This is a genomic window from Pseudomonas sp. F-14 TE3623 (assembly GCF_053629015.1).
In genome coordinates this window covers 3,724,897-3,782,567 of record NZ_JBRJHM010000001.1, presented here as the reverse complement: position 1 = coordinate 3,782,567, position 57,671 = coordinate 3,724,897, and the positions used below count along the sequence as shown (strand labels likewise).

The 57,671-nt window shown below is 57.9% G+C and carries 49 protein-coding genes and 1 pseudogene (1 of these 50 running past the window's edge); 31 read left to right on the top strand and 19 right to left on the bottom strand.

Translation table 11 applies throughout. From position 1 onward, the window contains the following. Positions 1 to 373 precede the first annotated feature (373 nt). The 6 genes from AB7M29_RS17630 (at position 374) to AB7M29_RS17605 (ending at position 5,688) form a co-directional block, all read left to right on the top strand. Complete coding sequence (locus AB7M29_RS17630; protein ID WP_454247416.1) at positions 374 to 811, top strand: hypothetical protein; 438 nt, start codon at positions 374 to 376, stop codon at positions 809 to 811. A gap of 1 nt (position 812) precedes the next feature. Next, complete coding sequence (locus AB7M29_RS17625; protein ID WP_217854807.1) at positions 813 to 1,397, top strand: adhesin; 585 nt, start codon at positions 813 to 815, stop codon at positions 1,395 to 1,397. 37 nt (positions 1,398 to 1,434) lie between these two features. Continuing rightward, the gene (locus tag AB7M29_RS17620) at positions 1,435 to 2,847 is read left to right on the top strand and encodes a heme utilization protein (protein WP_454247415.1); all 1,413 of its coding nucleotides are present in this window, start codon (positions 1,435 to 1,437) and stop codon (positions 2,845 to 2,847) included. A 62-nt stretch (positions 2,848 to 2,909) separates the two neighbouring features. Beyond that, a complete protein-coding gene (locus tag AB7M29_RS17615; RefSeq protein ID WP_052963381.1) occupies positions 2,910 to 3,590 on the top strand; it encodes a C39 family peptidase in 681 nt (226 codons plus the stop codon). Positions 3,591 to 3,622: 32 nt separating this feature from the next. Continuing rightward, positions 3,623 to 4,360 (top strand): hypothetical protein, encoded by a 738-nt coding sequence (locus tag AB7M29_RS17610; RefSeq protein WP_454247414.1) that lies wholly within the window; start codon positions 3,623 to 3,625, stop codon positions 4,358 to 4,360. Positions 4,361 to 4,407: 47 nt separating this feature from the next. Then, the gene (locus tag AB7M29_RS17605) at positions 4,408 to 5,688 is read left to right on the top strand and encodes a hypothetical protein (RefSeq protein WP_217854805.1); all 1,281 of its coding nucleotides are present in this window, start codon (positions 4,408 to 4,410) and stop codon (positions 5,686 to 5,688) included. A 69-nt stretch (positions 5,689 to 5,757) separates the two neighbouring features. Here the strand turns inward: AB7M29_RS17605 and AB7M29_RS17600 are convergent, their stop codons facing one another. After that, positions 5,758 to 7,083 (bottom strand): sigma-54 dependent transcriptional regulator, encoded by a 1,326-nt coding sequence (locus AB7M29_RS17600; RefSeq protein ID WP_123359592.1) that lies wholly within the window; start codon positions 7,081 to 7,083, stop codon positions 5,758 to 5,760. 343 nt (positions 7,084 to 7,426) lie between these two features. Between AB7M29_RS17600 and AB7M29_RS17595 the strand changes: the two genes are divergently transcribed. The 3 genes from AB7M29_RS17595 (at position 7,427) to nhaB (ending at position 10,846) form a co-directional block, all read left to right on the top strand. Next, on the top strand, positions 7,427 to 7,693 hold the full coding sequence (locus AB7M29_RS17595; RefSeq protein WP_217854804.1) for a hypothetical protein: 267 nt from the start codon (positions 7,427 to 7,429) through the stop codon (positions 7,691 to 7,693). Between the two features lie 282 nt (positions 7,694 to 7,975). Continuing rightward, complete coding sequence (locus AB7M29_RS17590; RefSeq protein WP_217854803.1) at positions 7,976 to 9,265, top strand: NHL repeat-containing protein; 1,290 nt, start codon at positions 7,976 to 7,978, stop codon at positions 9,263 to 9,265. 78 nt (positions 9,266 to 9,343) lie between these two features. Next, complete coding sequence (gene nhaB, locus AB7M29_RS17585; protein WP_217854802.1) at positions 9,344 to 10,846, top strand: sodium/proton antiporter NhaB; 1,503 nt, start codon at positions 9,344 to 9,346, stop codon at positions 10,844 to 10,846. A gap of 116 nt (positions 10,847 to 10,962) precedes the next feature. On the opposite strand, the gene AB7M29_RS17580 is transcribed toward nhaB, so the two are convergent. Genes AB7M29_RS17580 through gnd form a run of 3 tightly spaced genes read right to left on the bottom strand, consistent with a single transcriptional unit; the run spans position 10,963 to position 14,280 of the window. Beyond that, a complete protein-coding gene (locus AB7M29_RS17580) occupies positions 10,963 to 11,784 on the bottom strand; it encodes an HAD family hydrolase (protein ID WP_454247413.1) in 822 nt (273 codons plus the stop codon). After that, on the bottom strand, positions 11,777 to 13,303 hold the full coding sequence (gene zwf, locus AB7M29_RS17575) for a glucose-6-phosphate dehydrogenase (RefSeq protein WP_454247412.1): 1,527 nt from the start codon (positions 13,301 to 13,303) through the stop codon (positions 11,777 to 11,779). Before zwf ends, AB7M29_RS17580 begins: the two co-directional genes overlap by 8 nt. Continuing rightward, positions 13,300 to 14,280 carry a phosphogluconate dehydrogenase (NAD(+)-dependent, decarboxylating) gene (gene gnd / locus AB7M29_RS17570; protein WP_454247411.1) on the bottom strand — a complete coding sequence of 327 codons (981 nt, stop codon included), beginning with the start codon at positions 14,278 to 14,280 and terminating at the stop codon, positions 13,300 to 13,302. Before gnd ends, zwf begins: the two co-directional genes overlap by 4 nt. 273 nt (positions 14,281 to 14,553) lie before the next feature. Between gnd and AB7M29_RS17565 the strand changes: the two genes are divergently transcribed. After that, positions 14,554 to 14,736 (top strand): DUF6026 family protein, encoded by a 183-nt coding sequence (locus AB7M29_RS17565; protein WP_123722889.1) that lies wholly within the window; start codon positions 14,554 to 14,556, stop codon positions 14,734 to 14,736. 196 nt (positions 14,737 to 14,932) lie between these two features. Then, positions 14,933 to 16,678, top strand: coding sequence for a phosphoethanolamine transferase CptA (locus AB7M29_RS17560; protein WP_454247410.1), 1,746 nt, complete (start codon positions 14,933 to 14,935; stop codon positions 16,676 to 16,678). A gap of 199 nt (positions 16,679 to 16,877) precedes the next feature. Here the strand turns inward: AB7M29_RS17560 and AB7M29_RS17555 are convergent, their stop codons facing one another. From AB7M29_RS17555 to speB, 6 genes are all read right to left on the bottom strand, one after another. After that, entirely contained in the window at positions 16,878 to 17,369 is a 492-nt protein-coding gene (locus AB7M29_RS17555; RefSeq protein WP_052963393.1) for a GNAT family N-acetyltransferase, read from the bottom strand. Between the two features lie 116 nt (positions 17,370 to 17,485). Further along, the gene (locus AB7M29_RS17550) at positions 17,486 to 18,067 is read right to left on the bottom strand and encodes a DinB family protein (protein ID WP_217854797.1); all 582 of its coding nucleotides are present in this window, start codon (positions 18,065 to 18,067) and stop codon (positions 17,486 to 17,488) included. Positions 18,068 to 18,085: 18 nt separating this feature from the next. Continuing rightward, positions 18,086 to 19,204 carry a cell division protein ZapE gene (zapE, locus tag AB7M29_RS17545; protein WP_454247409.1) on the bottom strand — a complete coding sequence of 373 codons (1,119 nt, stop codon included), beginning with the start codon at positions 19,202 to 19,204 and terminating at the stop codon, positions 18,086 to 18,088. Between the two features lie 154 nt (positions 19,205 to 19,358). Beyond that, a complete protein-coding gene (locus tag AB7M29_RS17540) occupies positions 19,359 to 19,700 on the bottom strand; it encodes a nuclear transport factor 2 family protein (RefSeq protein ID WP_007897370.1) in 342 nt (113 codons plus the stop codon). 52 nt (positions 19,701 to 19,752) lie between these two features. Continuing rightward, a complete protein-coding gene (locus AB7M29_RS17535) occupies positions 19,753 to 20,469 on the bottom strand; it encodes a helix-turn-helix transcriptional regulator (protein ID WP_217854795.1) in 717 nt (238 codons plus the stop codon). Positions 20,470 to 20,677: 208 nt separating this feature from the next. Next, positions 20,678 to 21,637: an agmatinase gene (gene speB, locus AB7M29_RS17530; RefSeq protein WP_454247408.1), complete on the bottom strand. Its 960-nt coding sequence runs from the start codon at positions 21,635 to 21,637 to the stop codon at positions 20,678 to 20,680. A gap of 148 nt (positions 21,638 to 21,785) precedes the next feature. Between speB and AB7M29_RS17525 the strand changes: the two genes are divergently transcribed. Next, positions 21,786 to 22,679 (top strand): LysR family transcriptional regulator, encoded by an 894-nt coding sequence (locus tag AB7M29_RS17525; protein ID WP_454247407.1) that lies wholly within the window; start codon positions 21,786 to 21,788, stop codon positions 22,677 to 22,679. Positions 22,680 to 22,755: 76 nt separating this feature from the next. On the opposite strand, the gene AB7M29_RS17520 is transcribed toward AB7M29_RS17525, so the two are convergent. Further along, complete coding sequence (locus AB7M29_RS17520) at positions 22,756 to 23,703, bottom strand: IS110 family transposase (RefSeq protein ID WP_217858081.1); 948 nt, start codon at positions 23,701 to 23,703, stop codon at positions 22,756 to 22,758. Positions 23,704 to 24,117: 414 nt separating this feature from the next. On the opposite strand from AB7M29_RS17520, the gene AB7M29_RS17515 reads away from it, so the two are divergent. Beyond that, the gene (locus AB7M29_RS17515; RefSeq protein WP_454247406.1) at positions 24,118 to 25,593 is read left to right on the top strand and encodes a nucleobase:cation symporter-2 family protein; all 1,476 of its coding nucleotides are present in this window, start codon (positions 24,118 to 24,120) and stop codon (positions 25,591 to 25,593) included. A 55-nt stretch (positions 25,594 to 25,648) separates the two neighbouring features. Next, complete coding sequence (locus AB7M29_RS17510; RefSeq protein WP_217854791.1) at positions 25,649 to 26,134, top strand: LEA type 2 family protein; 486 nt, start codon at positions 25,649 to 25,651, stop codon at positions 26,132 to 26,134. A 3-nt stretch (positions 26,135 to 26,137) separates the two neighbouring features. On the opposite strand, the gene AB7M29_RS17505 is transcribed toward AB7M29_RS17510, so the two are convergent. Continuing rightward, positions 26,138 to 27,715: an alkaline phosphatase D family protein gene (locus AB7M29_RS17505; protein ID WP_454247405.1), complete on the bottom strand. Its 1,578-nt coding sequence runs from the start codon at positions 27,713 to 27,715 to the stop codon at positions 26,138 to 26,140. Positions 27,716 to 27,819: 104 nt separating this feature from the next. On the opposite strand from AB7M29_RS17505, the gene AB7M29_RS17500 reads away from it, so the two are divergent. Further along, positions 27,820 to 28,365, top strand: a complete 546-nt coding sequence (locus AB7M29_RS17500) for a GNAT family N-acetyltransferase (protein ID WP_454247404.1) — start codon at positions 27,820 to 27,822, stop codon at positions 28,363 to 28,365. On the opposite strand, the gene AB7M29_RS17495 is transcribed toward AB7M29_RS17500, so the two are convergent. After that, positions 28,358 to 29,278 carry a carbon-nitrogen hydrolase family protein gene (locus AB7M29_RS17495; protein ID WP_454247403.1) on the bottom strand — a complete coding sequence of 307 codons (921 nt, stop codon included), beginning with the start codon at positions 29,276 to 29,278 and terminating at the stop codon, positions 28,358 to 28,360. The two genes, AB7M29_RS17500 and AB7M29_RS17495, sit on opposite strands and share 8 nt — an antisense overlap. 85 nt (positions 29,279 to 29,363) lie before the next feature. On the opposite strand from AB7M29_RS17495, the gene AB7M29_RS17490 reads away from it, so the two are divergent. Further along, positions 29,364 to 30,278, top strand: a complete 915-nt coding sequence (locus AB7M29_RS17490; RefSeq protein WP_454247402.1) for a LysR substrate-binding domain-containing protein — start codon at positions 29,364 to 29,366, stop codon at positions 30,276 to 30,278. Positions 30,279 to 30,317: 39 nt separating this feature from the next. Here AB7M29_RS17490 and AB7M29_RS17485 read toward each other — a convergent pair whose 3' ends face one another. After that, positions 30,318 to 30,569, bottom strand: a complete 252-nt coding sequence (locus AB7M29_RS17485; protein ID WP_007897387.1) for a hypothetical protein — start codon at positions 30,567 to 30,569, stop codon at positions 30,318 to 30,320. A 165-nt stretch (positions 30,570 to 30,734) separates the two neighbouring features. On the opposite strand from AB7M29_RS17485, the gene AB7M29_RS17480 reads away from it, so the two are divergent. Next, positions 30,735 to 31,052, top strand: a complete 318-nt coding sequence (locus AB7M29_RS17480) for a DUF883 family protein (RefSeq protein WP_217854786.1) — start codon at positions 30,735 to 30,737, stop codon at positions 31,050 to 31,052. A 133-nt stretch (positions 31,053 to 31,185) separates the two neighbouring features. Here the strand turns inward: AB7M29_RS17480 and AB7M29_RS17475 are convergent, their stop codons facing one another. Beyond that, positions 31,186 to 32,226, bottom strand: coding sequence for an Ldh family oxidoreductase (locus AB7M29_RS17475; RefSeq protein ID WP_454247401.1), 1,041 nt, complete (start codon positions 32,224 to 32,226; stop codon positions 31,186 to 31,188). 267 nt (positions 32,227 to 32,493) lie between these two features. On the opposite strand from AB7M29_RS17475, the gene AB7M29_RS17470 reads away from it, so the two are divergent. Together AB7M29_RS17470 and AB7M29_RS17465 are read left to right on the top strand one after the other, a co-directional pair. Continuing rightward, a complete protein-coding gene (locus tag AB7M29_RS17470; protein WP_454247400.1) occupies positions 32,494 to 37,314 on the top strand; it encodes a dermonecrotic toxin domain-containing protein in 4,821 nt (1,606 codons plus the stop codon). Between the two features lie 252 nt (positions 37,315 to 37,566). After that, on the top strand, positions 37,567 to 38,568 hold the full coding sequence (locus AB7M29_RS17465) for a FecR family protein (protein WP_454247399.1): 1,002 nt from the start codon (positions 37,567 to 37,569) through the stop codon (positions 38,566 to 38,568). Positions 38,569 to 38,623: 55 nt separating this feature from the next. Here the strand turns inward: AB7M29_RS17465 and pvdQ are convergent, their stop codons facing one another. After that, positions 38,624 to 40,969 carry a bifunctional acylase PvdQ gene (gene pvdQ, locus AB7M29_RS17460; protein WP_454247398.1) on the bottom strand — a complete coding sequence of 782 codons (2,346 nt, stop codon included), beginning with the start codon at positions 40,967 to 40,969 and terminating at the stop codon, positions 38,624 to 38,626. 225 nt (positions 40,970 to 41,194) lie between these two features. Between pvdQ and AB7M29_RS17455 the strand changes: the two genes are divergently transcribed. Next, on the top strand, positions 41,195 to 41,596 hold the full coding sequence (locus tag AB7M29_RS17455) for a fe2+ zn2+ uptake regulation protein (protein WP_052963409.1): 402 nt from the start codon (positions 41,195 to 41,197) through the stop codon (positions 41,594 to 41,596). On the opposite strand, the gene AB7M29_RS17450 is transcribed toward AB7M29_RS17455, so the two are convergent. Then, positions 41,586 to 41,774, bottom strand: a complete 189-nt coding sequence (locus tag AB7M29_RS17450) for a hypothetical protein (RefSeq protein ID WP_454247397.1) — start codon at positions 41,772 to 41,774, stop codon at positions 41,586 to 41,588. The two genes, AB7M29_RS17455 and AB7M29_RS17450, sit on opposite strands and share 11 nt — an antisense overlap. Before the next feature lie 602 nt (positions 41,775 to 42,376). Here AB7M29_RS17450 and AB7M29_RS17445 point away from each other — a divergent pair. Genes AB7M29_RS17445 through AB7M29_RS17425 form a run of 5 tightly spaced genes read left to right on the top strand, consistent with a single transcriptional unit; the run spans position 42,377 to position 49,459 of the window. Continuing rightward, a complete protein-coding gene (locus AB7M29_RS17445) occupies positions 42,377 to 43,618 on the top strand; it encodes an MFS transporter (protein WP_454247396.1) in 1,242 nt (413 codons plus the stop codon). Between the two features lie 21 nt (positions 43,619 to 43,639). Further along, positions 43,640 to 44,770, top strand: coding sequence for a LuxE/PaaK family acyltransferase (locus AB7M29_RS17440; RefSeq protein WP_454247395.1), 1,131 nt, complete (start codon positions 43,640 to 43,642; stop codon positions 44,768 to 44,770). Position 44,771: 1 nt separating this feature from the next. Next, entirely contained in the window at positions 44,772 to 47,174 is a 2,403-nt protein-coding gene (locus tag AB7M29_RS17435; RefSeq protein WP_454247394.1) for an aldehyde dehydrogenase family protein, read from the top strand. A 60-nt stretch (positions 47,175 to 47,234) separates the two neighbouring features. Then, entirely contained in the window at positions 47,235 to 48,524 is a 1,290-nt protein-coding gene (locus tag AB7M29_RS17430; protein ID WP_454247393.1) for a phenylacetate--CoA ligase family protein, read from the top strand. Next, the gene (locus tag AB7M29_RS17425) at positions 48,524 to 49,459 is read left to right on the top strand and encodes a GNAT family N-acetyltransferase (RefSeq protein WP_454247392.1); all 936 of its coding nucleotides are present in this window, start codon (positions 48,524 to 48,526) and stop codon (positions 49,457 to 49,459) included. The genes AB7M29_RS17430 and AB7M29_RS17425 overlap by 1 nt, the downstream gene beginning before the upstream one ends. Here AB7M29_RS17425 and AB7M29_RS17420 read toward each other — a convergent pair. Further along, on the bottom strand, positions 49,448 to 50,374 hold the full coding sequence (locus tag AB7M29_RS17420) for a LysR family transcriptional regulator (protein WP_454247391.1): 927 nt from the start codon (positions 50,372 to 50,374) through the stop codon (positions 49,448 to 49,450). The genes AB7M29_RS17425 and AB7M29_RS17420 overlap by 12 nt on opposite strands. Before the next feature lie 118 nt (positions 50,375 to 50,492). On the opposite strand from AB7M29_RS17420, the pseudogene AB7M29_RS17415 reads away from it, so the two are divergent. Next, positions 50,493 to 51,489 (top strand): annotated as a pseudogene (locus tag AB7M29_RS17415) (aldo/keto reductase). A gap of 49 nt (positions 51,490 to 51,538) precedes the next feature. Here AB7M29_RS17415 and AB7M29_RS17410 read toward each other — a convergent pair. Then, positions 51,539 to 52,069 (bottom strand): hypothetical protein, encoded by a 531-nt coding sequence (locus AB7M29_RS17410; RefSeq protein ID WP_217854774.1) that lies wholly within the window; start codon positions 52,067 to 52,069, stop codon positions 51,539 to 51,541. 469 nt (positions 52,070 to 52,538) lie between these two features. On the opposite strand from AB7M29_RS17410, the gene AB7M29_RS17405 reads away from it, so the two are divergent. The 5 genes from AB7M29_RS17405 to glgA form a co-directional block, all read left to right on the top strand. Next, entirely contained in the window at positions 52,539 to 52,985 is a 447-nt protein-coding gene (locus AB7M29_RS17405; protein WP_454247390.1) for a DUF411 domain-containing protein, read from the top strand. Continuing rightward, a complete protein-coding gene (locus AB7M29_RS17400) occupies positions 52,985 to 53,419 on the top strand; it encodes a YqaA family protein (RefSeq protein ID WP_454247389.1) in 435 nt (144 codons plus the stop codon). The genes AB7M29_RS17405 and AB7M29_RS17400 overlap by 1 nt, the downstream gene beginning before the upstream one ends. Before the next feature lie 227 nt (positions 53,420 to 53,646). Further along, the gene (locus AB7M29_RS17395; RefSeq protein ID WP_217854771.1) at positions 53,647 to 54,690 is read left to right on the top strand and encodes an alpha/beta fold hydrolase; all 1,044 of its coding nucleotides are present in this window, start codon (positions 53,647 to 53,649) and stop codon (positions 54,688 to 54,690) included. A gap of 13 nt (positions 54,691 to 54,703) precedes the next feature. Continuing rightward, positions 54,704 to 55,657 (top strand): D-2-hydroxyacid dehydrogenase family protein, encoded by a 954-nt coding sequence (locus AB7M29_RS17390; RefSeq protein WP_454247388.1) that lies wholly within the window; start codon positions 54,704 to 54,706, stop codon positions 55,655 to 55,657. Between the two features lie 599 nt (positions 55,658 to 56,256). After that, positions 56,257 to 57,671: the 5' portion of a glycogen synthase GlgA gene (glgA, locus tag AB7M29_RS17385; RefSeq protein ID WP_217854769.1), read on the top strand. 172 nt of this gene lie beyond the right edge of the window; the window shows 1,415 of its 1,587 coding nt (coding positions 1–1,415); it begins with the start codon at positions 56,257 to 56,259; the stop codon falls past the right edge of the window.

Here is a 57,671-nt window from a genome sequence, read left to right as displayed (position 1 = left end):
CCACAGGGATTGCGCTTAACTTACTGGCATTCTCCTCCAGCATTTGTTGCGGTAACTTTGCAAATACGTCCGCTTCTGAAACACCCCTTCCCCCTCGAACAGCCCGTTTCAACGCTGGTCATCGTTTTGTCACGCGATATGTTAAAGCGTTGATACATCCCCGCAAAAAGCTTGGATCCAGTGCTATTGCGATCACTTATCACATTGCCGTCCCGGCAGTCGTCTCAGACCTGAAACACCGCACTTCATCGATCCGCTAACCTCGATCGATAACCCTCTGAATCAAAACAATAAACAAAAACCGGCACAGCTTTCGCTCGTTCCCTCACAACGCTGAGCAGGACCAGCCCACAACAAAGAAGGAATTGCCGCCGTGGGGACATTTCATAACCGCATCTACAGCCTCCTATTGATCGGATGCGCACTGGGCTCAAGTGTCAGCCTGCCCGTACAGGCCGACAATGGCATCATTATTATCAAACGTGATGTCCAACCGCGCATGGCAACGCGTGCGCCGGTGATGCCCGACCCTAGCCCCACGACCGCCAATGCCAACCCGTCCAAACAAGTCCTCAGGCAAACGAACGAGTTGAGCGATGGCGACTTTGCCAACGTCGCCAGTGGTGCAGGCATCTCCCGCCTGGTCACTCAAAACACCAACAACCTGGGCGGCAACCTCACCAATCAGACCCAGCTTTCCAACCTCCCCGCTGGGCGTTCGGGCAATTCGGGCAACGGTATTGCCAACATGGTCAATTCCAACATCCAGCAAGGCCTGGGTGCTCTGAAAGTCGTAACGGGAGACCGTTAAGATGAATCGTACGCTGCTGATGATTGCCATGTTTTGCAGTGCATCGACCTTTGCCCAACCTCCCGTCATTAATAACGCTGAAATCGACGCTTCGGGCATGCAGTACCAGGGCAACCTCACCGTCAACCAGGCTGCCGGCGATTTGCAGCAACAGGCCAACGCCCGAGCCATCGCCGTTGGCCATGGAGCCAGCGCGACCACGCAGATTCGCCAACGGCTGCGTACGCAGGTCGACCCCAGGATCGATGCTCGATCCAGCATTCAAGGCGACTCCTTCAGCAACGGCAGTGGCGCTCTGGGCGTCAACCAGAGCGCGGGCGCCAGCAACCAGCAAGCCAATGCCCTGCGGATAAGCATCAGTACACAGCCGCAAAGTATCGACGACAGCGTCCTCATGCAGCAGAACGTGGCGCTGATCAACAACTCCGATCCAACTGACTCTGCACCAGGCAATCGCCAGGTCGCTACCAGCGATCAGGCCTTCACCGGTAGCCGTGGGGTGATCCAGTTGAATCAGAGCTCCGGGGTGGGAAACCGAACGGCCAACACCCTGAGCGTACGGGTCATGATTGACCCAAACAGGTAGAAACAACACTTAACCTAAATAAGTACGGAGAATCACCATGAAACCTTCGATGGCACTCAAGCCTCTGGTTTTCGCAATTGCTGCGGTCATGGCTGTTGCTGTACAAGCTGGGCAGAACGATTGGCGTAACAACCACCACAATGGCCATCACACCCCTCCTCCAACAAAGATCCCTGTCTATGCGACGGCCAATGCGTGGGATAACCAGAGCAGTACCGACAACCGCATCCGTAACGAAGGGACGATTAACGAAGCTGAAATGAACAGCTCTGCCACAGGTGCCAGCGGCAACGTCGGCGTCAACGTGGCAGCAGGTAGCGGCAACCAACAAGACAACGCGTCCGCCATCGCCAATGCTGCCTCAAACTCCAGTCAGGACAACAGCTTCGTGTTCGGCACTGCCACAGCCACCGCCGACGTCACGCAATACAGCGACAATAACAGGGTCAACAACTTCGGCAGCACAGCCTCTGCCGTGATGAACGGATCGGGTAATGGCGGCAGCGGTAACATGGGTATCAACATTGCTGGCGGCGACCTTAACCAGCAGAAAAACACCATGGCAATTGCCAACACCAATGCCCCGCTCGGCAACGCAACAGCCACCGCCTCTGCCGATCAACAAGGTCCTGGCCTGGTAGTGAATAACAACGCCGATCGGACGTACCGCCTGGATACAATGACAGTTACCAACTCGGCCAGCGGTAGTTTCTCTCGCGATAAGTCATCCGAGGCTAGCGGCAGTAAAAGCGCTTCTTCAAGCTGGGACGCGAGCGGTTCCAGGAGCTTTGATGCCAGCGGTTCCAAAAGCGTTGATATAAGTGGTTCTCGCAGTAGTAATGCGAGCGGCTCTAACAGCAGTGATGCGAGCGGTTCAAGCAGCAGTAATGCGAGCGGTTCTTCGAGTGCTTCTTTGAGTGCTTCCTTGAGCGCTACTTTAGACGCTACTGCGGCGGCTTCCAGTTCCCGTACCTTCAATAATGGCAATGGCGATCGCACCCGCAGCAGGACTGCCGACGCATCGCTTAACGCATCGATTGACGCAACGCTTGACGCATCGAGAGACAGATCGTACGACAGATCGCGCGACTCTTCGTACGACAGATCACGCGACTCCTCGTACGACAGATCGCGCGATTCCTCGTACGATTCCTCGTACGATAAATCATATGAGAAATCGTCCGCATCCTCGTACGAAAAATCGGGCAGTAAATCGTCCGAGTCTGCGTACGACAAAGCGAAAAGCTACAGTGAAAGCAGCTCATATGATTTGAGCAACACCTACTCCTATCAAGTGCTGACTCCAACTGGCTGGGCCAACCCTGTGACCAACACTGCAACCCTGAACGGTTCGGTGAATGGTGGCAGTGGCAACCTGGGCGTCAACGTGGCTGCTGGCGTGGGTAACCAACAAAGTAACTCGCTGGCCATTTCCAACAACTCGTTCTAATTGCTGTCTCTGGAGGCCCCCTGACGGGGGCCTGTTTCAACACCACCAGAAGGCGTCTTTTCATGCGCATTATCGTCTTGGCATTTTTGCTTTGCGTGGCCAGTGTGATTGAGGCTGCGCAAATGCCGCTTTCCGTCCTGCCCGGTGGCGCGGTGGTGTACAAGCCGATCCAGAGCGTACGCGAGCGTAAATTTGCCGACCTGGTGCAACAGAAAACCGACTTCAGTTGCGGCGCAGCTGCGCTGGCGACCATCTTGCGCCAAGCCTATTGGCTGGACGTGAATGAAGAACAGATCATCGAAGGCATGCTGGCGCACTCTGATCAAGATCTTGTCCGCGTCCAAGGCTTCTCAATGCTCGACATGAAGCGTTACGTGGAAAGTATCGGCATGCGGGCCCGTGGCTATCGGGTAGCCCCGGAAACGTTGAGCGAAATCAGAATTCCGGTTGTGGTACTCCTTGATATCCGCGGCTACAAACATTTTGTGGTTATGCAAAAAGTCCATAAGGGCTGGGTCTATATCGGAGATCCGGTACTCGGTCATAAACGCTACAAAGTCGACGACTTTGTAAAAGGCTGGAACGGCATCATCTTTGCCGTCATCGGCCAGGGCTACGACAAAACCAATGCGTTGCTCGACCCACCCCTGCCACTGACCGCCAAGAACCGCATCAATACCTTCACTCCGGTGCGAGACGCAGAGTTGATGGATTTCGGATTCATCCAAAGCGACTTCTTCTAATAACAAGGAGCACGACGCTCCGGGAGCATCCAATGAAGACTCCAATCTGGCTGGTCGTGGTTTGCCTGGCCGCCAGCCTGCCGACCCAGGCACAGACGTTCAAACCCATTGAACTGAAGGATCAGGAGTTGGCGACCCTGCGCGGCCGCTATGTCATGCCGGGGTGGATCATCAGTTTCGGCATTGTCATGACCAGCACTTGGCAAAATGCCAACGGTGAAGTGATCGGGGCAACTTCCTCGATGCAAATTCAACAATCGACCATCAAGCCTCAGTTCTATGTGTCGATGATCGACGAAAAAGGTAATGGCTCAGCGCGTTCGCAAGGCACCGGTACCGTCACTGGCGGCAGCGGCCTCAACAGCACCGAAGGCGTCACTCAAGTCGTGCGTGCTGCCGGGGACCATAACTCTGCCTACAACAACGTTTACATCAACGTCACAAAGGCTAGCCAAGCGCCAGCAACGCAACAGCAGGGCCAAGCGTTGGCCGCAGGCTCGACGTTGGTCGGCGCCAATGGCGCAGGCTCGTTGAGCGTTGCCTCGACCGGTACGGGTGTGCAACTCAATATCGTGGCCAACAACAACCAAGGCAGTACCGTACAACGCCTGGCCCAGGGTGGGCTGATGCAGAACACGACTTTGCTCGGCGGTGGTAACCAGGTCAACAACCTCACATCCTTCAATGTCGTGCTGCGTGACAACGCGACAACCGGGTCGCTGAACGGCAACCTGGACCAGCTCAAAGGTCTTCGCACCCAAGGATTCTGATCTACGCTCAGTCTCATCCGATGTAGTCAGAAATGGACGGCTAACCCATGCACCGATCGTTGACGTTCAGAGCTATCGTTTGTTTGACTAGCCTGGCCCCGACAACACTGCTGCACGCAGCAACGGACCCCCAGGTCGAAGCACTAAAACAAGAACTCATGGAGTTGAAACAGCGTTACGAAGTACAACAGAACGCGCTGATGGTACTCGAGCAACGCGTTCGCCAAGTCGAAGAAGCACCTGCGACACCTGCTCCCAAACGCCTGACCAAATCCCCCGCGGAAACGCCCAGGAGTGGCCAGACGGTGGCCGCCGGTGCGCCGGGAACCACGGGCAGTTCATACGGCCAATCGCTCCAAGAGGATTCGGAGCCTGCGCAAAGCGTTTCCAACCTGTATGACGAAGCCAGCGGCTTCTTCGGTGGCGGCAAGTTCAGCGTCGAAACCGGCCTGACCTATACGCACTACGATACCCGTGCATTGGTACTCAATGGCTTCCTGGCACTGGACGCGATTTTCCTCGGCAACATCAACCTCGACCGTATCAAGGCGGATAACTGGACCCTGGACCTGACCGCCCGCTACAACGTGGCACAACGTTGGCAGTTCGACATTAACGTCCCCGTGGTTTATCGCGAATCAACGTATTCCTCCGGTGGCGCCGGGGGCGCAGGCCCGGTGACGTCGGACGCAACCGTAACCCGCGACCCGACCATCGGCGATGTGAACTTTGGCGTTGCCTACAAGTTTCTGGATGAGTCGGCCAATCTTCCCGACGCGGTCTTTACACTGCGCGTCAAGGCGCCGACCGGTAAGGACCCTTACGGCATCAAGCTGGTCAATGACCCGAACAACGATAACCTCTCGGTACCCGAGGACTTGCCTACCGGCAATGGTGTCTGGTCGATCACCCCGGGCCTTTCGCTAGTCAAGAGCTTCGACCCGGCCGTGCTGTTCGGCAGCCTGGCCTACACCTACAACATGGAAGACTCTTTCAGCGACATCAGCCCTCAGGTCAACTCCAAGGTGCCCGGGGACGTGAAACTGGGCGATTCCTGGCAGGTCGGCGCCGGCATTGCATTCGCCTTGAACGAGAAGATGAGTATGTCGTTCTCGTTCACCGATCAATTCGCCCGCAAGAGCAAGATCAAGCCGGACGGTGGCGATTGGCAATCGATTTCCAACAGCGATTACAACTCGGCCAACTTCAACATCGGCATGACCCTGGCAGCAACCGATAACCTGACGATCGTTCCCAACCTGGCCATCGGGCTGACCGACGACTCGCCAGACTTTTCCTTCAGCCTGAAATTCCCGTACTACTTCTAACCGTTTCATCCCAATGGAAAAGGCCCGCTGCGATGAATGTCGCAGCGGGCCTCTTCGTTTCACCGCGCCCTAGCGGATTTGGTGCTTATGCAGCAATCGGTAAAAAGTCGGCCGCGACACGCCAAGGACTCTGGCGGCGACGCTCAGGTTGTCGCTGTGCCGGTTCAACACATCGCACAGCGCCTGACGCTCGGCGCGGGTCTTGTAGTCTTCAAGGGTGCCCATCGGCGTAGCGGTGATGTGTTGACTGATCAACCCCAGGTCTCGCGCCTCGATCTGCCGTCCTTCGGCCAGAACCAGCCCGCGCCGTACCCGGTTGGCTAACTCACGGACATTGCCCGGCCAGTCGTGCTTGCCCATGGCGATCAGCGCGTCCTCGCTGAAGCTGCGAGGACGACGCCCGGTTTCCTGGCTGTAGAAATGGGAAAAGTGGTTGGCCAGCATCGAGAGATCGCCATGGCGTTCACGCAACGGCACGGTAATGACTTGCAAGACATTCAAACGGTAATACAGATCTTCGCGAAAGAGTTTCTTCTCAATGGCCGCTTCAAGGTCGACGTGCGTCGCCGCCAATACCCGCACATCCACCGGAATAGGCTGGTGCCCCCCTACACGCTCAATGTGTTTTTCCTGCAGGAAGCGCAGCAGATTGGCTTGCAGTTCCAGGGGGAGATCACCGATTTCATCGAGAAACAGCGTTCCGCCGTTGGCCGCCTCGATCCGCCCGACCTTGCGCTGATGAGCGCCGGTAAAGGCCCCCTTCTCGTGGCCAAACAGTTCGGACTGGATCAAGTGTTCGGGAATCGCGCCGCAGTTGATCGCCACGAACGGTTTGCTGTGACGCTGGGATTGTCGATGCAGGGTGCGGGCGACCAATTCCTTGCCGGTCCCGCTTTCGCCGCGGATCAGCACCGGGGATTCGGTGGGTGCCAGTTTGCTCAGCAGTTTGCGCAGTTCGCGAATCGGTTTGCTGTCGCCGAGCAGTTCGTGTTCAGGCTGATCGATATGAACCGTGCCCTGGCCGCGCAGGCGCGCCATGCCGAACGCGCGGCCCAGGGTGACCTGAACCCGTGAGACATCGAACGGCAGGGTATGGAAGTCAAAAAACCATTCGCAGACGAAGTCCCCGACATTTTGCAATCGCAGGACTTCTTGATTCAGCACCGCAATCCACTCGGTACCGCTACGGCTGATCAATTCCTTGACGGCTTCCGGGCGCTCCAGATGAAAGGGCTGCAATCGGAACAGGCCGACATCGCAGGTTCGTTCGGTGGCGTTTTCCAGGGTACAGCTGTCAACATCCCAACCCACGGCGCGTAAACCCGGCAACAAACGGTGACAGTCGTCGCAAGGATCCACTACTAAAAGACGTCGTAAGGCAGGCGCTTCGATCATGACTGTTCCTTGACGCCAAATTTTAGGAAATATTATTAAAAACAGTCATTTGGCGGGCTTCGTTGTAACACTAGCAAGATTTTGACGCAGGCTTGTATCGATTGCTTATAGGGCTGTTTGCTTATTAGTTATAAGAAATCACTTGGTTAGTTGCCTAACGAGTTGAACCTTTCATTCAGCTTTCAGAAACGGCCTGAATATCGAATCAATCAAAGAAAGTTGAAATTTCTTTTGATTGTGTGTGACCTAAACCCCGGTTGCGGGCATCAGTACAAGTAACCAGCCGAACGGTAAGCCCAACCGACGGCAGATCACTTGATTGGGCATACAGAGAGAAGATCCCATGAACGCCCCGCTCCGTATCAACGAAGCACTTTTGATTGCCGACCGCGCATTCCAACCCTTTCAATGCGTGGCCTGGGCACCACAAGACGGTAATGGCGAGCTCAGCCTGACTATCATCGATCGCACTAGTACTCGTATCGGCCGTAAACAAATTCCAAGCAGTGCCTATTCCGATCCAGAGCAACTCGAACACTTGCTGGAAGAAGCCCGTGCCGAGTTGAGCCAGGAAGGTTACACACTGCAATCGTGGTCCATGCCGCACTAAGCGTTTTCGCGGATTGCCCGCCTGGCAATCCGCGCCCCCTTCTTTTTAGTTGACGATTTTCTACAGTCAGCTGCGCAATACCCTCCCCCTGTTTCAACTTCTAACCGCCGGATTACTTGGCAGGCTTTTCAGTGGTTCGAAAAGACACTGTTCTGGCACAAAATGCCCCTCTTCCGGCTCATGAAAACAGTTGTGCGCCGAGTCATTCAGGGATTGAATGTTTTGCTCATGTAGTCACCCTCCGGGCACCCGGATAAGGACGACTGGCAAGGAGATGCATGCATGTCACCCCAGACTGCTTTTGCCTTACCTGCAACCGTGAATGGCGCCGAACGGCTCGATACGAATTTCGCTGGCACCGGCAAGACTCAAGTGTATTTCGCCGGCAGTCTCTCCAGCATGACCAATGGGGTTGCGATTGACCACGTTGGCCGGTTGTTGGTGGCGGCAAAGGTCGGTACGCCGGGCGGCCAACGCTTTGGCCTGGCCCGCCTGCTTGCAGATGGTTCGGCGGATCTGGCATTCGGCATAAAAGGCAGCATCAGCGGCCAGTTCGCACTCGGCTTCGAGGCCATGGCTGGCAAAGCACGGGCATTGCCCAACGGGCACATTCTGGTGGCCGGCCTGCACTACGAGAATGCTCACCGTACGCTGCCCGCCCTGGCGATGTTTGATCAGCAAGGCTGCCCGGTCCAGGGCTTCGGCGACAATGGACGTTGCGTGGTGCACCTTCCGGGTAATCTTTCCTGGGGTGCTCGCGACGCCTGGTTACCGCCCGGCGTGCCGAGCGCCGAAGCCTGTGATGTCTGTGTGCAGGACGACGGTCGAATCCTGCTGCTGACCAATCATTACTTCGAACCGACCGATCACGTCGGCATGCTGATACGACTCAACGCCGACGGCTCGCTGGACGACAGCTTCAACGGTCGCGGCTTCGTCATGGTTCGGCACTTGTTGATGAACACCTGGCTCAGCAGTCTGATGGTGCAACGCGATGGTCGAATCCTGGTGAGTGGATCAATCAATTTTCCCGAGGAAGGTCTGCTGGCGCGCTATCACCCGGACGGCCGACTGGATGACAGCTTCGCCGTGGATGGTTTCATGACCTTCAAGGCACGGGAGCACAGCGCTCAGATCAACCAGATCGTCCAGCATGAAAATGGTGACTTGCATTGTTTTGGCAGCAGTCGCGACCCGATGCTCTGCCTGTCTCTGAAAGTTCACAGTAATGGCCGACCCGATATTCATTGCAACGGTGGCAAGCCAAAGCTTTTAGGCGTCGGCCGCAGCAGTTGCCGCTGGACCGCCGCCGAGACTCAACCGGATGGACGTGTGCTGACAGTTGGATCGATGGTCGGCGGGATCGAAGCCGATTTCATTTTTGCCCGATATTTACCCAGTGGGCAGCTGGATCGCAGTTTTGCCAAGGGCATTGGCTGGTGTCGCACACGCCTGGGTCGCGGTTCGCATACCGCTACTTCATTGGCCATTCAGGCCGACGGCTGCATTGTCATAGGCGGCTATTCACTGGACGGAAACTGCCGCGCGATCGTCGCGCGTTATCAGTGTTAGGCCAACGCCATTTGCCTGCACTTGATCTTCTGTTCTTCTTACGGCAAGTTGCGCGCTTCTTAATACAAGGAGTAGCCGATGTCCGGTTCAATGGCCCAGGCCTTCGCGCACAACTTTCTCGGGCACTCACCTCGTTGGTACAAGGCGAGCATTGTCGGCTTTCTGATTCTCAACGCCCTGGTGTTGTGGACGGTCGGCCCGGTGGCGGCCGGCTGGCTGTTGGTGCTGGAGTTCATCTTCACCCTGGCCATGGCGCTCAAGTGTTACCCGCTGATGCCCGGTGGCTTGCTACTGGTCGAAGCGCTGCTGCTGAAAATGACCACGCCCCAGGCACTCTATGATGAGCTGGTGCACAACTTTCCGGTGATCCTGCTGCTGATGTTCATGGTGGCAGGCATCTACTTCATGAAAGACCTGCTGCTGTTTCTGTTTTCGCGCCTGCTGTTGGGGGTTCGCTCCAAGGCCCTGCTGGCATTGATGTTCTGTTTCCTGTCCGCGTTTCTGTCAGCGTTTCTCGATGCGCTGACCGTGACGGCAGTAATCATCAGTGCCTCCGTGGGGTTTTATTCGGTGTATCACCGCGTCGCCTCAGGCCACGATCCGCGCGAGGATGCCGAGTTCAGCGACGACCGGCATTTACCCAGCCTTCATCATGCCGACCTCGAACAGTTCCGCGCCTTCCTGCGCAGCCTGCTGATGCACGGTGCTGTCGGCACCGCGTTGGGTGGCGTGTGCACGCTGGTTGGCGAGCCGCAGAACCTGCTGATCGGCCATGAGATGGGGTGGCACTTCGCCGAGTTCTTTCTGAAGATCGCCCCGGTGTCGTTGCCAGTGCTGGCAGCCGGCCTGGTGACTTGCGTGCTGCTGGAGAAACTGCGCTGGTTCGGCTATGGCACGCTGCTGCCGGACAACGTGCGTGCGGTGCTGGCCAACTACGCCGCCGAAGACAACGCCGAACGCACTGCACGTCAGCGCGCTGCGTTGCTGGTTCAAGGAGTGGCGGCACTGATTCTGATTGCCGGGCTGGCGTTTCACATTGCTGAAGTCGGCCTGATCGGTTTGATGGTGATCGTGCTGATCACTGCGTTCACCGGCATTACCGATGAGCACCGTATTGGCAACGCGTTCAGGGATGCGATGCCGTTCACCGCGCTGCTGGTGGTGTTTTTCGCAGTGGTGGCGGTGATTCATGATCAGCAACTGTTCACGCCGCTGATCCAGTGGGTGCTGGCACTACCGGCAGATCAACAACCGGGCATGCTGTTTATTGCCAATGGCTTGTTGTCGGCCATCAGCGACAACGTATTCGTTGCGACCATTTACATCACCGAAGTGAAACAGGCGTTCATCTCCGGCCACATGAGCCGCGAGCACTTTGAAACCCTGGCCATTGCGATCAATACCGGCACCAACCTGCCGAGCGTGGCAACGCCCAATGGTCAGGCGGCGTTCCTGTTCCTGCTGACCTCGGCGATTGCCCCGCTGATTCGTCTGTCGTACGGGAGGATGGTGTGGATGGCGGTGCCTTACACCGTGGTGATGGGCGTGCTGGGCTGGTATGCGGTGAGTTACTGGCTGTAACGCTGAACAACATGTGGGAGCGGGCTTGCTCGCGAAGGCGAAGTGTCATTCAACAACGATGTTGAATGTGACGGCCTCTTCGCGAGCAAGCCCGCTCCCACATTGGTTTTGTGTCGTTATCGAGGAAGGATGTACTTCTCGATCGCCTGGGCCGCACCGTCTTCGGTATTGGCCCCGGTTACCACGTCGGCCTGACGCTTCACCGCCTCCTCCGCCTGCCCCATGGCGATCGACAATCCGGCCCGGTGAAACATCGCCGGGTCGTTGCCGCCATCACCGAGGGCGGCGGTCTGTTCCAACGGCACCCCGAGAAACTCGGCCAGTGTCGCCAATGCCTCGCCCTTGTTAGCCAGCATCGCCGTCACGTCCAGATAGATCGGTTGTGAGCGCGAGACCTGCGCCTGCCCTTCGACCTTGGGCAGCAACTGCGCTTCCAGTTCGATCAACAGTTCGGCGTTATTGCTGGCGGCGACGATTTTGTCGATACGCGCCAGGTAAGGCTCAAAACTCTCGACCACCACCGGCGGATAGCCGAGGCCATGCTGTTCTCGAGGAACCATCGGGCCGTACGGATCCTTCAACAGCCAGTCGCCGCCACTGAACACCCAAACCTCAATGTCCGGCTGATCGGCAAACAGCGTCAGCGCCGTCAACGCTGACGTCGCCGGCAAATAATGCGCAACCAGCAAACTGCCGTCCGGGTTGACGATTGTGCCGCCATTGAAGGCCGCCGTCGGCAGATCGACACCCAGGGCTTCGATCTGCTGCAACATGGCTTTGGGCGGACGCCCGGTGGCCAGGCTGAACAGCACGCCGGCCTCGCGCAACGCGCGGACTGCTTCGATCGTGCGCTGACTGAGGCTGTGATCAGGGAGCAGTAAAGTGCCGTCCATGTCACTGAGCAGAAAACGGATGGGTTGTTGCGTTACGTCACTCACCGACGCTGTGCCAAACGCGGCCGTCGCGGGTCAGCAGCTCGTCAGCGGTCTGTGGCCCATCTTCGCCAGCCGCATAGCTCTGCACTGTTGCATCCTGCTCCCAAGCGTCGAGGAATGGCTGCACGGCGCGCCAGCCGTTCTCGATGTTGTCGGCACGCTGGAACAGCGTCTGATCGCCGGTCAGGCAGTCGTAGATCAAGGTTTCATAGCCGGTCGATGGCTGCATTTCAAAGAAGTCCTTGTAGGCAAAACCCAACTCGATATTGGCCATGTTCAACGCCGGTCCCGGCCGCTTGGCCAGCAGGTCGAACCACATGCCTTCGTTGGGTTGAATCTGGATTCGCAGGTAGGTCGGCTGCAACTCATCGACCTCGGTGTCGCGGAACTGCGCGTACGGAGCCGGTTTGAAGCAAATGACAATCTCGGTATCGCGCGCGCTCATGCGCTTGCCGGTGCGCAGGTAGAACGGTACGCCGACCCAGCGCCAGTTGTCGATCATGACTTTGAGCGCGACATAGGTTTCGGTCGTGCTGTCGGGCGCCACGTTGGCTTCCTGGCGATAACCGGGCAGCGGCTCGCCACCAATCTCGCCGGCGGTGTATTGGCCGCGCACCGAGTTGGCTCGCGCTTCCTCGGTCGTCCAGGGGCGGATCGCGCCGACGACTTTGGCTTTTTCGCCGCGTACTGCATCGGCGCCAAAAGCGGCCGGTGGTTCCATGGCCACCATCGCCAATAATTGGAACAGGTGATTGGGCACCATGTCCCGCAGGGCGCCGGTGACCTCATAAAAACTGCCACGGGTTTCCACGCCGACGGTTTCGGCGGCGGTGATTTGCACGTGGTCGATGTAATGGTTGTTCCAGAAGGCTTCGAACAGGCTGTTGGAAAACCGGCTGACCAGAATGTTTTGCACGGTTTCCTTGCCCAGATAGTGATCGATCCGGTAGATCTGCTTTTCCGTCATCACTTTGAGCAAGCACGCATTCAAGGCTTCGGCGGTGTGCAAGTCGGAGCCGAAAGGTTTTTCGATCACCACCCTTCTGAACGCTTCAGGGGTTTCCTGCAGCAATCCGGCAGCGCCGAGACGCCGCACCACTTCGCTGAAAAAGCGCGGCGCGGTGGCGAGGTAGAAAATCGCATTGCCGGTACCGCTGGCGATGATTTTCGCCGCCAGTGCTTCGTAGGTGCGTTCGTCAAGGAAGTCGCCCTGGACGTAGCTGATGTGCTTGGCCAGTTTGGCCCACAATGCCGGGTCAAGGGCGTGATCGCCCTTGCCGACCTTGGCCGCCACTTCCGCCCGAATGAAGTCTTCGAGTTTTTTGGCAAAGGCTTCGTCGCTGATGGCGTTGTGATCAACGCCGATGATCCGCAGTCCATTCCCCAGCAAACCGTCGCGACTCAGGTTGTACAGCGCCGGCATCAGCAGGCGCTTGACCAGATCACCATGGGCACCGAACAGAAACAGCGTGGTAGGCGGTGCGGGTTCTGCCTTGGATTTCCTGCGGATCACATGAGTCATTTTTTCGAAGTCTCCACATGGCCGCCGAAGCCGAAGCGCTGGGCCGAGAGAATTTTATCGCCAAAGGTGCCTTGCCCGCGTGAACGGTAGCGGGAGAACAGCGAGTTTGACAGCACCGGTACAGGCACCGATTGCTCCATGGCGGCTTCGATGGTCCAGCGACCTTCACCGCTGTCAGCCACTTCACCTGTGTAGCCGTCGAGTTTCGGATCGCTGGCCAGCGCATCGGCGGTCAGGTCGAGCAGCCAGGACGATACCACGCTGCCACGACGCCAGACTTCGGCGATGTCAGCGACATTCAGGTCGAAACGCTGGTCTTCCGGCAGGTTGGTGCTGGCCTTGGTCTTGAGGATGTCGAAGCCTTCGGCGAAGGCCTGCATCATTCCGTATTCGATGCCGTTGTGAATCATCTTCACGAAATGCCCGGCACCAGCGGGGCCTGCGTGGATGTAACCGCGCTCGGCGCGATCGTCATCGGACTTGCGATCCTTGGTGCGCGGGATGTCGCCCATGCCCGGGGCCAGGCTTTCGAACAGCGGGTCGAGACGCTTAACGGTCTCGGTATCGCCGCCGATCATCATGCAGTAGCCACGTTCCAGGCCCCAGACGCCGCCGGAGGTTCCAACGTCGATGTAGTGCAGGCCTTTTTCCGACAAGGTTTTGGCCCGGCGGATGTCGTCTTTATAGAAGGTGTTGCCGCCGTCGATGATGGTATCGCCAGCGTCAAGCAAGGTGCTCAGGGTGTCGATGGTGTCTTCGGTCGGTGCGCCGGCGGGCAGCATGACCCACACCGCGCGTGGTTTGGCCAGGCCAGCGACCAGGGCTGGCAAGTCGGCAACACCAGTGGCGCCTTCTTCAGCCAGGGTGTCGACAAAGGCGGTATTGCGGTCGTAAACAACGGTGGTATGTCCGTTGAGCATCAGGCGCCGCGCAATATTGCCGCCCATGCGGCCCAGTCCAATAATCCCGAGTTGCATGTACTGATGCTCCCTACTACAAATAAAGTGTGTCAAAGGTTATAGCCCAACGCGACTAATGAGGGTTAGTCCAGAGCGCTGGCACATAGTTTCCGGGCATTGTGCCCGATCCAGACTGATAACGTCGGGAATCGTCCCGAAGACACAACGACCATGAAAAATAAAAAAGTTCCCTTCGAGGGCAAAAGAAATCAATATTGGCGCCGATAGTAAGTAAGCACCTGATTTCAGGGAGCGTACTTACAGTTGAGACAGCCATTTGCGAGGTGAGCAATGGGCACCATACACACAGCACTGCCAGCACAAACCCTTTACGTCACAATCCGTCGCGATGAACTGCGCCAGTTGAAAGACGAGCGTGACCAGTTGAAGCAGGAAGTCGCGCAATTGCGCCTGCTGACCCAAGGCAATCAGGTTCAGCCCTGGCCTGTTACCCAACGTGTTCCCCACGCCTGACCCCTCGTTTGACTCGGAAGCAGCCACCGCTGTTTCCGACTCGCTGCACCCTGCCTGCTCCGGCAACTCACAAAGTTTTCACACCTTCTTGTCGATACTCCGGCTCATTGTGGCCGCTCGGTATCCGCGCGGCGCTTGTTCGTCTGCGACAAGGAAAGTGCCGACGGCCGAAGTAATTATCAGGCTGGAGTTCTGAATGGCTTTGTTTAAACGCAGCAAAACGTCTGCGAAAGGTTTTGATTGGGCAGGATTTCTCTGGTTATTTCTGTTCTTCTGGTATTTTTCCGGCATCACCCAACTGCTGATTCAACTGACAGGCACTTCCGGTTTTACCGGGTTCCGTCAGGCCTTTGTGATGAGCGCCATCTGGCTGGCGCCGATGCTGCTGTTTCCCAAGCAAACACGTGTGATGGCCGCGCTGATCGGCGTGGTGCTGTGGGCCTGCTCGATGGCCAGCCTCGGTTATTTCTTCATCTATCAGCAGGAATTTTCCCAGAGCGTCATCTTCATCATGTTCGAATCGAACGTGTCTGAAGCCGGCGAGTACATGACCCAGTATTTTGCCTGGTGGATGGTGGCGGCGTTCCTCGCCCATACCGCGTTTGCGTATTTCCTTTGGACCCGCTTGCGTCCGGTGTACCTGCCACGCGGCCAGGCGCTGATTGCAGCGACAGCCATTCTGGTGGCGGTGATCGGTTACCCGATGATCAAGCAGACCGTGCGCACCGGCAGCCTGGCGGGCGGCTTCGAGAAATTCGAAACCCGCATCGAGCCCGCGGTGCCGTGGCAGATGGCCGTGGCCTATCACCGTTACCTCGATACCCTGGCCGGCATGCAAGACATGCTTCACAGCGCCAGCAAGATTGCACCGCTCAAGAACCTCTCCGATTCGATGGCCAATCAGCCAGCGACTTTGGTGCTGGTGATCGGCGAGTCCACCAACCGTCAGCGCATGAGCCTGTACGGCTACCCTCGGGAAACCACCCCGGAACTGGACAAGCTCAAGGACCAACTGGCGGTTTTCGATAACGTCATTACCCCGCGCCCCTACACCATCGAAGCGTTGCAGCAGGTACTGACATTCGCCGACGAAGAAAACCCCGACCTCTACCTGTCGACACCGTCAGTGGTCAGCATGATGAAACAGGCGGGTTACAAGACCTTCTGGATCACCAACCAGCAGACCATGACCAAGCGCAACACCATGCTCACGACCTTCTCCGAGCAGGCCGACGAGCAGGTGTACCTGAACAACAATCGCAACCAGAACGCCGCCCAATATGATGGCGACGTGATCGAGCCATTCAACAAGGCTTTGGCTGACGCGGCGCCACGCAAACTGATCGTTGTGCATTTGCTCGGCACGCACATGAGCTATCAGTACCGTTACCCGCCCACCTTCAACAAATTTACCGACCGCAAAGGTGTTCCGGAAGGTGTGCGTGACGATCAGGTGCCAACGTACAACAGCTATGACAACGCGGTGCTGTACAACGACTTCGTGGTGTCGAGCCTGATCAAGGACTACGCCAAGTCTGATCCGAACGGCTTCCTGCTGTACCTCTCCGACCATGGTGAAGACGTCTTCGACTCCGCTGGCCATAAAACCCTGGGCCGCAACGAGAGCAAACCGACAGCGCCGATGTACACCATTCCGTTCATGGCCTGGGCTTCGCCGAAATGGCGCGAAACCCATGACTGGAGTTTTGCCGGCGATCTGAGCCGGCCGTATAGCAGTTCTCAGCTGATTCACACCTGGGCGGACCTGGCAGGCCTGAGTTTCGATGAGCTGGACCGCAGTAAAAGCCTGGTCAGCGACAGCTTCAAGCCTCGGCCATTGATGATCGGCAACCCTTATGAGCGTCAGCAGCGGCCGTTGATCGACTTCAGCTTGATGAAACCCAAAGGAGCGCCTATCACGCCGGCAGTTGTTCAGCAGTAGTTTTGGCGCGGATCCTGTGGAGCGGGCTTGTGTGGCGAGGAGTACTGTGGCGAGGGGGCTTGCCCCCGTTGGGGTGCGAAGCGCCCCCCGGCATTTCAAAGTTAAACCGCATGTAAAGGATTTACGACTGCTTCGCAGCCGAACGGGGGCAAGCCCCCTCGCGACACAAGCCCGCTCCCACAAGATTGTGGATTGCGAATTAAAGTGCCTTGATCCAGAACAGCATCCGCCCGTGCGCCGGGTCGAACATGCCTGGCGAAAAACCGAATTTGCCGTAGGCCCCCTGAGCCACCGCATTGCCTTCCAGTACTTCCAGGGTGATTTTGCAGCAGCCGCGCTGGCGCGCGATGTCTTCGACTTTGTGCAGCATCTTCTGACTAAGCCCCAACCCGCGAAACTTCGACACCACTGCCACGTCGTGCACGTTGACTAGCGGCCGGCAAGCGAAGGTCGAAAAACCTTCAAAGCAGTTGACCAGCCCTGCCGGCTCGCCGCCAACAAACGCCAGTACGCTGAACGCATGGGGACGTTTGGCCAGTTCCCCCGGCAGTTGTTGCAACCTATCGGCAGGTAACGGGTGACCGCCGCCCATCGGGTCTTCGGCGTAGTGGTTCAATACAAGACAAATCGCCTCGGCATGCACCGGGTTGGTGTAGCTGGCCTGAAGCACAAGAATTTCTGCGGATTCCATTTCCACCCTCAATCACACAAGTTGCCCCAGTTCGCCTCTTGCGCACTGAAAGGTCCAGTGACCTTATCGCGAGTGCCGGGGTGCCGACAACCGGATCCTGTTGTGATCGTTCTCCCTCAAACACCCCAGATCAATGACTCGGTCCATCCCAACTCCGCAAAGTCCTCAGCCCTCAACGCCGACTCACCAGCACAGAAAAACTCGTCCAGTTGCGGCGGCTTGACCGAGGTGCCACTGAGCATCGCGTGGACCTGCCCGCGATGATGAATCTGATGCTCGAACAAATGGGACAGCATGCGCAAACGGCTGTCATGTTGCGGGGTGTCGCGCGCGATGGTCACGAGCCGTCCGAGGTCTGCGTCGCGCAGTTGCTCGCAGTAGGCGATCAGTCGACGGTCCACCACGGCTTGCTCGCGTTTGAGATCGACGCCGTGGGTGAATGGCTCGTCTTCGTTGAAAAACACGTAGCAATCGGGATGCGGTTCGTCACCGCGCAACTCCCGCTCCAGGGCATCCACATAAAACCAGTCGCAGGTCAGGATGTGATTGAGGGTCGCGCTGAGGCTGGGAAAGAAACTGACTCGCGGCGCCGCCAGTTCGGCCGGGCTTAGCTGAAGCCAGGCCTTGGCCAGTCGGTGATTGGCCCAGGCGTTCTGATAGGCCATGGTCAGCAAATGGTGGGACAAGGGCTGATTCATGTTCGCTCCTCCCGGATATCAAGCCTCGGCGAAACGTTGTAGCTGCATTTCCTGCAGACGACTAAGGGTGCGACGAAACGGAAACTCCAGATAGCCCTCGGTGTACAACGCTTCCATCGGCACCTGCGCTTCGAGGTACAGCGGCACTTTGCGGTCGTAGCATTCGTCCACCAGGGCGATGAACCGGCGCACGCCGTCGTCATGCACCGACAACTGCGGCAACTCGCGATCGCCCGCCACTACCCGCTCGACACCGTCTTCAGTGCCGCGGGCGATGCGCCCTTCGCGTTTTTGCGCGCTGAGGTTGGGCACGTCGCTCAACAGAATAGCGCTGAATTTGTCGCACAGGGCCATGAAGTCCATGGCGGCAAACGGCTGCTCGCAGAGCTCGGCGTAACGGCACCAGAGCACGGTTTGACTGGCCTGCATCACATTGACCGAACGGTAGCCGATCTTGACCGGATCGCTGGACAGCGACCGGCCGACGGTCAAGGCTTTAAACACTTCGCTCAAGGCGCCGGGTTGACCCGGTACGTTCACCCAATAACGCTGCAGACCGGCGCCAGGGTGCAGGCGATGATCTTCCCCGCCATCCACTGCAATCACCTGCATGTGTTGCTTGATTGCGATAATGGCCGGCACGAACCGGTCACGGTTGAAGCCATCCGCGTACAGCTGATCCGGCGGCTGATTGGAGGTGCAGACCACCACCACGCCCTGCTCGAACATCACCTGAAACAAACGCCCGAGAATGATCGCGTCACCGATGTCGTTGACGAACAGTTCATCGAAACACAGCACGCGCACTTCCTGGCTCAGTTCGCGGGCCAAGGCTTTCAACGGGTCGGCGGTGCCAGTCAATTGAAAGGAGCGCTGATGCACCCAGCCCATGAAATGATGAAAGTGCTGACGCCGGGCGGGAACGCACAGGTTTTGGTAGAACTGATCCATCAACCAGGTCTTGCCCCGCCCAACCGGGCCCCAGAGGTACACGCCGGTGACCGGTATGCGGTCTTCATGCAAGGCTTCGTGGCATTTTTGCAGCGCCCACACGGCGTGCTCCTGAGCTTCGTCCTGGACGAAGCCCTTGTGTTCGATGGCGTGTTGCCAAGCGCTTAAGGGAGAGTCGACATTCATGCGCGGCAGTATATAGCAGCTGGCGAAGCTCAACCCCTGTGGGAGCGGGCTTGCTCGCGAAAGCGGTGTGTCATTCAACATTGATGTTGGCTGACCCGATGCCTTCGCGAGCAAGCCCGCTCCCACAGGTTCCGCGCAGCGACACAGCACCGGGTTACAGCGAGATATCCAGCCTGGCAATCTTGCCCTGCTCATTGAGGCGGAACATGTAGCGCAGTTCCAGCGGGCTGCCGGGAAACGTGCCGGAAATCAGGTTGTGCACCAGCACTTTGCCGGTGCGCAGCTGAACGTCGAGCACCTCGACCCGGGGCTGATAACGTTGTGCGGTGTCTTGCATCCATTGGGCGATGGCTTGCGTGCCGACTTGATGCTGCCCTTCATCGAACACGTTGGCATCCTCAGCGAAAAAACTGGCAACCCTCGACGTATCGCGAGCATTGGCGGCAGCAATGTAGGCGGCGATGGCGGGGGCCAGTGAAGAGGCTGGATTGGACATGTTTACGGCTCCTTGTGAGTTGATTCTGGAGCCATGCTAAAACATGCCTGTGTCAGTTCTTGTCAGGAGTGAAACGCCCTGCTTCGTCGAGTTGCATCTGCTTGCGCCAGGTGCGCAACAGGTCGCTGCGCCGCCCCGGATAACGTTCGCCCTGCTCACTGGCAGCCGAGATCCGGTCGGTGCGAAAGGTGCGATAGGCACTGCGCAATTCACACCAGGCAACGATGATCCGCACCTCGTTGAGAAAACCCAGGGCCAGTGGCCAGATCAGCCGCTGACTCGGCACCTGATTGGCGTCCGCGTAATCGATGTGCAGCTTGGCCTGATCGCGGATGGCTTGGCGAAATACATTCAAGGGCACGGCATTTTGCGGATAGCCATAACCCGGAGGGCCCGGCAGTACTGTGGGATTGCGCAAGGCCTCCTGGGCGGCGGGGTCGAGTACCGCGGCGATTTTTGCCAAGGCATCGGCCGCTGCTTTGCTCAAGACCTCATCGCCACGCTGATCTACGTAGCGCAATCCGAGCACGATGGCTTCGGTTTCATCGGCATTGAGCATCAAGGGCGGCAGAAACAGACCGCTGCGCAACACATAGCCGATCCCCGCCTCGCCAAAGATCGGCGCGCCGAGGGCGGTGAGTTCAGCGATGTCGCGGTACAACGTGCGCTCGGAAATCTCCAGTTCGCTGGCCAATGTCGCGGCAGTCACCGGACGACTTTTGCCCCGCAGCACTTGTAACAAAGTCAGTAAACGGCTGGTTCGCGACACGGTCGGCAGGCTCTTTCCTGAAAAGTCGCCGGAGCTTAGCAGAGGCTGTTGTCAGAAACTGGCAGGAGCGATAACACCTCGCTCCAATGGCCGGACATAGATCAAATGTGGGAGCGGGCTTGCTCGCGAAAGCGGCTTAACATTCAACATTTCTGTTGGCTGATACTCCGCTTTCGCGAGCAAGCCCGCTCCCACATTGGTTTGTGTGTTACCGATCGACCTTATGCCTGGCCGCATACAAACACAGCATCTCCATCGCCAATGTCGCCGCTGCCAGTGAGGTAATGTCCGCGCTGTCGTAGGCCGGCGCCACTTCCACCACGTCCATCCCCACCAGGTTGATCCCGCGCAAACCGCCGAGAATCTCAAGCGCCTGCACCGTGCTCAAGCCGCCGCACACCGGCGTTCCGGTGCCCGGTGCGAAGGCCGGGTCGAGGCAATCGATGTCGAAGGTCAGATACACCGGGTGATCACCGACCCGCGCACGAATCGCCGCGACGATCGCTTCACACCCTTGTCGATGCACCTGCCGCGCATCCAGCACTTGAAAGCCCTGATGATCGTCATTGGTGGTGCGCAACCCGATCTGTACCGAACGCGACGGATCCACCAACCCTTCTTCGGCCGCATGCCAGAACATCGTGCCGTGGTCGACACGCTTGCCCTCTTCGTCCGGCCAGGTGTCGCTGTGGGCATCGAAGTGAATCAATGACAACGGGCCATGCTGGCGGGCATGGGCCTTGAGCAGCGGATAACTGATGAAGTGATCGCCGCCAAACGTCAGCATCGCGCAACCACCGCTCAGGATGTGCTCGGCATGGGCTTCGATGCTGTCCGGCACCGACTGCGGCGTGCCGTAATCGAAGGCGCAATCGCCGTAGTCAATCACCGCCAAGTGATCGAACGGGTCGAACGTCCACGGCCAATGACGTTCCCAGGCAATCCCGGTGGACGCCGTCCGAATGCCGCGCGGTCCGAAACGCGCGCCGGGACGGTGGCTGGTAGCCGTATCGAACGGCACGCCGCTGACCACCACGTCGACACCGCTCAAGTCGCGGATGTAGCGACGACGCATGAAACTGGTGATACCGGCGTAGGTGCTTTCGGCGGCAGTCCCGTAAAGACTGTCGCGGGTCATGGCCTGATCGTTTTGGGCAGGGACGTCCATGGTGTGTTCCTTATTGTTGGCTGATTGGCGGCTACGAAAGTGAGCCATGACAAACACTGACCGGAGGAAGTGGTTGCAGGATGCGTCGTCGGTTACATTGGAAAAATACCAAGTTAGTTATCCTGACTTTATTGCGGAGTAATGTTTGATGCTCGGTCAACTTCATGACCTCGACCTGCACTTGCTGCGCCTGTTTGTCAGCGTGGTGGAATGTGGTGGTTTCAGTGCGGCTCAGGGTGAATTGGGGTTGAGCCAATCGAGCATCAGCCAGCAGATGGCCAGGCTCGAAACCCGACTCGGCTATCGCCTGTGCAGTCGCGGCAAGGTTGGGTTCAAAATCACCCCCAAAGGCGAGCAGTTGCTTCTTGCCATTCGCGCCTTGTTCGAATCCATCGAAGCGTTCCGTCATCAATCCAACGGCGTGGCCGGACGCTTGATCGGCGAAGTGCGCCTGGGCTTGTCCGAAGCACTTGATCAGTCGGTGCTGCAACGGGTTGCCGAGGCGATCCGGCGCTTTCGCGAACGGGATGAATCGGTGCGTATCGAGTTGATCAGCGCCATGCCCGGCGAAATGGAGCGGCTGTTGCTGCAACAACGGCTGGATCTGGCGATCGGCTATTTCTCACAGGCGCAGAGTGCTTTTGACTACCGCGAACTGTTCACTGAAACCCAGCACCTGTATTGCGCCCCGGGGCATCCGCTGTTCACCGATGAGGCGCCTGACGATCAAGCGCTTCAGGCCTGCGACCGGGTCGATCACCCCTACCGCTTCTTGCGCAGCGACGAGCCGTTTCAGGGGAAGATGTGTTCGGCGCGTTCCGAGCAGGTCGAAGGCACCCTCGCCTTCATTCTTTCCGGCAAGCATGTGGGCTACTTGCCCGATCACTTCGCCCGCAGCTGGGAAGACAAAGGGTTGCTGCGCGCCGTGCGCCAGGGCGATATGAGTTTTGAGGTGGCGTTCCATCTGGCCCGCCATCGCGCTCAGGTGCCGGGGGATGCGCAAAAAGCCTTTGAAGAGGATTTGCTCGCGGCGTTTGCTTGAATAGCAGGGGGCTTGCCACATTGCCCGTCAGTCAGAAGCGGAACCTGTGGGAGATTCTATGGTTGAAGGGAAGCCCTCAACCAGCTTTGGGTTGATATTCGCTCTGTCCTTTCAGTAGAGCGAATACGATCCGAGCAAGCTTGCGAGCCAGTATCACCAGCGCCTGAGTGGTGCTGAAACCTCGAGCTCTTTGCTCTTCATAAAAGCCTTTCCAGGCTGGCGTACGGCTGGCCGACATAGCTGCATTGTGCAGAAGCCGGCGAGCTTCCGGGTCACCTCGCTTGGTCAAGCTCCGGCGCCCGTCTTTTTGCCCTGACTTCGCCACCCGCAAATCCATTCCCAGAAAGGCAATAAAGGCATCTGCGTTTCTGAAGTCGCCCCGCTGAAACGCCGTGAGCAAGCGGGCTCCGGTCAGAAATCCAATGCCTTCAACTTTCAGGCAACGCTTCAACTGACCGAGCAAACCGGCTTCTTTCAGATGATCATTAATCGTCTTTTCGACCAGCGTTTCAAGCTGCTGCATGGCTTTCACTTGCGCGGCGAAAGCAGATTTCAGCAGCGGTTCATTCGCCCAACTTTGCACCAGGCCGACCCGCGCCTGAACCAAGGCTGCGCGACGACGAAAAAGGCTCAAGAGCTGGCGGTACAGCGGTGATGGCGGGGTCCAAGGATGAAGATCATCACCTTCGTTCTTCAGATAGCGGGCGAGCAGTCTGGCATCCAACGCATCGGTTTTGGCGCGGATATTCACCCCTTTTCGGTAATGGCTGAGTTCATAGCCACCCACCATGTAAATCACGCAGCCAGCCTCATAGGCCAGATCGGCGAACTCCAGGTGATAGATATTGGTCGACTCAATGGCTACCGCGACTGTCCCCGACAAGGCTTTCAACCACTGCTTGATGGCAGCCTTGTTGTTGGGAATCTCTTCAAGCAGGTCAAGTTCGGCGTGATAGATCACCAGTTCGTTCTTGGCGACATCCACGCCTACGATTGGCTTTGTGACAGAAACCGGCATTGCCATTGGATTTCCTCCGGGATATGTTTTGAGCACTTGAAGGGCTCACCCAGAGGCGCAGGCTTGTTCCTATCGTCGGTCCTAGCCAGATGCATTCTTTATCGGCGCTTGGGTGAAAGGAGGAGGGGCGAAATCTCCCACGGATCTGTACTGCGTCAACAGTCAGAATCGGGCTTTGTCCCTCCTCCTCCCTTCAAGTCCTACCATACAAGCGGGCTTGCTCGCGAAGGCGGTATACCCGGCAACATTAATGTCGACTGACACGGCCTCTTCGCGAGCAAGCCCGCTCCCACATGGATTGCGCTTGACTGACGGGCAGTGTGGCAAGCGATCACGTTGTACGTTGCCCTCACTGCCCGCGGCTGGCATCCTGCGCCTCCATTTTCTGACCCGGCCCCGCCTTTCGGCACGCAAACCACCATGACCGTCTCTGAAAAAGCCCTTGCCCCACGCAACAACGATCTGATTTACGGCCTCGACGATCGCCCTCACCTGACCGCCACGGTCTTCGCCGCCCTGCAACATGTACTGGCGAGTTTCGTTGGCATTATCACGCCGACGCTGATCATGGGCAGCGCCCTTGGCCTGCAAAGTGAAGTGCCTTATCTGATCAGCATGGCGCTGTTCGTTTCGGGGCTGGGCACGTTTGTCCAGGCGCGGCGGTTCGGCCCGGTCGGTTCCGGCCTGTTGTGCCTGCAAGGCACCAGCTTCTCGTTTATCAGCGTCATTCTCAGCGCCGGTTTCATGGTCAAGGCGCGGGGCGGCGGCACCGATGAAATCCTCTCGACGATTTTCGGCGTGTGCTTTTTCGCCGCGTTCATCGAAGTGGTACTGAGCCAGTTCATCGGCAAGCTGCGGATGCTGATCACCCCGGTGGTGACCGGCACCATCATTACCCTCATGGGCCTGTCGCTGATCAAGGTCGCCATGACCGACATTGCCGGCGGTTTCGGTGCGGCGGATCTCGGCGCGGCCAGCCATCTGGCGCTGGCGGCACTGGTGCTGGGGACCATCGTGGTGTTGAACCGGGTGGATGTGCCGTTCCTGCGCCTGGGCGCGATCGTCATCGGCCTGGCCCTCGGTTATGCGGTCGCCTGGTTCATGGGCCAGGTCGATTTCACCAGCCTGCCCACCGTGCCGCTGATGAGTGTGCCCGTACCGTTCAAGTACGGTTTCTCATTCGACTGGGTGGCGTTTGTGCCGGTGGCGGTGATTTTCCTGGTGTCGCCCTTGGAGGCTGCCGGTGACTTGACCGCCAATTCGATGATTTCCCGGCAGCCAGTCAAAGGCCCGGTCTATATTCGCCGGATCAAATCCGGGTTGCTGGCCGACGGTCTCAATTCGGCGATGGCTGCGGTGTTCAACAGCATGCCGATGGTGACCTTCGCGCAGAACAACGGCGTGATTCAGCTCACGGGCGTGGCCAGCCGCTATGTGGCGTTTTTCATTGCCGGCCTGTTGGTGGTATTGGGGTTGTTCCCGATGATCGGCGCGGTACTGCAATTGATGCCAAAACCGGTGCTTGGCGGCGCTGAACTGGTGATGTTCGGCACCGTGGCAGTGGCCGGGATCAAGATTCTCGCCGAGGCTGGCCTGCATCGGCGCAACATGCTGATCGTGGCGATTTCCCTCGGCATGGGCTTGGGCGTCGCGGCAGTGCCTGAAGTGTTGCGCGAGTTGCCGAAGGCGCTGCACAACATCTTCGAATCACCGATCACCGTCGGTGCGTTGTGCGCTATCGTGCTGAATATCTTCCTGCCCGAAGAATTCATCGAGCTGGAAGAAGACGAGTTCGACCCGGAAGCCTCGGTGCTTCAGGTGATGCAGAACCCGGATGTTGCGGCCAAGGGTGAACCCGCTTCACCTGCGGCTGTCGCACAGTTGAACCGCGCGTAAGGCTCAAGAGCCGAGCCACGAGCGGCTCGGCCTTTTTCTTTACGAGAACCTGTCCATGCGCAGATTGTTCGCACTTTCTCTATACCTGCCTCTGTCCCTCCTGTTGCTCTCGCTGAGCGCCTGCGCCCTGTTCCCTCATCGCGATCCGCTGAACATCAACGTGGTCGGTATCGAGCCGCTGCCAAGCCAGGAACTGGAAGTGCGTTTTGCGGTAAAGCTGCGCGTGCAAAACCCCAATGAAACGGCGATCGACTACAACGGCGTGGCCCTGGATCTGGAGGTGAACGGGCAATCACTCGCCTCCGGTGTCAGCGACCAAACGGGCTCGATCCCGCGCTTTTCCGAAGCGGTGATTGTGGTGCCGGTGAGTGTTTCAGCCTTCTCGGTGCTGCGTCAGACTTTCGGGCTGGGTCAGACGCAGACACTGAACAATCTGCCGTACGTGCTTCGGGGCAAATTGGCCGGTGGCGTGTTCGGCACGATGCGTTTCGTTGATCGCGGCAAACTCAGCCTACCGGAGGCGACTACCGGCACGTGGTAACGCTCAAGGCTCGGCCCGTGGCTTAACCGGATCGATCACCTGGGTCACACAATGTTTGAGGCCTTCTACGTGCCAGTTGGCCCACAGCCGACTTTTGCCGGTGCTGTCTTCATCCGGCTCTATCGCCAGCCAGTTTCTTGCGGCGATCAGGTAACGCCCTCGTGCACCGATGGGCAACATGGTTCCGGTGATGCCGTAGTCGATCTGTTCCTGTTGCTTGCCAATGGACTCCAGAAACTGCACTGCCAGCACTGGCGGTGCAGGATGCACGACCCCGGTCGAAATCAATTGGTAAATCAATCCTGAACCATCGTTGCGATGCCGGGACAACGTCGATTCGATCACGCAGGCGCCGGCCACATGAACATCACCGGACACCAGCGTGACCTTGCATGACTCAGCATGGGCGAAATCCAGTAACCGCATGATCAGCCGCTTGCGTTCGTCTCGATGGGGCAGGCTTCGCCAATGGTCGCGCAAATCGTCCTCGAGCTCCTGTTGCCCCGAGATCAGGTCCAGTGCCTTTTCGGCCGCCTGCAAATCAAGGTAACCCACGGGAATACTCGACATTAGCAGCAAGTGCTTATGCCCCTTGACCTTGCTCAGCCAGGCATAAATCGCATCCCAACTGACGGGCGAAATGATCCGGGTCGGCCGAGCCGGCGGAGTCGTCAAATCCGGTGCACGCTCACTGCGCAAGTCGGGAACCAGCAATGCCAATTCACCCAGGCCGGTAAACCCCAGGTGAAAGCCATCAGCGGTGTCGGGAATCGCACAGGGATGAGTATCGGCGGACGGTTTGAGGTGCGGATGAGTCTGGATCAGTTGCTGCTGGAAAATCCTGAAATAGCGCTTGGCCGTGGCAAACAGCCCCTGGAACACCGGGCTTGAATGCAGAATCTCGTCGTAGGAACCCCAGCCATCGATGATGTCATGGTCATCCCACATCATCACCGTCGGAACGGCGCTGAGCAGCTTCGCGACCTCAGACTGCTTCCAGCGCTCCAGGTAGAGTCTGGCGAAGAACTTGTCCAGATCGGCTTCGATCACCTTGCTGTAGACCGCCTTTCGACGCTCGGCAAAGGGTTTGGCAAACCATGTTTTCATCGACGACACATTGCTGCGCATATCGTCGCTGTAAACCTGATCGCCCCCCATCAACAACAGGTGATAGGGCTTGCTTTGATGAGCGCCCCACATGTGTTCCCAGCGCTCGTTGTTCCGGTCCACCTTCTCCATGTCCTTGGGGTCCGAAAAGCCATTGCACGACACATAGGCCATGCGCGGCGACTGGCCCTCGGCCGGAACCACGAAGTTGGCCGCCGCGCCCTCTATCTTGATCGTGTAAGTAGTGGCGACAGCCTGGTCTTGCAGCGCTTTTAAATCGATGCGCCAGACGCGGTACTGAGGATTGAGCAACGGGATATCGGCGGTGGCCAACGGTTTGCCGGCAGTGACACCACCGGGTACTTTTACGCTGGGTGATGTCGCGCCCAAGGGTAAAACCACTAGAGCCGACACGTTATAGACATTACTGTTGATGCCACGAAACTGCAGAATCGGGCCGAGTAACAAACTCATGGACAGTCCATCCGTTGACAGGGGTGTTAACGCCTAGAGACTAGACGGACAATCGACGCTGCGCATGATGCGCAGCGCCCGTCCCTACAAGGAGGTCACCCACGATGCACGCCGCTCCAACGCTCTACACCGAACGACTGATTTTGCGCCCGCTGGAACTGGCTGATGCCGAGGCCATTCAGCAACAGTTCCCTCACTGGGACGTGGTGCGTTATCTGAACGTCTTGGTGCCGTGGCCTTATCCCGCCGACGGCGCGTTGACTTATCTGCGTGATATTGCCCTGCCGGCGATGGCCCGTGGCGAGGAATGGCACTGGTCAATCCGCTTGAAGTCGGCCCCCGATCAACTGATCGGCAATGTCAGCCTGATGAATGAACAGGACAACAACCGAGGCTTCTGGCTGGCCCCGCAATGGCAAGGCCAGGGGTTGATGGGTGAAGCCAGTGCGGCGGTGACCGAGTACTGGTTCGAAACACTCGGCCGGTCGTTGCTGCGCGTGCCGAAAGCGGCGCCGAATATCGGCTCGCGCAAACTCTCGGAACGTACCGGCATGCGTTTGATACACACCGAAGAGGGTGATTTTGTCAGCGGGCGATTCCCGAAGGAAGTCTGGGAGATCACCCGCGAAGAGTGGCTGCGCCTCAGATAAAACGCACGCCCGGTTTGGCCCGCTCATCCACCGTCAACTCAAACACGTCCGGGCGCGCGTAGTGCCCGACCACGTCGTAGTCGTAACGGGCGCGGATCAGGTCGTCGGTGTTGATTTCAGCGGTGAGCAAACCCGCCTCGCCACGCAGCGGCCCGGCGAGAATGTCGCCCATGGGCCCGACAATCACGCTGCCGCCGGCAATCAACGGGCGCTCCGCCGGCCAGTTGGCGATTTCCACACCCAAGGCTTGCGGTGAGGCCTGGACCTGACAGGCGCTGACCACAAAGCAGCGTCCTTCATGGGCGATGTGGCGCATGCTGACCTGCCACATTTCCCGCTCGTCCACGGTCGGCGCGCACCAGACCTCCACGCCTTTGGCGTACATCGCGGTGCGCAGCAGCGGCATCATGTTTTCCCAGCACACCACCGCGCCGATCCGCCCGACCTGGCTGTCGATCACCGGCAAGGTCGAGCCATCGCCCTTACCCCAGATCAGTCGCTCGGTACCGGTGGGCATCAGTTTGCGGTGCTTGGCGACCAGCCCGGCCTGCGGATCGAAATACAACGCGGTGCAATATAAGGTGCTGCCCGCGCGCTCGATCACGCCGATCACCAGGTTGGCGCCAGTGCGTGAGGACAACCCGGCCAAGGCTTCAGTCTCGGCGCCGGGCACGTCGATGGCGTTGTCGAAATACCGCGCAAACGCTTCCCGCCCCTCCGGCAGTCGATAGCCGAGTTGCGTGCCAAAACCCTCGCCCTTGGGGTAGCCGCCGAGCAACGCCTCCGGCATGACCACCAGTGCGGCGCCGGATTCGATAATGGCGGTTTCCCAGGAGAGGATTTGATCGAGGGTGTCGGCCTTGCCGCCGGGCAAGGCGCCGATTTGCAGGGCAGCAACGATGGACTTGGGCATCGCGGTGACTCCGTCAGTAATGAGGTGTTGCTCATTCTCCGGCGCCACAGGATCATGAACAAAGCCCGACTCACTGCTGAATGATATGAACCAAATGAATATCGCGACCGTCGATCTCAACTTGCTCAAAGTCTTCGAAGCCCTGCATGAGGAATCCAGCGCTAGCCGTGCCGCGCTGCGTCTGGGCGTGACGCAATCGGCGGTCAGCGCGGCGTTGCGCCGATTGCGAGAAGTGTATGGCGATCAGTTGTTCGTGCGCACGGGTCGAGGTCTTGCGCCGACGCTCAAGGCCAACCAGTTGAAACCGGTGGTCAGCGATGCGCTGAATAAATGCCGCCAAAGCCTGGCGATGGTCGATCCGGCGGCGAATCATTACGACGGACGCTCGGTGACGGTGGGTTTGTCGGATGATTTCGAAATCGCCTACGGGCGACGATTGATTGACGAGATCGCTGATCGTGCGCCGAAGCTGCGGCTGATCTTTCGCCAGACCCACAGCCAGATTGTCGCCGGGGCCTTGATGGAGCGCAGTATCGATCTGGCGATCACGGCCGGCGGGTTTGCCGAGCGTCTGCTCAGTCGTCAGGTGCTGGGTGAAGGCGATTATCTGTGCCTGGTGGACCCCCTCAGTCTGACCGAGGGACAGGAAACTCTCAGCCTTGAAGCGTTCGTCGCCCGCGAGCACATTCTGGTGTCATCGGGCGGTTTTATCGGGATTACCGATGAAGGCCTGGCGGCGTTGGGCCTGAGTCGGCGGGTATGCGCGTCGACCACACACTTTGCCGCGTTGCCGCACTTGCTCAAGGGCAGTCAGGCAGTGGCGACTATTCCAGCCCATGCGGCTCGAAGTATCGCCGCGCTCAGCGGACTGGCGCTGCTGCCCTGCCCTCTGGCGCTGCCACGCTATCCGATCGAGCTGGGCTGGCGTACCAGCACGCAACTCGATCCGGTGGTGCTGAAAGTGCGCGAGGCGATTATCGCGACCTTTTCCCGCCTGTAGGGGCTGCCGAAGTCCTGCACGGGAATAGTGTCTGGTGGCTTATTTAGCCGCCATCAAACGATTGACTTCACTGCGCACCATGTTCGCGAATTCCGGGGGCGACATGCCGTCGAGTTCGGCGCGGACCCACTCGGCCCATTTGCCTTTGCGCTTGGCACGCTCACCGAACAACCGTGCAGCTTCACCCTTGGATTTACCCAGGTTGTTTTGCCAGAGTTCGAACAGACGGGATTTTTCATCTTCAAGCGCCGCGCGCTCGGCAAGGGGTTTGTCGGCCAGATTGAAGCTCATGGAAGATACCTGCTGCGTAAAATAGGCGACATCTTACACTGTAGGAGGAAATGTCCTGCCCTGGATTTTTCTTCAGGGTGGAGTCGTCACGCAAAATGGCTGCAACTTTTGCCATGGCGCCAGACTCCATTGTTCACTGCCCATTTACCTGCAAGGAGTACTCCAATGGCCCGCAAAATCATCGATCAAGTCGCCGAGGATCAAATCAAGGATCAGGTCTTCAGCGAACTTCAGGCCCTGATCGAAGAGTCGGAAAAACTGCTCAAGAGCAGTGCTTCACTGGTCGGTGAGGAAGCGGATACCCTTCGTGGGCAAATCGCCCAGAAGCTCCAGCAGGCCCGGACTTCAGTCTCCAGCGTGCGTGACCGGACCAGGCCCGCGGTCGAGGCCAGCGAAATCTACATCGGCGGCCATCCTTGGCAAACCGTGGCCATCTCCGCCGGATTCGGTTTGGTGGTGGGGCTGTTGTTGGGACGGCGTTAAGTCATTGAGCGTCAGTACGGAACCTGTGGGAGCGGGCTTGCTCGCGAAAGCGGTGTATCAGGCGACATCAATGTTGACTGTACCGCCGCCTTCGCGAGCAAGCCCGCTCCCACATTAGGGATTGCGTTTGAGCTCAGATCCCGGCCAGCTCTCGCAGATTTGCCAGCGTCTGAGCATCGAGCGCAATGCCTTCGACCTTTGCTTTGGCGCGCTGCCGGTGACGTCGATCACCCGGTAACCGCTTGAGTCCCACACCGTACATCTGCCGGACCAGTTCTTGACTGCGCTCGGCAAAGTTCTGCCCCGCCGACTTGCTTGGATCGATCACGATCAGCAGTTGACCGGTCCAGGGTGTTTTCGCCCCTGGATGGTTCGACCAGTCGAACTCGAAAGAAAAATTGCCCCCGGTCAACGCCGCCGCCAACAGCTCCACCATCATCGACAGCGCCGAGCCCTTGTGCCCGCCAAACGGCAGCAAGGCGCCGCCCTCAAGGATCGCTTTCGGGTCCTGGGTCGGCTGGCCGAGGCTGTCCACACCCATGCCCGCCGGCAAACGCTCGCCTTTACGGGCAGCGATCTGTACGTCGCCATGAGCAATGGCGCTGGTCGCCAGGTCGAAAACGATCGGATCACCGTTGGCCCGAGGGGCGGCGAAGGCAATCGGGTTGGTCCCGAACAGTGGACGATCGGCACCGTGCGGCACCACGCAGGTCATGCTGTTGACCACGCTCAGTGCCACCAGCCCTTCATCGGCAAACGGCTCGACGTCTGGCCACAAGGCGGCGAAATGGTGGGAATTACGGATGGCCAGCACCGCAATGCCGGCACTGCGGGCTTTCTCCACCAGCAATGACCGCGCCGCCGCGAGGGCCGGTTGGGCAAAACCATTACCGGCGTCGACCCGGACGAACCCCGAGGCCACATCCTCGACCACCGGCACCGCCTGACCATTGACCCAGCCGCTTTGCAACGTCGACACATAACCGGGAATGCGGAATACACCGTGACTGTGAGCCCCGTCGCGCTCGGCGCTGGCGCAGTTGAGGGCCAGGGTTTTGGCGACATCGGCTGAGGTGCCGTGGCGCAGGAAGATCTGCTCGAGCAACGCAGTAAGCGCTTCGAAGGACAGGTTTTGCGAAACCGCAGTAGACACATGATCGTGTGGCGCAGACATCTGAAGCTCCAGAGTAATTATTGGAGGGGGCAACAGCGTATGAAAACCAACCGATTAACAACGTGCGACGAGTAGCCTGTCAACCCTTCGCTTGAACCGATGCATCTGATCAGAACCGATTAAGCCGAAAAGACGCTTTGGCGCATCTTTGCACAAACATCGGGCGGCCATGCGGTAACTATCTACCACCTTCGACTCACCCGCGACTTTTAGTCTTGAGCCTCAATCCATTGGCGCATTCAACCGCGCCCTGAACGAGACTCGACGATGCCCACACCTGCCGCTCCGCTGTTCTTCCCCGAGGCCCTGCACGCACCCGGCCACTGGAATGATCTGGGTAAAATCCATGGGCTGACGCGCAAGGATTTCGAATGGCTCAGTCATCTGGAACTGGCCAGCCAAACGTTACGCCTTCAACAGACCCCATCCATGTTCGCCGAAAAAATTTTGCTGAAATCGGACGCACTGGACCCCATCCCCTTGGCCGGCAGCTTCGTGTTGAGCCTCACCCCGGATGACAAGGGCGAGATTCTCTACACCCCGTACGCCGGCATAAAGAAGTTCGACAGCCGCGCAGCCTTGACCGAACAGCTTAATCGTCAGCTGAACAGCGTAACCGAGGACGACGATCTGCTGGCCTTCATGTCGTTGTCTGCGCGCAAAACGCTGGCAGCCGCGACCTCTATTCAAGTGAGTTTTCAGGCCATCGAAGGTGAAATATTCGAAGACCAGCGCAACGTCATCACCGCGTACCAGCGAGTGAACGAGCAGGCCATGCTGGACGAGTTGATCAAGTTGCCAACGCTCACCTCGCTGCTCACTACGCTGCTTGATGAGTTGTTGCAGCCGGGATTCCCGGGCCTTGATCAAAGCCAGACCCGACTCAACTTTTATTCCGTTAGACCGACCGATGATGACAACCAGGAAAGTGCCTCGACCCGCCGCTGGATCAACTCCATGTCCTTGAGTGACGCCGTGCTGTCGTACTACCGCCATCAGCGATGGCCGAGCGGGCAGTCTCACGAATTTTTCCATCCGGAAAAAAAGTCGACGAGCATCGACCAGGGCCACTGGGAAACCGCTGTAAAGACCGCCTCCAGCAAACTGATAAGCCTGCTGTCCGCAAAACTGCAGCACTACTGGGACACTGCAGCTGCCGACGGTGCTTCCCGTCGCGACTTTTTCAGTCGGGCCATCCGGGAAAAGGCGCGTGCAGAGTTCCTGATCAAGCGCGAAGCCGACATCATCAACCCTGAACAGAGCCAGGCCCTGCACCAACTGATTCAGCTGAGCGCCGGCACACCCTCGACACTCAGCCTTGAAACCGTGCGTCTTTGGGAATACGAGGCCAACTTTGTAGAGCTGGCAGGCTCACTGATGATCAGTCATTCCTCGTCCAATGCCTTTCTTTACACGCCCGCTCAGGGGTTACAGGTTCTGAAAGACCATCAAGACCTCAAAGACACCTTGCTGAGCAAATTCAGCGCGGCCGGTCATGAAGACGAGCTCTACGGTCTCCTGAATCTGGATGAACGTAACCGGTTCATCGGCTTCAAGCGCCCGCAGGTTTCCGGCGAGGTGATTTCAGGGTCAATATTCAAAAAAATGTTTGAAGCGATCATTACCAAGCAACTGCAAAACATTGAATACGTTCTGCAGGTTTACCGCCACAGCGATGGGGCCGTGAACGTCCATGCCTTGTTCGACAAGGCACTGGATATACGCTCAATGATCAGCGAACAATTGCTGACGCTGGATGCACAGGGACGCTGGAGTACCCGGCCGGTGTTGTCTGGCAACCAACTGCCGTCCCAGGTGCTGGCAGACAAGGCAGCGGTTTTCGTAAAATCCTTCAGCGATGTCAAATCGCTGCTCAGCTCGAAATTTGCCTCCCAGCCGATTACCTCCCTGGCGCTACAAAGCGTTTATCTGGAGAAACTGAAACCCAAGATAGCTCACGCATTTTCCCTAGGTTTGCGCGGGGAAGCCAGCCTGCGGGTACTTAACACAACACTACGGGAAGCCGATCGGGCCATTGTCGATACAGTGTTCGATCCGGACAAACCGGATCGAGGAACGCGCCTCGCCCTCAAAGGTTTCAGGCCTGACGCTTATTCACTGATCCTTGAGTGTTCCGGGCAGAAAAATGTGCTGCCTCTGGCCAATTGCGTGTTGTTGACCGAACGTGGCGGGCTCGATGTTCAGCATTCGGGCCGGGCGATTCTGTGGACGCCTGCGGCCGGGCTCGAAGTTTTCGCGACAGTCAGCAGCGCAACGACGGAACTGAACCGGCGCCTGCTCGACGACAACAAACGCCTGGAGTTGCTGGAAAACCTCAGCCCTGCCCAACGCACATTCCACCAGAGCTATAAGCTCAACTCGTTGCGACTGATTGAAGGCCATGTGTTGCAGCGCCTTGCGCAATCCTCCATCGAGCACTTCCTGGCCTGTTGTGAACACCTGCGCAGCCAGAAGCTGGACGATGCGCAACAGATCAAAGCGTTGAAAAAAATGACCCAAAGGGTCATCGACACCAACTTGCAAAGAGCCACGTTGATCTCGCAAGCCATCACCCGACAGCAGTCTCTGCCTGCATGGCTTGGAATGGCCCCAGTCGAAGAACAGCAGCTGCACATCGAATTGCTGGAGCAATACCGCAACAGCGTCACCGACGACAAGGACTACTTGCACGGGATCCAGACCCTGACGTCCTATGTGCATGAGCGATTAGTATCATTGATTGGCAGCCGGTTTCCTGGAACGCAACTTGATCCCGACCAGATCAAAATCACGCCCAATCTGGCCCTGGCCGGGCCGTCGCGTAGCTTGACCGAATTTGCCCTGAACCCTGTCAACGCGGCTCAAGGCACCGGGTTCAAGATTGCCTCGACCACCTCTCAGGCCCTTCCCGCAGGCCTGAATCAGGACACCGTGCGCCAGCTTGTGCGGTCGCTGAATATCCAGAGCGATTATGCAAAGCGAGTGACCGATGCATTGACCAAGGCCGGTACCGATGCCGACAGTCGAATGCAGCGTTTTATTCAGCAACTACCATGGCAGCTGCTGCAACACGCTCATGCGCTGAAACTGCAGCAACGTCTTTCCGGCAGCGCCTTTGATTTGATCTGGCAGGTTCTCGATATGCCGGACACAATCGCCCGCGCGGCTGTAACAGGTGCCCACGCCATCGTCAGGCCGCTGGAAATGATCAAGACCGCAGGTGCCGCAGCGGTGAAAACCCTGGGCCTGTACCTGATCGGCCCAGGTGCCGGACATGACGGGCCGCAAATCCTCTATGCGCCTTATCACGCAGGTTCCATATTCACCGAGTTCGTGAACGAGGCCAGCGTTATCTCAGCGATCAATACCCCAGGGCCACTTCAGGAACTGATCCTTCGCAGGCTTCCCGAGGCTGAACAGTCTTTGTTCGGCAACTTGTTCAAATCCACCGTAGGACAACAGAGCGAAATCACCCTCGCCTCCACCCCTATCAGCGGCAACCTGCTTGCGCAGTTGTTCGACGATAACGTCAGCCTTCTTTCGAAGATGCTCGGCAGCCACTCCGAAATCAACGGCCAGGCAGAATGGGAAGCCGCCAAAAACCTGTTCAGCTCTGGCATCAGACTGATTTCGGGCCTGTTGCCGGGCAAACTCTCCTATGTGCAGTTTCTGTGGCAAAGCTACAAAGACTTCAAAGACTCCGCCGAAGCGCTGCAGGATCATCATTGGAAACAGGCATTGCAGACATTTATTGCCGGTGCCGCGCAAATGGTGTCGCTGGGACGGTTGTCGCTGGAGTCTTCTATCGAGTCGGCGCCAGCAACGGCCACCTCCCCACCTGTTACCCAGCCGTTGGTTGTCCCGCAATGGTCACAAGTAAAACCGACAGCACCGACGCGCACGGCATTGCAGCCTTTCGAGACCACTACTGTCGCGTTGAAGGATCTGACCAGACGCACGACTGATGGCACTTATCTGGAAGCAACCAGCAAACGAACCTACGCCCCGGTCGGCGGAAAGGCATACCGCGTCTCGAAAACCGGGGCGATCTGGCGAATGATCAACGACCAACAACAGGGCCCCGCGTTGCTGACAACGCCTGGAAAACAACTGGTGATCGATCCGGACTCACATACGATTCACTACGGCAAAGCCTTGTCGAAAATGCACAACCAATATGTTTCCAGTCGCGTAGTCAACAGCGTACTGAATATCGAAGCGCGGGGAATGGAAGACATACGGACAAAGCACCCGGAAAAAGCACGCATGCTCGTGCAAGCCATCGATCTGGCTCGCTACTACGCGTTTAACAGTCTGCATAACCTGGTGCAACTCAGACTCCTGAACCCGGGAACGCGGCTGGATACCTTTCTTAAAGCCTTTTTTGATACTGGCAGCATCGACGCCAGTGTTCTCGACAAGATCAAAAAAGTCATCGTTCCAATTTGCAAGGCACTGGTAGACCCAAACGAGGACTTGATGAATACCGAGCATTTTGTGGTCGGTTCAAACAAAGACTGGTTCGACAGTACGATCGCTTTTGTTGTGAATGACGATGCGCAGAGGCGTGTGCATTTCACTGAGAGGTTTTTTGACCCGAAACTCGATTGGTACAAGTACTGTTTGACTGAGCCTTTCGACGTTGACGACCATTCCCGGGCCGCGACCCTGATTCATGAGTTCTCCCATCTTTTTTCAAAAACCGTGGATATTGCGACGGTTGAGGCAAGGCGCCCGTTCACCGACCTCATCGCCACAGTCACCGGTTTCGGTGTGGTAACCAAACAGACGCAGCAGGATTTCCAGCGACGAGCATTGTCCCTGGCCACCCCGAGAGAAGAACTGTTTACGCGCTGGAACGAACCATTGCAGTCATGGATCAGCCTGGACTCGATTGATGGGTTGGAGCATGTGGCTAAGGACATCCTCAAAACGACGGGCTGCACGACGATGGAAGAAGCTCGCAACGCCTTCCTCGATCCACGGAATGCGAGCCAGCGCATCGACACCATTTTGCGCAACGCCGACTCGGTCGCTCGCTTGATATGTGAAATGGGTCGACAGCTGGATCCGGTGCCAGCCCCATAAACGGTTTGACTTGAAGCACATAAAATCAGGCGCAGGTCACCCCGATCTGCACCTGCTTTTCTCGTCCTGGACAGGGATCACTCCTGCTGACCTTGACCATTTTTTCACTCCAACTATGGATACTTCCCGGCGACGCCCTGTTTGCAGGGTGTGCGGGTGAAAAATAAGTCGCACTTTGATGGGCAAATGCCATGACGGTTGTTCTCGCAGACTTCCCCTCAAGGTTAGAATGCAGGAAATCAGGATGAGTCAATGACAGACCACTCTCTCTCGCAAGCTCAATACGACGCCATCACCGATGCCGCTGCGCACTGGTGCATGCGTCTGCACGCCGTTGACTGCACGGCCGAAGAACGCCAGGCATTCGAGCAATGGCGTAATGCTCATCCTCTGCATGCCTTCGAATACGAAGCCATGCTAGAGATCTGGGATGTGGCTGGGGACTTGCCTCGTCCCGAATCTCCCGCGCCGGCTGTTCGCGACAAGCCGACAATGCCTTGGCGCACTTTCGGCATTGCAGCCACCGTCTGCGCCTTGGCGTTGCCACTGGCGGCCTATACCGGATGGAACCTGGGTTGGCTGCCCAATGCCTATCAGCATTTCGAGGCGACCGATAATGTTCGTCAGGTCACGCTGAGCGACGGCAGTCAGGTGGAGCTGAACCTGGGCAGTGAGCTGACGTTCAGCAATTACAAGGACCAGCGTCGTGTCACGCTGAAAAAAGGCGAAGCCTTCTTCGACGTCAGTCACGACATGCAGCACCCATTCATCGTCAGGGCAGCCGACGGCAGGATTCGCGTCACCGGCACCCGTTTCAACGTCTGGATGTATGAGGATCAGGTACGCGTGAACCTGATTGAAGGTTCCGTGCTGGTGACCAGCAATGACGCCCTGCCCGGCGAGGGTCTGCGCCTCGAACCTGCCATGCAGGCGCGTTACCGGCACGGCGATTTCACGCCGCAAATCACCCAGACTTCCGCCAACGACCACTCGCTGGCCTGGCGCAGCGGCAAACTGGTGCTCGATGATCTGGCGCTGACCGACGCCCTGCCCTTGATCAATCGTTATTTGAACAAGCCCGTCATGATCGCCGACCACAGTACCGGCTCGATTCGCCTCGGTGGTATCTACAACATCAAAGAGCTCAATAACCTGGTCGCTTCGTTGCCCAAGGTGCTGCCGGTCTATCTGACCCGCAACAAGGACGGCAATCCGGTCCTCAATTCGATCCCGCAACAAACCCCAAAAAGCTGAAGGCCGCGACCCTTGCGGGGTGCGGCCTTCACTTTTGACTCAAACGCTATCGCGATTACTGCGCGGCGATCTTCCCTGCTTTTTCATCCTGCTCGCGAATCGTCTGAGCCTGGTACTGCGGATCGGACGTGATCTGCTGCTCGGTGAACGGCAGCACACTCAACTGTTTCTTCGAAAAGGCCAGTGTCTGATCCCGGGAGTACTTCGACGCCGGGTCACTGGACAACGAGAATGCCAATAAGCCCTGAGCCTGTGGCCCCTTGTCATCGAAAGTCACCACCTGTAAATAGCTGGTGCCACTGACGACTTCGCGCTTGCCGTCGGTTCTCGGCACGCTCTGGATCGCGTTATACACACCCAGCGTGCCCGGCCCGCCGTGGATCGGCGTTTGCTGCCCGCCGCTGCTGACCACCTGGATATCGCCCCAGCGGCTATCGGCTTTCAGGCCAAGGGTTTTTACCTGTTCAACCGAAGCCAGCATCGCCGCCCGAATCGCTTTGGCGACATCTGGCTGTTCAATTGCCAGGCCACGTGGTGTGTGTTGCGGATCCTTCGGATCGAACTTCACACGCCAGATGCCAGGGATTTGCTGTAACGGCACCATGACATTCTGAAAATGCACAAAGCCCAGTCCACTGTCCAGATTCACCCGGCGATCCCAGGCCTTGAGGCTGGCACACAGCGGCGTAAGCGTTGGCGCATCGGCGCCGAGATCCGCGGCACAGAATTGCAGCAGATCCGGCATCACTTGGGCCGCCTGATACACCTGATCGTCCATCACCATGTGTTGCAGATCGGCCGCAGCGACAAGGCCAGCCTTGCTCAAGGTGCCCAGACGCTCCAGTGCAAAACGCGAACGCAGCCCCAACGGCTGATTGTCCTGACTGATCAACGGCGAGAAACCGGTAAGCGGTTGTGCCGGGTTGGCCATCCAGGCCGAGTCATTGGAATGTTGCACAAAGTCTTTGCGCAATAGTTGCGGCAACTTGTCTGCCGCATAAATACCTTTTTGCGCAGCGTGCGGGTCGATGTCCCAGGCACAGGCGCTGTTGGAACCGTCGAGCAGGATCATCTGTAATCCGGCCCGCGGATCGCTGCACTTGGCCAGCTTGTCGGCATTGACGTTCGGCACCACCGACAGGTTCATGTAAAGCGTCTGCCCCTGATCGTCCACCGCCAGGGTATTGACCCACGGGATCCCCTGAATCTTGTGCACCGATGCCTGCAAATCCTTGAGGCTGACGGCACGGTTCATCGCATACCACTGCTGCAAGACCCGGTCGTTCTCCAGGTTGGCATCGCGCAGGCTGTAGGCGAACTGGTTGTTCCAGTCCAGCTTGCCGGGCCATTGCACAATCGGGCCAAATTGCGAGCTGTAGACCACATGGGAGATCTGCCGGGTCTGGCCATCGGCTTGCTTCACGTTCACTGCCAGCGTCTGCTTTTTCATCGGCAAGGACTGACCATCCAGCAGGTAACGGGTCGGATTCTTGGGATCGAGTTGCAGGCGATACAGTGTGAAGTGCTTGGACGAATCCACCGTGTGGGTCCATGCCAGGTGCTGGTTGAAACCAATATTGATCATGGGCAAGCCGGGCAATGCGGCGCCCATCACATCCAGTTTGCCGGGAATGGTCAGGTGCATCTGATAGAAACGCATCCCACCGACCCACGGAAAGTGCGGATTGGCCAGCAGCATCCCGCGACCGTTGAACGAACGCTCGCTGCCGACCGCCACGGCATTGCTGCCGCGATCCAGAGCGAAGCGTTGCATGCGCGAAGCCGCCAGTTGGAACGACACCGGTTCGCCCGCCACATGGGCAACGGTTTTCGGCGGGGTAGCGCCGGCCAATGCTTCGGCAAACTGCCCTACGCCGCCTTCGACCAATAGACGCCGGGTCAACTTGACCAGGTCCTGCGCGGTAATCGCGCGCACCCATTCACCCTGGCATTGCTGCGGCAAACCCTGCGCTCGACGCTCTGTCAGCGAACGGTTGTAACCCGCCACGTAACCATCGATGAGCTCGCGGACTTCCGGTGTTTGCGCCTGCCAGAAAGCGGCGACGGCCTGGGGGGTGTTCAGCCAGTTGAAAAACACATCGCTGGCCAGGTTCCCGCGCTCTTCGACGGTAAACTGGTCCGGGCCGAAATACCGTGAGCGCTCGCCATTGACGGTGACGATCTCATTGGCCAGCAAGCACAGATTGTCCTGAGCGTAGGCATAGCCAATGCCATAGCCGAGCCCGCGCTCGTTGTCGGCACGAATATGCGGCACGCCGAAACTGGTTCGACGAATCTCGGCCGTCGCCTGCTCTGGCTGGCTGCGCGCATTTGCTGCAAGACTCAGCCCCAGAAACACACCCGCAAGGCTCAACCTGGTTAACTGCCTGGAAATAATCACGCTCGCTCCTGATCGAAAAGACGTATGACACGCAATGCGCCTCCCCTTAAAACGAAGCAAACAGCAAAAATTTAGGACGTCCCCACGCCCAGCTCACGGGCCGCTGACGTAACCGCGACAAATTTTCTACATGTGGGTCTTCATTATTTGCCTGGCTCGTTCGTCATATTGATTGAGAGCACCCATCACATTTTTCCGGATCAGGCTCTGAAAAGGAGTTTTTGCATGTACAACCCGCAACTGCCAACGGACGGTAGCCATGCGCCAAAGACCAGCACCCTGGGCTCAGGCGTTTTCAATCAACAAGCCGAACGCCACGGCAACGAACGGATCAGGTTTCTGCTCAAGAGTTTTGGCCTGCGTACCAGCCTGATTCGTCTGAAAGTCATCGACGCCTTGCTGACCGCCGCCGAAAGCGACCGCAGCCTGGGAGTGCGTGGCGTGCACAGCCACTTGCTGGACCTGGACATTCCCCTGTCCTTTCTCAGTGTCCGTGAAGTGTTGAAACGCTTGTGCGGTGAAGGCGTGATCACTCTCAATCCGGACAAAAGCTACAGCCTGCATCCACAGGCCGCGGCTGTCCTTTACAGCGAGCAATCCGGCCAGGGGGCGTCACTCAAGGCTTGACCTTGCGACGCATTACGCCATTGATCACCACCACCAGCACCGCCACGCCAATAGCGATGTACTGGAACAGCTGCTCAGTGATGATCCCTGCATTTTGCAGCCAGGAAAGGCCGAACATGATCCCCAGTACCGCCAGGGAGATCAGAATCGAGTATTTCAAACGTTGCGACTGAGTCATTGCGGGTTCCTGAACCAAAAAAATGTATCCGGTTTGTATCCGATAGCATACCAAGCCCCTACCGTACTGCGGGAATGAGGGGCTGCAAACGGGGTCTCATGTTACAGCCGATGAAGAGTTTTGACTTCATTGCGGCGATAACTATGAGGATTTTGAAATGTTCCGTCGAATCACGCAGCTGATTCCCCTGCTCGCTCTCCTGACCCTGAGTGGCTGCATCGTTTTCCCCCACGGCGGTTGGCATAGCGGCCACCACTATGACCGAGGCGGACCTGGTTATTATCAACATCGATAATTCAACTGACTGACGCAAACAACGACTATTCAGCCGTTCACTTGTAAGAAAACAATCATTCTTTGCTCCACTGAAGAAAATGCCCGCTCTCTAGCGGGCATTTTTCGTACATGACTATTCTCATCAATCTGTCAGTTTAATCCACCGTAATTATCGCTTTCCAACTTCCTCCCACACCTCGAAATATAGCGAAAACCATTGAAGCTTTAAGTCTCAATCGTGTGTTTGAGCTGTTCGCTATCGATGTCTATTCTCGATACATCACAAACAAATCAGCCCCTCAAGCCACGAGTAAAACAGGGATGCCATGCTCAAGCCTTTAATCAATATCAGCCCCCATTATTTGTTTGGTTTTTGCCTTGCAATCACTCTTTTCGAACTGCTGACTTATATGGGCAGCGACATGATCATGCCCGCCATGTTGACTGTAACCCGTCAACTGGATGCCAGTCCGAGCCACGTTCCTTATGCCTTCAACCTTTACTTGATTGGCGGCATTCTTCTGCAATGGCTTATCGGCCCGCTGTCTGATCACTTCGGTCGCCGCAGGCTGTTACTCATCGGTTGTGCGGGGTTCGCTCTAGCCTGTGCCACAGCGTTCTACGTACAAAACATCCTCGCCTTCAACGGCTTGCGTCTGATTCAGGGCATGGGATTGGGATTTGTCATCGCCGTCAGTTATCCAGCCCTGCAAGAAGTCTTCTGCGAAGCCGATGCGGTAAAAATCATGGCGTTGCTGGGCAACGTTGCGCTGCTCTCCCCGCTGCTCGGTCCATTGCTCGGCAGTCTGGCGCTGGAATGGCTCTCCTGGCGGGAGCTGTTTTTACTGTTGGGTGTCGGCGGGGCGATGGTCTGGCTGGGACTTTACTGGTTCATGCCGGAAACCGTGGGCACCTTGCGCCAGGACGGGCAACGACTGGCCGCGGTGCCTTTTGAGTGGGGTGGCACGGTGCGCCGCTACGCGGCATTGCTCGGCAACCCGCCATTCCTGAGCGCCACCATCGCCTTGGGCCTGATGAGTCTGCCGTTGATTGCCTGGATCGGACTCGCGCCACTCTTGCTGGTCCAGAGCCAGGGACTTTCTACCCTGCACTATGGCCTGTGGCAAATCCCGGTATTTGCGGCAGTCATTCTCGGTAACCTGATACTCAACCGACTGATTGCCAACACAGAACTGACCCAACTGATTCGATACGCGCTCTGGCCATTTTGCGGCGGGCTCGTTGCATTGATCACCCTCTCTTTCATCGGTGCTTCAACGGTTTTGCTGGTCAGTTGTCTGTCGGTTTATGCCATCGGCCTTGGCATGAGCAATGCCGCACTGTACCGGCTTGCACTGTTTTCCAGCGACGACAGCAAAGGCTTGGTGTCGGCCATGGTTGGCATGATTTCCATCGCCGTCATGGGTGTTGGCGGCTCGATTATCGCGGCCTTGGGTGCCGGTGACCGGCTTGAAGCCTTTGCCCTGATGGCCGGTCTCGCGGGGCTCCTGTGCCTGCTGCCCTTGCGACTGTTTTTGCGGCGCTCCCACATCGCGCTTACTGTCTGACACCAAACCATAGGTCTTTTGATGATCCATCTCCCCCACACCGATGCGCTTTGCGCGTTGAGGCAACCCTATTGCCCTGATTCCGTGCCGGAAGGCCTGTTCGACCGGGCCATGGGTGAAGTCAGCCTGTTTCATTGTCACCATACGCCTGGCTACGAACGCTGGCTGAACGCCAATGATCTTGATGCCCATGCCCTGGAGACACTGGATGACTGGTCCAGGCTGCCGCCGATTTTCGCCAATTACTTCAAACGTCATTTGGTCTTCAGCCCCACAGGCGAAGGCGCGCTGGAGCTGACCTCCTCCGGTACCGGCGGCCAGAAGAGTCGCATGCGGTACGACCAGCGCAGTATGGCCGCGGCACAAGGCATGGTGAGCCATATTTTCCGGCACTACGGCTGGGATACCCCGGACAGTCCCTGCAATTACCTGCTCCTGAGCTATGAGCCCGAGGCGGCTATCACCTTGGGCACGGCCTATACCGATCAATTTCTTTGCAGCTATGCCCCCGTCAACCGTGTTGTTTACGGCTTGCGCCTCACCGGCAAAGGTCACAAGTTCGATCTTTTTGGGGTAATTCGAGCCTTGCAGGAGTTTGCCGAGGAAGGACTGCCCGTTCGCATCCTGGGTTTTCCGGCGTTCCTTTCGCACGCACTGCAGTACATGGAAGACACGTGCGAGGCCGAGTTGCAGTTGCCTGCCCAGTCATTGGTGTTTCTGGGAGGCGGCTGGAAAACCCAGGCAGCACAGGAGATCCCGCTCCATCAGTTGTATGCCCGAATCAACCGGCAATTGGGCATCGACCTGTCCCGATGCCGGGACGGCTACGGTGCCGTAGAGCATGCCGTGCCCTATATCCAGTGTGCCCACCATCATTTTCATGTACCGATTTATTCGAAGGTTTTCGTGCGCAACCCATCCAATTTCACTGTCCAGCCCTACGGCCGGCGCGGCTTGCTGGAATTCGTCTCTCCCTACATTTCATCCAGCCCCGCCCATGCCGTGGTCATGGGCGATCTAGCGATATTGCACCCCGGCGCCAGTTGCGGATGCGGCCTGGCGACCGATTGGTTCGAGCTGCATGGACGTGCCGGCACCAGCGCCAGTCGCAGCTGTGCCATGGCCGCTTCAGAACTGATCGGAGGCGCTTGATATGTACCTGATTAATGGCCAATTGCGTGACGACATCACTCCTGAAAGCGCACTCGACCTCCTTCAAAAACAATTGCCCCGCCTGCTGGCTGCGCCGATCGATAGCGACACCGTCATCGAGTCCGCCGCTCGCTTTGCCACGCAGTTGCAAGCCCGTAGTCTGGATCTGCCCCTCGACGACGATCAATACCAGGGACTGATCGATTTTTGCCAGCAGAGCAACCTGAGCACCAAGCTTGATCGGGAACTGGGCCTGCAACCGCGTTCGCTGCGGCGTATCGACTATCGGCAGTCGTGCTTCGAAAGCTGGCATCCGTTGGGGCTGGTGGTACATATCACTCCGGGCAACGCGCCGATGCTGGCGTTTTGCGCGGTACTCGAAAGCCTGTTGGCCGGCAACATCAACTGGCTTCGCCCCAGCTCCAGCGATCAGGGTTTGACCGCGCAGTTGCTCGCCGCCCTTGTGAGCTGCGACATCAGCGGCAGACTGGCCGAATTCGTAGCGGTGCTGCCGGTGAACACTTCTCGCATTGCGCAACTCTGCGCCAATGCCGATGGGGTATCGGCCTGGGGCGGCGAAACAGCACTCAAAGAAATCCGTCAGCAGATCCCGGCCGGGTGTCGCTGGATCGATTGGGGACACAAGGTCAGCTTCGCCTATCTGTCACCTGAAGCGGCAAATCCTGCGGCGCTCGATGCGTTGGCAGATGAAGTCTGTCGACTGGATCAACAGGCCTGCTCCAGCCCTCAATGGGTGTTGGTGGACAGCGACGATCCGGCTGTTGTGCAGGAGTTGGGTAACCGACTGGCCGAAGCCCTCAACCGTCGCGCCCCACAATGGCCGGCGTTAGTGCCGACAGATCAGGAAGCGTCGGAAATCACTACCCGCACCGCCATGGCGCAGCTGGATCAGAGCTTCAAGAACCAGACCGGCCAAGTGTGGACCGGCCCTGGATGGCGTGTCATTTGGGAACACGATCAGACGCTCGGGCCGTCGCCGCTGTTTCGTACGATTGTGCTAAAGCCAGTGCCGCGGCACCTGATCGCCGAGACGTTGTTGCCCTGGCGAACCGTACTGCAAAGTTGCGCGCTGATGTGCCTCTCGGGAGAAACACCCGAGCTCGTTCGAACATTGATCAATGCCGGCGTCACTCGTATTGCACCTTGCAGGTCGATTCATGATGGCTACTGCGGTGAACCCCACGATGGCGTCTATGCGCTGTCACGTCTGAGTCGCCGCCTCTCGGTGACTCTGCCTCCGGATGCCTCGACTGGCCGTGCAACGCTCGACTCGCTTCCACCCGCCCCCGACACCGCCCATGGCCCGATCATGGACAAAGACACGTTCATGACCCAGCCAATCGGCTCCGCAGCGCAGTTGTACTTCCGCTCTGGCGGCAGCAGCGGGATCCCGGCCCTGGCCGGTTTCAGCTATCGCGACTTTCAACGACAGATGCGCGCGGCGGCTGATGGCTTGTTCTGCGTTGGGCTCGATCCCTCACAGGACCGGGTAATGAACCTGTTCTACGGCGGCAACCTGTACGGCGGATTTTTCAGTTTCTCGAACATTCTTGAACAGATGGATGTTGTGCATTTGCCCATGGGGGCTCCCCAGGACGACGACTTCAGCGAAATCGCCCGACTGATCGTGGAGCAGCGAGTCACCGTGCTGATCGGCATGCCCAGTACGCTGCATCGCCTGTTTCTAAAGGAGCAGGCCCGACTTCGCGCCTATGCCGGCATCGGCAAAGTGTTCCTGGGTGGCGAACATCCGGCAGAGGCCAGTCAGCGCCTGATGGAACGCTGTGGAGTGTCGACGATTCGCTCTGCCATCTATGGCTCCGTCGATGCAGGTCCCCTGGGGCATGCCTGCCCGGCAACCGCGAACGGCATATTTCACTTGATGAGCGAAACCCAGCATCTGGAAATCGTTCAGCTCGAACAGGATGAGCCGGTGCAGACCAATGAGATCGGCCGTCTGCTATTTACGTCCCGCTCCCGACAAGGTCAGCGCGTGCACCGATATGACATCGGCGATACCGGTCGCTGGATACCCGGTGCCTGCCCTTGCGGACTGGAGACACCGCGATTCGAACTGCTACAGCGGCACGGCAAGCTGGTACGGATTGGCACGGAATTCATTTCACCGTCGGCGCTGGAATGCAGCGTAGGCGTACCCATTCAAATTGTTCTGGACCACACCGCCAGCGGAGTCGAACGCATGCAAGTTCGAGCAGATGCGGATGCCAACCGGGTACGCCAAAAACTGCTGACCCATGAAGCAGTGGCAAATGCGGTGAGTGCTGCACTTTTAATAGTGGAAGTTTCCCTGTGCGCCGAACAAGCCTTCACCCGAAACAAACACAGTGGCAAAACACCGTTAATTATCGATCAAAGAAAATAAAAGCAGACACCTCATTGATGCTGCTTCCTGACAAAAACGCCTGATAAGAAAGAGAACCCTGTGAGTCCAACTTATTCGCTTGAACAACTAGTACCTTACATAAGACGGCACTCAAATTTTTACAGTAAACACCTGAAACATTTGCCCTCGAAGGGTATTACTTTAAAAGACCTACCGTTAACCGATGTATCCGACTATTGGGCGGGCAGCAACGATTTGAGTCATTGGCCGGTCCTGACCGGAAACGTCGACGATGCGCTGGTGTTTAAAACCGGAGGTTCGACGAGTCAGGGCAAACTTGCCGTTTACTCCTGCGAGGAATGGAAAACACTGGTCGGTACATTCGGAAACAGTCTCTCTGCTCAACTGAACAATAGCGACCGCGTCGCCAATCTGTTCTTTTCAGGAGATCTTTATGCCAGCTTTCTGTTTATCCACGATTCCCTGGCCCATGTCGGGCCATCCATCTGTGAGTTTCCGTTTACCGGAGACGTCGAGCTGGACGTACTGGCGGATGCCATCGCACGGCATCGGATCAACGTTCTGGCCGGAGTGCCAGCACAGTTACTGCGATTCGCGGCCTACCTGGCACAGCATCGGCGTGTGTTGTGCGGGGTCGAGACGCTGCTGTATGGCGGCGAAAGCCTGTTTGCCCCGCAGTTGGCGATCCTCGGCGAAGTGTTCCCCAGCGCCCGTATTGCCTCCATTGGCTATGCCAGCGTAGACGCCGGACTCATAGGCGCCAGCGATCGCGACTGTGCATTGGGCGAGCATCGAGTATTCGAATCGCAAACTTTGCTGGAAATCGTCGATGAATACACCGGTGAAGTGATTGAAGAATGCGATCGCACCGGGCTGTTGGTACTGACCAACCTGACACGCCGGCTCATGCCGCTGCTGCGTTACCCGGTAGGCGACCGTGCTTGTTGGCGTGAACCGGCTGCAACCCCGATGCGTAAATTCGCCCTCAAGGGGCGCAGCGCCCACAGTCAACGAATACGAGTAGGTGTGCTGTCGCTGTTCACCGAAGAAATACACGAGATCGTTCAACGCGCAGCACACAGCGAGCAATGGCAATTGCTGATCGAACAGGTCGGACACAAGGATCTGTTGAGCCTGAAGTGGGTGCCTGAACCTCAGTTACAAAGCGTCGAGCCGGCGCGCCGCGCATTGCGTGAAGCGCTACTTGCCCATTACCCCGCCATCGACGACCTGAGCCGTGAGGGTCTGCTGGAGTTGCAGGTGCTGGCCTGCGCAACCACAGACCTGAAGCTTCACCCTCGTTCAGGCAAACAACTGCGGGTGCTGGATTTGCGGGTGTATGACGCTCCCCCGCTGGAGCCCGTGTGATGAACCGGTTGATTTTTCGACCCTGCCGCCCTTCCGACGCACATGCCGTGAGCCGGTTGTTTCGAGAGGTCTACGGCGATCATTACGTTCAGCCGGATGTCTATCTGCCGAACATGATCAGTCAGCACAACACCGAGGGGCGCTGGCAATCAATGCTCGCAGTGGACGACGCGCGCGTTGTCGGGCACGCCGCGTTGTGCCGCGATATCCCGTCGAATACCGCGGAACTGGCCCTCAGCGTGGTACATCCCGCCGCGCAAGGGCAGAACATCGCGACCCGTCTGGGCCAGGAATTACTGACGCAATCAGACGCTCTGGGGCTCAAGAGCGTCTCGATCAAGCAAGTGACCCACCATCCCTATACTCAACGCATGGCAGAAAGAATCGGCTTCTACAGCACTGGACTGCTTCCCGACTACGTTCCTTCGCCATTCGCTGAACCACTTCCGGAGACCATCGTGATGGGCTATCACATGATCGACGGATACGCGCGCCCGCTTCCCGATATCCCTTGGCCCGCAAGCTGCAGGGCGTTTATGCAACACCTGTGCTCGGTGTTTGGAACCCACCAGGACAAGGCGTCACGGCCCGCGATCCCCTTACAGATCAAGCAACATCAGCATCGGTTCGACATTGTCATTCAGCGCTTGAACAAACACTTGCATGAGCAGCTCTGGCAACTGCCCAGGCACTGGCTGATATCGGCCAGACTCGAATTGTCCCGGCACTTCGCCCGGAACCTGCGCAGTTTTTCGGCTCTGGGCTTCACCTTCACAGGCCTGATGCCCATGCCAGGTGACCATGGCTGGTTCGCACTGTTTCATCGGGGCGTCCAGTCTAGATCCCTCAACCTGCACTGCGCGCACATGCAACAGTTGCACGACGAGTTACAGCAAAACGCCAACGCCCCTATGGGTAACCGCTCAGCCGCGTGAGTCTTTTTTGTAAAAACCATTAGTCGGCTGCGCACAGAGTTCCACCATCCAGTCGACGAACACCCGCACTCGTCGGGACAATTGGCGATGAGGAGGATAGAGCGCCGTCAGCGGCATACCCGGTGGCGGCACATCCCTCAGGACCTCGATCAAACGGCCCTCCTTCAGTTGACGGGCAACGTGATAGTACGGGGTCTGGACCAAGCCATATCCCGCCTCGCACGCCGCCAGATAGCCATCGGCGCTATTGACCGAAACGTGCTTGGGCAGGTCGATCAACCGCAGCTGATCATCGAGTACAAATTCCAGTCCAAAGCGTTTGCCCGTGTCATTGGAAAAGTACTCCACCATCTGGTGCCCCTTCAGATCTTCCAGACACAACGGAGTCCCGCAACGCTGCAAGTATTCCGGGCTCGCACAGGTGACTTGGTCCATCACGCACAATGGCCGTGCCACCAGTGAGTCGTCCAGAGTCGAGCCACCGCGCAACACGCAATCGATACCTTCGCGAATCAAATCCACAGGCCGGTCATTCAAACCGATTTCCAGTTCGATCAATGGATACCGGGCAGTGAACTGCGGCAATGCCGGGATCACGATCAAACGCCCCACTCCCGCCGGCATATCCACTCGCAGCAGACCTTTGGGGTTTTGGCGAGCTGCGGAAAACACGGCTTCGGTTTCCTCCAGATCCGCCAGCAACCGCACGCAACGCGGGTAATAGGCAGCGCCATCGAGTGTCAGGCTGATCTGCCGGGTGGTGCGTTGCAGCAGTTGCACGCCCAGATGTGCTTCAAGTTGCTTGATCAGAGTGGTCACCGAAGCCCGGGGCAAATGCAGGCTGTCCGCCGCTTTGGCGAAGCCGCCCAATTCGACAATTCGGGTGAACACGCGCATGGCGTTGAAACGGTCCATTGCTTTGGTTTACCGGCTGATTATTTAGAAATTACGAATAGTCATAGCAGTTTTAGCCGGTTTATCTCGTTTCTGTCGAGGTCAACAATAGGATTTCAATTCACAAGGGAGCTGATTCATGCAAACACGACAATTGGGTAAAAACGGTCCGCAAGTTAGCGCGATCGGTCTGGGCTGCATGGGCATGACCGATTTCTATACCACGGGCGTGGACACTCGCGAAGCCACGGCCACTTTGCACCGGGGCGCTGGAACTGGGGATCAATTTGCTGGACACGGCAGACATGTACGGTCCACATACCAATGAAGAGTTGATCGGCAAGGCCATTGTCGGCAAGCGCGACCAAGTGTTTCTGGCCAGCAAGTTCGGCATTGTCCGCGACCCATCCAACCCCGGCGCACGGGGCGTTAACGGGCGACCGGAATACATTCGCGACGCTATCGACGGCACCCTCAAACGCCTTGGCGTGGAAACCCTGGATTTGTATTACCAGCACCGCATCGATCCGCAGGTGGCCATCGAGGAAACCGTCGGCGCCATGGCAGAACTGGTGAAGGCCGGCAAGGTGCGTTACCTGGGATTGAGTGAAGCCTCGGTTGCCACGCTGGAACGAGCGAACAAGGTTCATCCGATCAGCGCACTGCAAAGTGAATACTCGCTATGGAGCCGCGATCAGGAGGAGAACGGTTGCCTGGCCGCGTGCCGGCGCCTGGGCGTTGCCTTTGTGCCTTACAGTCCGTTGGGCCGGGGGTTTTTGACCGGTGCTCTGAGAAGCCCGGATGATTTCGCAGCCGATGATTACCGTCGCTTCAGTCCACGTTTTCAAGGGGAAAACTTCGCAAAAAACCTGTTGCTGGTGCAGCAGGTGCAGGCCCTGGCCGCAGACAAAGGTGTGACGGCGGGTCAACTGGCGTTGGCGTGGGTCTTGGCCCAAGGGGATTACCTGATCCCGATTCCAGGCACCAAACAGCGTAAATACCTGGAAGAAAATGTGGCTGCGCTGGACGTGAAGTTGAGCCATGAAGAATTGCAGGCCCTGGAAGCGATATTCCCGGCCAATGCCACGGCAGGCCTGCGTTATCCGGAAGAAGTCATGAAGTTGCTTGACCGATAACAGGTGCCCGGCCCGTTCGATAGTTCGAGCGGGCCAGCGCTGCCAAAGATCACGCCTTGGCGTTAACACCCTTGTCATTAGGTACCGTCGTACCGTTGCCCTTGCCATAGGCTTGCAAGTTCTGCAGTACGTAGATCGCCGTCTTGTATTCCGGGATCAGGCCAACGGCGTACTTGTCACCCTTGATGCTGTTGTTCTGAATGGTGTCCAGTTGCGTGGCGAAATACTCCAGCGCATTGAACTTCGCATCCGGGTCTTTCTGTACGCCAAACCGGTCAAATTTGTCACCGGCATTAAGCAAGGTCATCGAAGTAATATCGGAAATCAGGCCTTTGCCTCTCAAGAAGGCACTGAGATTGCCCAGTTGCCTGGCGGAGACATTTTCCGGATCGAAACCCTTGATGTTCCTGTGCAGTTTCTGCTCATCCATTTTCGCCGTGTTCAGCGCATTGGGATTGCTTCCCACCAGCGCCAGCATCTGCTTGACCCTGGCGCTGTGGGTGACAGGCTTGCCGCTGCCGGTATCCCTGACCAACAAACCTGCCTTGCTTGTCCAGGCACCTGTATAGCCGATTGTCATGACCGGGCTCCCGACTGTGTGACGGGATGCCGATCATCCAAAACACACAGACGTCCTTGTGAGGCGACCATAAAAGTTCCTTGTTTAACCGGGTTAAGTGCGGGCGAGTATCGATGCGCGCTCTAACGTCACCAACAAATATTTCCGTTTTTTACAATTCTTGTACATTTACGATACATACCCAAAAAAACGCTTTGTTTTATGGGTCTACACGAACTTTTCGATATGGGTGCAGATAACTAATCAAGCCTTTATGTAAGCCTTGGCGCAGCGGCCTCGAGTCTGCCATTGTGGGGAGCCAGATCAAATACGAACGTCTGTTTTGCGACTGCTTCGCAGCCGAGCGGGAGCAAGCTCCCTCGCCACAATGATTACCAACGCTGTATTACTTCGAAACAATCGCCTGTCTCTTTGTTGGGTAAACGGGTCAAAATGCATCTTTTTGGCCACAACCCGAGACGAGATCCCCATGCGAACCCACCTGCGTCTGGCCGCCCTGAGCGCCCTCTTCATCTCTTCCCTGGCCCAGGCCGCCGACCTGATCCCTATCGAAGTTCACCGCGACGCCAACTGCGGCTGCTGCAAAAAATGGGTCAGCCATCTGGAAGCCAACGGTTTCAAAGTTGAAGACCACGTCGAAGCCGACATGAGCCAATTCAAGCAACAACACGGCGTGCCACCTCGCCTCGCGTCCTGTCACACCGGCCTTATCAATGGCAAATTCGTTGAAGGCCATGTACCTGCCGATCAAGTACTGGCCTTGAGCAAGCGTGACGATCTGTTGGGTGTTGCCGCGCCTGGCATGCCCATGGGCTCGCCCGGCATGGAAATGGACGGCAAGAGCGATGCCTACCAAGTGATAGGCCTGAAACAGGACGGCACTGATGTGGTGGTGGCGGACTACCCCGCCCATTGATGTTCGGCGCCTACATCGGGCTATTTCTCGCGGCGTTCGGTGCCGCGACGCTGCTGCCACTGCAATCCGAAGCGGTGCTGATGGGGCTGTTGCTCAGCAACCAGTATTGGCTCTGGTCGCTGCTGGCGGTCGCAACGCTGGGCAATGTGCTGGGCTCGCTGCTGAACTGGTGGCTGGGGCGCGGCATCGAGCGGTTTCACGACCGGCGCTGGTTTCCGGTCAGCCCTCGCCATCTCGAGCGAGCCCAAAAGCACTATCAGCGTTACGGCCATTGGTCGTTGCTACTAAGCTGGGTGCCGATCATCGGCGATCCACTGACGCTGGTGGCTGGCGTCATGCGCGAGCCGTTGGGGCGTTTCCTGATGATCGTGACGCTCGCCAAGGGCGCCCGCTACGGTGTGTTGGCCCTGGCTACGCTAGGGTGGATGGGTTGAACGATCATGCAGGGCCATTGCCCAATGCCCGTCAGTTAAGGTGCGAAACCTGTGGGAGCGGGCTTGCTCGCGAAGGGGGAGTCGACATTAATGTTGCCTGGCACACCGCCTTCGCGAGCAAGCCCGCTCCCACATGGATTGCGCTCGGTATTACGGCCGTGACCTATGTTTAATATCACCCTGATCATGCCGATCCAGTATCGGCAGATTTCCTGTGGAGCTCCCCCATGTCGCGCATTTTCTCCCGCTGGTTACCGGGTCTGCTGCTGACGGCGGCACTACCGGTTCTCGCCCAGACCCAGGACCAGAACCAGGCCGAAACACCGGAATACGGTCCGGAACTTCAGGGCTTCGAGTATCCCTACACGGTCAAGCACTTCGCCTTTGAGTCCCAGGGCAAATCCCTGCAGATGGGTTACATGGACATTGCCGCCCAAGGCAAGGTTAACGGCCGCAGCGTGGTGCTGATGCACGGCAAAAATTTCTGCGGCGCGACCTGGGACAGCTCGATCAAGGCGCTAAGCGAGGCCGGTTACCGGGTCATCGCCCCGGACCAGATCGGCTTCTGCACCTCCAGCAAGCCGGAGCACTATCAATACAGTTTCCAGCAACTGGCGACCAACACCCAGCTACTGCTCAAGGCCTTGGGCATCCAGACCGCCGCCCTGCTCGGTCACTCTACCGGCGGCATGCTCGCCACCCGCTATGCGTTGCAATACCCCGATCAAGTCGAACAACTGGCGCTGGTCAATCCCATCGGCCTGGAAGACTGGAAAGCCCTCGGCGTGCCGTATCGCACGGTTGATCAATGGTACGAACGCGAGCTGAACGTTACGGCGCAAGGTATCCACGACTACCAACGCAGCACCTATTACGATGGCCGCTGGAAGCCGGAGTTTGATCGTTGGGTGAACATGTACGCAGGCCTGGCCAAAGGGCCGGGCAAAACAGCGGTGGCGTGGAACTCGGCGCTGATCTACGACATGATCTTCACCCAACCGGTGTACTACGAGTTCAAGGACCTGAAAGTGCCGACCCTGCTGCTGATCGGCACCTCCGATACCACGGCCATCAACAAGGACATCGCACCACCGGAGGTCAAGGCGAAAATCGGTCATTACGACGTACTCGGCAAGCAAGTGGCGAAACTGATTCCACAGTCGACGCTGATTGAATTCCCGGGCCTTGGCCACGCGCCGCAAATGGAGGAACCGGCCAAATTCCATCAGGCGTTGCTCGACTGGCTGAACAAAACCAATCCCGTTCGTTGATGAGGTAAGGCTGATGGCGGTGCAGATTGCGGTGATCGATGACTGGCAGGACGTGGCTCGCGACGTGGTGGACTGGTCGGTGCTGGACAGCATCGGCCAGGTGAGTTTTATCCATGACTACCCGGCCGACAACGAAACCCTGGCCGAGCGGCTCGGCGCATTCGAGGTGATCTGCGTGATGCGCGAGCGCACCCGGTTCGACGAAGACCTGCTGCGCCGCTTGCCCGCACTCAAACTGCTGGTCACCGGCGGCATGCGCAACGCCGCCCTGGACCTGAAAGCCGCCGCTGCACTGGGCATTCAGGTGTGCGGCACCGACAGCTACAAACATGCCGCCCCCGAACTGACCTGGGCGCTGATCATGGCCGCGACCCGCAACCTGGTGGCCGAAGCCAACGCTTTACGCGCAGGCTTTTGGCAACAAGGGTTGGGCGGCGATCTGCAGGGCAAGACTCTGGCGATCCTTGGTCTGGGCAGCATCGGTCAACGGGTCGCCCGGTTCGGGCAGGTGTTCGGCATGCGGGTCATCGCGTGGAGCGAAAACCTGACCGCCGAACGGGCTGCCGAGGTCGACGTCACCTATGTCAGCAAACAGGAACTGTTCGAGCAGGCCGATGTGTTGTCGGTCCATCTGGTGCTCAGCGAGCGCAGCCGAGGGCTGGTGGATGCACAGGCACTGGACTGGATGAAACCCACGGCATGGCTGATCAACACTGCCCGCGGGCCGATTGTCGATGAGCCGGCGTTGATCAAGGCACTTCAGAAAAAACGCCTGGCGGGTGCTGCGCTGGATGTATTCGAGCACGAGCCGTTGCCCCGCCACCATCCTTTCAGAACGCTGGACAATGTACTGGCCACGCCTCATGTCGGGTATGTCAGCCGGCAGAACTACCAATTGTTCTTTTCGCAAATGATCGAGGACATACAGGCTTGGGCGGCTGGGGAGCCGGTTCGGCTGCTGGGCTGAGACCGCGTTATCGTTCATCGCGAGCAGGCTCGCTCCCACATTTGGCTTTGCTTCGTCACGCATCCTGTGTACACCCGAGATCCAATGTGGGAGCGAGCCTGCTCGCGATGAGGCCCTAAAACTCACCATACCTCCCCAAATTCTGCGCACCACAATGGCGCACATAACCTCCCATCACGCCCGATTATCGTGACTTCCTGGTCCCGATTTGACCCGCACCAGAAAATAAACCTGCTCTTCGTCGGTGCGTCTCCCCGCAAAGCTCTATGCCTGTACCCTCTTTTGACCGATTGTCGAACAATTTCACCCATTGGCCGCCCCCGCTCTAAGTTCTGGCCTAGACTGATTTTCGCGGAGTAAAACCGGCTGGTCATTCGGTGAAAATAATCGAAACTTTTGGTACTGGCCTCGTGTCAGGTTAAAGGTAGGGCCACAGCGACTGGTGCATTCCTTGCAACAGCCACTTCACCCATTCTGCTTCAGCGCATGGGCAGCACTTGCTCACCGATGCGTAGCGCGTTTGCGCCCGGCCACAGGATTTGGCCACGAACACCGTTTGTGCCAGACCTAGAATTAGATCAACAACACGGGAGATTCATATGATCAGTGCGGCTTTAGATATCCAGGGAGAACGTGCTCATCAGCAGGTCGGGGAAACGAGCACCGTCGGTGTCCTCAATGCCAAATCGGTCAAAGCGCCGACCCCCAAGACGCTGGCACCGGTAGCCAGTCAGAATCCCAACAAGAAGAGAGTCCTGTTCGTCACCTCGGAGATTGCCGACCTGGTAAAGACCGGAGGTCTTGGCGACGTTTCCGCCGCACTGCCCCGGGCCATGGCGCATCTGCACGATGTGCGTGTGCTGATCCCCGGTTATCCGCAAGTGATGAACAGCGAAAACCCGATTCATATCATTGGGGAACTGGGCGGGCACGCAGCATTGCCGCCCTGCAAGATCGGGCGCATGGACATGCCCGACGGCCTGGTCATTTACGTGTTGATCTGCCCTGAATTGTACGAGCGCGAGGGTTCACCCTACGGCGCCAACAACGGCCGCGACTGGCCGGATAACCATATTCGCTTCGCCCGGCTAGGCCTCGCAGCGGCCGATATCGCCGCCAACCTCGCCCAAATTCACTGGTGCCCGGATCTGGTGCACGCTCACGACTGGCCGGCTGGCCTGGCCCCCGCCTATATGCACTGGCGCGGTCAACGCACCCCGACCCTGTTCACCATTCACAACCTGGCATACCAGGGCGTCACCAGCCTCGGCTCGTGCCCGGAACTCGGTATCCCCATGCATGCCTTGCAACAGGAAGGCATGGAGTTCTACGGCAAGATGTCGTTCCTCAAGGCCGGCATGGCCTACTCGAGCCACATCACCACCGTCAGCGCCACCTATGCCCAGGAAATCACCACGCCTGCCTTCGGCTGCGGCCTCGACGGTTTTCTCGCCGCCAAGACCCAGCAAGGTTTGCTCAGCGGAATTCCCAATGGCATTGATGAGAGCTGGGACGCAGCCACCGATCCGCACCTGTTCCACCCGTTCGGCATCGGCGATTGGGACGGTAAAGCCGTGAATGCCGCGCACGTTCGCAGGCTTTTTGACCTCGAAGATTCTGAAGGTCCACTGTTCGCCGTGGTCTCGCGGCTGGTCTACCAGAAAGGCCTGGACCTGACCGAAGCAGTGGCCGAATACATTGTCGACAACGGCGGGCAAATCGCGATCATCGGCCGTGGCGAACCGGAAGAAGAACAAGCCATGCGTGAATTGGCATTGCGCTTCCCCGGGCAAGTCGGCGTGCACATCGGGTTCAATGAAACCGACGCCCGACGGATGTTCGCCGGCAGCGATTTCCTGCTGATGCCTTCGCGTTACGAACCCTGCGGCCTGAGCCAGATGTACGCCCAGCGCTTCGGTTCATTGCCGGTGGCGCGCAATACCGGTGGCTTGGCCGACACCATTGAAAACGGCGTGACCGGTTTCCTCTTCGACGAATCCACGGTGGAGAGTTA

Bases quoted from the DNA above. Each gene is read 5' to 3' on its own strand.
- AB7M29_RS17625 (WP_217854807.1), top strand. From the start codon at position 813: ATGAATCGTACGCTGCTGATGATTGCCATGTTTTGCAGTGCATCGACC.
- AB7M29_RS17620 (WP_454247415.1), top strand. From the start codon at position 1,435: ATGAAACCTTCGATGGCACTCAAGCCTCTGGTTTTCGCAATTGCTGCG.
- AB7M29_RS17615 (WP_052963381.1), top strand. From the start codon at position 2,910: ATGCGCATTATCGTCTTGGCATTTTTGCTTTGCGTGGCCAGTGTGATT.
- AB7M29_RS17610 (WP_454247414.1), top strand. From the start codon at position 3,623: ATGAAGACTCCAATCTGGCTGGTCGTGGTTTGCCTGGCCGCCAGCCTG.
- AB7M29_RS17605 (WP_217854805.1), top strand. From the start codon at position 4,408: ATGCACCGATCGTTGACGTTCAGAGCTATCGTTTGTTTGACTAGCCTG.
- AB7M29_RS17600 (WP_123359592.1), bottom strand. From the start codon at position 7,083: ATGATCGAAGCGCCTGCCTTACGACGTCTTTTAGTAGTGGATCCTTGC.
- AB7M29_RS17595 (WP_217854804.1), top strand. From the start codon at position 7,427: ATGAACGCCCCGCTCCGTATCAACGAAGCACTTTTGATTGCCGACCGC.
- AB7M29_RS17590 (WP_217854803.1), top strand. From the start codon at position 7,976: ATGTCACCCCAGACTGCTTTTGCCTTACCTGCAACCGTGAATGGCGCC.
- nhaB (WP_217854802.1), top strand. From the start codon at position 9,344: ATGTCCGGTTCAATGGCCCAGGCCTTCGCGCACAACTTTCTCGGGCAC.
- zwf (WP_454247412.1), bottom strand. From the start codon at position 13,303: ATGACTCATGTGATCCGCAGGAAATCCAAGGCAGAACCCGCACCGCCT.
- gnd (WP_454247411.1), bottom strand. From the start codon at position 14,280: ATGCAACTCGGGATTATTGGACTGGGCCGCATGGGCGGCAATATTGCG.
- AB7M29_RS17565 (WP_123722889.1), top strand. From the start codon at position 14,554: ATGGGCACCATACACACAGCACTGCCAGCACAAACCCTTTACGTCACA.
- AB7M29_RS17560 (WP_454247410.1), top strand. From the start codon at position 14,933: ATGGCTTTGTTTAAACGCAGCAAAACGTCTGCGAAAGGTTTTGATTGG.
- AB7M29_RS17555 (WP_052963393.1), bottom strand. From the start codon at position 17,369: ATGGAATCCGCAGAAATTCTTGTGCTTCAGGCCAGCTACACCAACCCG.
- AB7M29_RS17550 (WP_217854797.1), bottom strand. From the start codon at position 18,067: ATGAATCAGCCCTTGTCCCACCATTTGCTGACCATGGCCTATCAGAAC.
- zapE (WP_454247409.1), bottom strand. From the start codon at position 19,204: ATGAATGTCGACTCTCCCTTAAGCGCTTGGCAACACGCCATCGAACAC.
- AB7M29_RS17540 (WP_007897370.1), bottom strand. From the start codon at position 19,700: ATGTCCAATCCAGCCTCTTCACTGGCCCCCGCCATCGCCGCCTACATT.
- speB (WP_454247408.1), bottom strand. From the start codon at position 21,637: ATGGACGTCCCTGCCCAAAACGATCAGGCCATGACCCGCGACAGTCTT.
- AB7M29_RS17525 (WP_454247407.1), top strand. From the start codon at position 21,786: ATGCTCGGTCAACTTCATGACCTCGACCTGCACTTGCTGCGCCTGTTT.
- AB7M29_RS17520 (WP_217858081.1), bottom strand. From the start codon at position 23,703: ATGGCAATGCCGGTTTCTGTCACAAAGCCAATCGTAGGCGTGGATGTC.
- AB7M29_RS17515 (WP_454247406.1), top strand. From the start codon at position 24,118: ATGACCGTCTCTGAAAAAGCCCTTGCCCCACGCAACAACGATCTGATT.
- AB7M29_RS17510 (WP_217854791.1), top strand. From the start codon at position 25,649: ATGCGCAGATTGTTCGCACTTTCTCTATACCTGCCTCTGTCCCTCCTG.
- AB7M29_RS17505 (WP_454247405.1), bottom strand. From the start codon at position 27,715: ATGAGTTTGTTACTCGGCCCGATTCTGCAGTTTCGTGGCATCAACAGT.
- AB7M29_RS17500 (WP_454247404.1), top strand. From the start codon at position 27,820: ATGCACGCCGCTCCAACGCTCTACACCGAACGACTGATTTTGCGCCCG.
- AB7M29_RS17495 (WP_454247403.1), bottom strand. From the start codon at position 29,278: ATGCCCAAGTCCATCGTTGCTGCCCTGCAAATCGGCGCCTTGCCCGGC.
- AB7M29_RS17490 (WP_454247402.1), top strand. From the start codon at position 29,364: ATGAACCAAATGAATATCGCGACCGTCGATCTCAACTTGCTCAAAGTC.
- AB7M29_RS17485 (WP_007897387.1), bottom strand. From the start codon at position 30,569: ATGAGCTTCAATCTGGCCGACAAACCCCTTGCCGAGCGCGCGGCGCTT.
- AB7M29_RS17480 (WP_217854786.1), top strand. From the start codon at position 30,735: ATGGCCCGCAAAATCATCGATCAAGTCGCCGAGGATCAAATCAAGGAT.
- AB7M29_RS17475 (WP_454247401.1), bottom strand. From the start codon at position 32,226: ATGTCTGCGCCACACGATCATGTGTCTACTGCGGTTTCGCAAAACCTG.
- AB7M29_RS17470 (WP_454247400.1), top strand. From the start codon at position 32,494: ATGCCCACACCTGCCGCTCCGCTGTTCTTCCCCGAGGCCCTGCACGCA.
- AB7M29_RS17465 (WP_454247399.1), top strand. From the start codon at position 37,567: ATGACAGACCACTCTCTCTCGCAAGCTCAATACGACGCCATCACCGAT.
- AB7M29_RS17455 (WP_052963409.1), top strand. From the start codon at position 41,195: ATGTACAACCCGCAACTGCCAACGGACGGTAGCCATGCGCCAAAGACC.
- AB7M29_RS17450 (WP_454247397.1), bottom strand. From the start codon at position 41,774: ATGACTCAGTCGCAACGTTTGAAATACTCGATTCTGATCTCCCTGGCG.
- AB7M29_RS17445 (WP_454247396.1), top strand. From the start codon at position 42,377: ATGCTCAAGCCTTTAATCAATATCAGCCCCCATTATTTGTTTGGTTTT.
- AB7M29_RS17440 (WP_454247395.1), top strand. From the start codon at position 43,640: ATGATCCATCTCCCCCACACCGATGCGCTTTGCGCGTTGAGGCAACCC.
- AB7M29_RS17435 (WP_454247394.1), top strand. From the start codon at position 44,772: ATGTACCTGATTAATGGCCAATTGCGTGACGACATCACTCCTGAAAGC.
- AB7M29_RS17425 (WP_454247392.1), top strand. From the start codon at position 48,524: ATGAACCGGTTGATTTTTCGACCCTGCCGCCCTTCCGACGCACATGCC.
- AB7M29_RS17420 (WP_454247391.1), bottom strand. From the start codon at position 50,374: ATGGACCGTTTCAACGCCATGCGCGTGTTCACCCGAATTGTCGAATTG.
- AB7M29_RS17410 (WP_217854774.1), bottom strand. From the start codon at position 52,069: ATGACAATCGGCTATACAGGTGCCTGGACAAGCAAGGCAGGTTTGTTG.
- AB7M29_RS17405 (WP_454247390.1), top strand. From the start codon at position 52,539: ATGCGAACCCACCTGCGTCTGGCCGCCCTGAGCGCCCTCTTCATCTCT.
- AB7M29_RS17400 (WP_454247389.1), top strand. From the start codon at position 52,985: ATGTTCGGCGCCTACATCGGGCTATTTCTCGCGGCGTTCGGTGCCGCG.
- AB7M29_RS17395 (WP_217854771.1), top strand. From the start codon at position 53,647: ATGTCGCGCATTTTCTCCCGCTGGTTACCGGGTCTGCTGCTGACGGCG.
- AB7M29_RS17390 (WP_454247388.1), top strand. From the start codon at position 54,704: ATGGCGGTGCAGATTGCGGTGATCGATGACTGGCAGGACGTGGCTCGC.